The sequence below is a fragment of the Streptomyces sp. NPDC025833 genome, assembly GCF_055558055.1.
In genome coordinates this window covers 1-55,221 of the sequence record NZ_JBVHNF010000020.1, presented here as the reverse complement: position 1 = coordinate 55,221, position 55,221 = coordinate 1, and the positions used below count along the sequence as shown (strand labels likewise).

At 72.6% G+C, this 55,221-nt stretch carries 52 protein-coding genes, 1 rRNA gene, 5 pseudogenes and 2 riboswitches (1 of these 60 only partly in view); of the genes and pseudogenes, 28 read left to right on the top strand and 30 right to left on the bottom strand.

Going from position 1 to position 55,221, the window contains the following annotated elements:
- Positions 1-965: the 5' portion of a thiolase family protein gene (locus tag ACZ4K2_RS30725; protein ID WP_467478743.1), read on the bottom strand. It extends 205 nt beyond the left edge of the window; the window shows 965 of its 1,170 coding nt (coding positions 1-965); it begins with the start codon at positions 963-965; the stop codon falls past the left edge of the window.
- Between the two features lie 114 nt (positions 966-1,079).
- Between ACZ4K2_RS30725 and ACZ4K2_RS30720 the strand changes: the two genes are divergently transcribed.
- Positions 1,080-1,550 (top strand): winged helix-turn-helix transcriptional regulator, encoded by a 471-nt coding sequence (locus ACZ4K2_RS30720; protein ID WP_467478744.1) that lies wholly within the window; start codon positions 1,080-1,082, stop codon positions 1,548-1,550.
- Between the two features lie 102 nt (positions 1,551-1,652).
- Complete coding sequence (locus ACZ4K2_RS30715) at positions 1,653-2,528, top strand: undecaprenyl-diphosphate phosphatase (protein WP_467478745.1); 876 nt, start codon at positions 1,653-1,655, stop codon at positions 2,526-2,528.
- 147 nt (positions 2,529-2,675) lie between these two features.
- On the opposite strand, the pseudogene ACZ4K2_RS30710 reads toward ACZ4K2_RS30715, so the two are convergent.
- Both ACZ4K2_RS30710 and ACZ4K2_RS30705 read right to left on the bottom strand, forming a co-directional pair.
- Positions 2,676-3,548, bottom strand: a pseudogene (locus tag ACZ4K2_RS30710) (phosphotransferase); the annotation flags it as partial.
- 241 nt (positions 3,549-3,789) lie between these two features.
- Positions 3,790-4,450, bottom strand: a pseudogene (locus ACZ4K2_RS30705) (HAD family hydrolase).
- A 175-nt stretch (positions 4,451-4,625) separates the two neighbouring features.
- Between ACZ4K2_RS30705 and ACZ4K2_RS30700 the strand changes: the two are divergent.
- From ACZ4K2_RS30700 to lnt, 6 genes and pseudogenes are all read left to right on the top strand, one after another.
- Positions 4,626-4,748: pseudogene (locus tag ACZ4K2_RS30700) on the top strand (undecaprenyl-diphosphatase); the annotation flags it as partial.
- A gap of 195 nt (positions 4,749-4,943) precedes the next feature.
- Entirely contained in the window at positions 4,944-5,123 is a 180-nt protein-coding gene (locus ACZ4K2_RS30695; protein ID WP_467478746.1) for a hypothetical protein, read from the top strand.
- 447 nt (positions 5,124-5,570) lie between these two features.
- Positions 5,571-6,353, top strand: coding sequence for a hypothetical protein (locus ACZ4K2_RS30690; protein WP_467478748.1), 783 nt, complete (start codon positions 5,571-5,573; stop codon positions 6,351-6,353).
- Between the two features lie 78 nt (positions 6,354-6,431).
- Entirely contained in the window at positions 6,432-6,794 is a 363-nt protein-coding gene (locus tag ACZ4K2_RS30685) for a hypothetical protein (protein WP_467769985.1), read from the top strand.
- Positions 6,795-6,867: 73 nt separating this feature from the next.
- Positions 6,868-7,350 (top strand): nuclear transport factor 2 family protein, encoded by a 483-nt coding sequence (locus ACZ4K2_RS30680; RefSeq protein ID WP_467478751.1) that lies wholly within the window; start codon positions 6,868-6,870, stop codon positions 7,348-7,350.
- Between the two features lie 113 nt (positions 7,351-7,463).
- Positions 7,464-9,038: an apolipoprotein N-acyltransferase gene (gene lnt / locus ACZ4K2_RS30675; RefSeq protein WP_467478752.1), complete on the top strand. Its 1,575-nt coding sequence runs from the start codon at positions 7,464-7,466 to the stop codon at positions 9,036-9,038.
- Here the strand turns inward: lnt and ACZ4K2_RS30670 are convergent.
- Positions 8,956-9,867 (bottom strand): Gfo/Idh/MocA family protein, encoded by a 912-nt coding sequence (locus ACZ4K2_RS30670; RefSeq protein WP_467478754.1) that lies wholly within the window; start codon positions 9,865-9,867, stop codon positions 8,956-8,958. The two genes, lnt and ACZ4K2_RS30670, sit on opposite strands and share 83 nt — an antisense overlap.
- Positions 9,868-10,063: 196 nt before the next feature.
- Here ACZ4K2_RS30670 and ACZ4K2_RS30665 point away from each other — a divergent pair, with 196 nt between their 5' ends.
- Positions 10,064-10,576 (top strand): DinB family protein, encoded by a 513-nt coding sequence (locus ACZ4K2_RS30665; protein WP_467478756.1) that lies wholly within the window; start codon positions 10,064-10,066, stop codon positions 10,574-10,576.
- A 633-nt stretch (positions 10,577-11,209) separates the two neighbouring features.
- Here the strand turns inward: ACZ4K2_RS30665 and ACZ4K2_RS30660 are convergent.
- From ACZ4K2_RS30660 to ACZ4K2_RS30630, 7 genes are all read right to left on the bottom strand, one after another.
- Positions 11,210-11,719: a hypothetical protein gene (locus ACZ4K2_RS30660; RefSeq protein ID WP_467478757.1), complete on the bottom strand. Its 510-nt coding sequence runs from the start codon at positions 11,717-11,719 to the stop codon at positions 11,210-11,212.
- A 93-nt stretch (positions 11,720-11,812) separates the two neighbouring features.
- Positions 11,813-12,496 carry a uracil-DNA glycosylase gene (gene ung, locus ACZ4K2_RS30655; protein WP_467478758.1) on the bottom strand — a complete coding sequence of 228 codons (684 nt, stop codon included), beginning with the start codon at positions 12,494-12,496 and terminating at the stop codon, positions 11,813-11,815.
- Between the two features lie 100 nt (positions 12,497-12,596).
- Positions 12,597-14,174: an ABC transporter substrate-binding protein gene (locus tag ACZ4K2_RS30650; RefSeq protein WP_467478760.1), complete on the bottom strand. Its 1,578-nt coding sequence runs from the start codon at positions 14,172-14,174 to the stop codon at positions 12,597-12,599.
- A gap of 186 nt (positions 14,175-14,360) precedes the next feature.
- A complete protein-coding gene (locus ACZ4K2_RS30645; protein ID WP_467478761.1) occupies positions 14,361-15,119 on the bottom strand; it encodes an SDR family oxidoreductase in 759 nt (252 codons plus the stop codon).
- 21 nt (positions 15,120-15,140) lie between these two features.
- Entirely contained in the window at positions 15,141-15,902 is a 762-nt protein-coding gene (gene fabG / locus ACZ4K2_RS30640; RefSeq protein WP_467478763.1) for a 3-oxoacyl-ACP reductase FabG, read from the bottom strand.
- A gap of 146 nt (positions 15,903-16,048) precedes the next feature.
- Positions 16,049-16,498, bottom strand: a complete 450-nt coding sequence (locus ACZ4K2_RS30635) for a DUF3037 domain-containing protein (RefSeq protein ID WP_467478765.1) — start codon at positions 16,496-16,498, stop codon at positions 16,049-16,051.
- Positions 16,495-17,271 carry a HipA family kinase gene (locus ACZ4K2_RS30630; protein ID WP_467478766.1) on the bottom strand — a complete coding sequence of 259 codons (777 nt, stop codon included), beginning with the start codon at positions 17,269-17,271 and terminating at the stop codon, positions 16,495-16,497. The genes ACZ4K2_RS30635 and ACZ4K2_RS30630 overlap by 4 nt, the downstream gene beginning before the upstream one ends.
- 171 nt (positions 17,272-17,442) lie before the next feature.
- Here ACZ4K2_RS30630 and ACZ4K2_RS30625 point away from each other — a divergent pair, with 171 nt between their 5' ends.
- Complete coding sequence (locus ACZ4K2_RS30625) at positions 17,443-17,979, top strand: Rieske (2Fe-2S) protein (protein WP_467478768.1); 537 nt, start codon at positions 17,443-17,445, stop codon at positions 17,977-17,979.
- Positions 17,980-18,128: 149 nt separating this feature from the next.
- The gene (locus ACZ4K2_RS30620; protein ID WP_467478770.1) at positions 18,129-18,662 is read left to right on the top strand and encodes a pyridoxamine 5'-phosphate oxidase family protein; all 534 of its coding nucleotides are present in this window, start codon (positions 18,129-18,131) and stop codon (positions 18,660-18,662) included.
- A gap of 196 nt (positions 18,663-18,858) precedes the next feature.
- On the opposite strand, the gene ACZ4K2_RS30615 is transcribed toward ACZ4K2_RS30620, so the two are convergent.
- Positions 18,859-19,761, bottom strand: coding sequence for a LysR family transcriptional regulator (locus ACZ4K2_RS30615; RefSeq protein WP_467478772.1), 903 nt, complete (start codon positions 19,759-19,761; stop codon positions 18,859-18,861).
- A gap of 74 nt (positions 19,762-19,835) precedes the next feature.
- Here ACZ4K2_RS30615 and ACZ4K2_RS30610 point away from each other — a divergent pair, with 74 nt between their 5' ends.
- The gene (locus ACZ4K2_RS30610; protein ID WP_467478773.1) at positions 19,836-20,777 is read left to right on the top strand and encodes a DMT family transporter; all 942 of its coding nucleotides are present in this window, start codon (positions 19,836-19,838) and stop codon (positions 20,775-20,777) included.
- A 91-nt stretch (positions 20,778-20,868) separates the two neighbouring features.
- On the opposite strand, the gene ACZ4K2_RS30605 is transcribed toward ACZ4K2_RS30610, so the two are convergent.
- The gene (locus ACZ4K2_RS30605; RefSeq protein WP_467478775.1) at positions 20,869-22,200 is read right to left on the bottom strand and encodes an aminotransferase class I/II-fold pyridoxal phosphate-dependent enzyme; all 1,332 of its coding nucleotides are present in this window, start codon (positions 22,198-22,200) and stop codon (positions 20,869-20,871) included.
- Between the two features lie 61 nt (positions 22,201-22,261).
- Here ACZ4K2_RS30605 and ACZ4K2_RS30600 point away from each other — a divergent pair, with 61 nt between their 5' ends.
- The 3 genes from ACZ4K2_RS30600 (at position 22,262) to ACZ4K2_RS30590 (ending at position 24,910) form a co-directional block, all read left to right on the top strand.
- Complete coding sequence (locus ACZ4K2_RS30600; protein WP_467478777.1) at positions 22,262-22,939, top strand: pyridoxamine 5'-phosphate oxidase family protein; 678 nt, start codon at positions 22,262-22,264, stop codon at positions 22,937-22,939.
- A 240-nt stretch (positions 22,940-23,179) separates the two neighbouring features.
- Positions 23,180-23,836 carry a Clp protease N-terminal domain-containing protein gene (locus tag ACZ4K2_RS30595; protein WP_467478779.1) on the top strand — a complete coding sequence of 219 codons (657 nt, stop codon included), beginning with the start codon at positions 23,180-23,182 and terminating at the stop codon, positions 23,834-23,836.
- Positions 23,837-23,905: 69 nt separating this feature from the next.
- Entirely contained in the window at positions 23,906-24,910 is a 1,005-nt protein-coding gene (locus ACZ4K2_RS30590; RefSeq protein WP_467478780.1) for an EamA family transporter, read from the top strand.
- Positions 24,911-25,107: 197 nt separating this feature from the next.
- On the opposite strand, the gene ACZ4K2_RS30585 is transcribed toward ACZ4K2_RS30590, so the two are convergent.
- Positions 25,108-25,734: a PadR family transcriptional regulator gene (locus ACZ4K2_RS30585; protein WP_467478782.1), complete on the bottom strand. Its 627-nt coding sequence runs from the start codon at positions 25,732-25,734 to the stop codon at positions 25,108-25,110.
- A gap of 149 nt (positions 25,735-25,883) precedes the next feature.
- Between ACZ4K2_RS30585 and ACZ4K2_RS30580 the strand changes: the two are divergent.
- Positions 25,884-26,593 (top strand): annotated as a pseudogene (locus tag ACZ4K2_RS30580) (SDR family NAD(P)-dependent oxidoreductase).
- A gap of 13 nt (positions 26,594-26,606) precedes the next feature.
- Here ACZ4K2_RS30580 and ACZ4K2_RS30575 read toward each other — a convergent pair.
- Positions 26,607-27,128 (bottom strand): TetR/AcrR family transcriptional regulator, encoded by a 522-nt coding sequence (locus ACZ4K2_RS30575; protein ID WP_467478783.1) that lies wholly within the window; start codon positions 27,126-27,128, stop codon positions 26,607-26,609.
- 121 nt (positions 27,129-27,249) lie between these two features.
- On the opposite strand from ACZ4K2_RS30575, the gene ACZ4K2_RS30570 reads away from it, so the two are divergent.
- Positions 27,250-28,062 (top strand): PhzF family phenazine biosynthesis protein, encoded by an 813-nt coding sequence (locus ACZ4K2_RS30570; protein WP_467478785.1) that lies wholly within the window; start codon positions 27,250-27,252, stop codon positions 28,060-28,062.
- 7 nt (positions 28,063-28,069) lie between these two features.
- On the opposite strand, the gene ACZ4K2_RS30565 is transcribed toward ACZ4K2_RS30570, so the two are convergent.
- A complete protein-coding gene (locus ACZ4K2_RS30565; RefSeq protein ID WP_467478786.1) occupies positions 28,070-28,867 on the bottom strand; it encodes a CPBP family intramembrane glutamic endopeptidase in 798 nt (265 codons plus the stop codon).
- Positions 28,868-29,302: 435 nt separating this feature from the next.
- On the bottom strand, positions 29,303-30,820 hold the full coding sequence (locus ACZ4K2_RS30560; RefSeq protein WP_467478787.1) for a glutamate-cysteine ligase family protein: 1,518 nt from the start codon (positions 30,818-30,820) through the stop codon (positions 29,303-29,305).
- Between the two features lie 571 nt (positions 30,821-31,391).
- Between ACZ4K2_RS30560 and ACZ4K2_RS30555 the strand changes: the two genes are divergently transcribed.
- The 6 genes from ACZ4K2_RS30555 to ACZ4K2_RS30530 all read left to right on the top strand — a co-directional run bounded on the left by ACZ4K2_RS30555 (position 31,392) and on the right by ACZ4K2_RS30530 (position 36,903).
- Entirely contained in the window at positions 31,392-31,991 is a 600-nt protein-coding gene (locus ACZ4K2_RS30555) for a hypothetical protein (RefSeq protein ID WP_467478789.1), read from the top strand.
- A 294-nt stretch (positions 31,992-32,285) separates the two neighbouring features.
- Entirely contained in the window at positions 32,286-32,492 is a 207-nt protein-coding gene (locus ACZ4K2_RS30550) for a DUF5999 family protein (protein ID WP_467478821.1), read from the top strand.
- A 238-nt stretch (positions 32,493-32,730) separates the two neighbouring features.
- Positions 32,731-33,261, top strand: a complete 531-nt coding sequence (locus tag ACZ4K2_RS30545; protein ID WP_467478790.1) for a universal stress protein — start codon at positions 32,731-32,733, stop codon at positions 33,259-33,261.
- A 117-nt stretch (positions 33,262-33,378) separates the two neighbouring features.
- Complete coding sequence (locus ACZ4K2_RS30540; RefSeq protein WP_467478792.1) at positions 33,379-33,933, top strand: hypothetical protein; 555 nt, start codon at positions 33,379-33,381, stop codon at positions 33,931-33,933.
- A 465-nt stretch (positions 33,934-34,398) separates the two neighbouring features.
- Positions 34,399-36,357, top strand: coding sequence for an APC family permease (locus tag ACZ4K2_RS30535; RefSeq protein WP_467478794.1), 1,959 nt, complete (start codon positions 34,399-34,401; stop codon positions 36,355-36,357).
- Between the two features lie 153 nt (positions 36,358-36,510).
- Positions 36,511-36,903: a TOBE domain-containing protein gene (locus tag ACZ4K2_RS30530; protein WP_467478796.1), complete on the top strand. Its 393-nt coding sequence runs from the start codon at positions 36,511-36,513 to the stop codon at positions 36,901-36,903.
- A gap of 175 nt (positions 36,904-37,078) precedes the next feature.
- Here ACZ4K2_RS30530 and ACZ4K2_RS30525 read toward each other — a convergent pair.
- Positions 37,079-37,489: pseudogene (locus tag ACZ4K2_RS30525) on the bottom strand (hypothetical protein); the annotation flags it as partial.
- Between the two features lie 158 nt (positions 37,490-37,647).
- Between ACZ4K2_RS30525 and modA the strand changes: the two are divergent.
- Genes modA through ACZ4K2_RS30505 form a run of 4 tightly spaced genes read left to right on the top strand, consistent with a single transcriptional unit; the run spans position 37,648 to position 40,883 of the window.
- Positions 37,648-38,469, top strand: a complete 822-nt coding sequence (gene modA, locus ACZ4K2_RS30520) for a molybdate ABC transporter substrate-binding protein (protein ID WP_467478797.1) — start codon at positions 37,648-37,650, stop codon at positions 38,467-38,469.
- Entirely contained in the window at positions 38,466-39,320 is an 855-nt protein-coding gene (locus ACZ4K2_RS30515; RefSeq protein WP_467478798.1) for an ABC transporter permease, read from the top strand. The genes modA and ACZ4K2_RS30515 overlap by 4 nt, the downstream gene beginning before the upstream one ends.
- Positions 39,317-40,435: an ABC transporter ATP-binding protein gene (locus ACZ4K2_RS30510; protein ID WP_467478799.1), complete on the top strand. Its 1,119-nt coding sequence runs from the start codon at positions 39,317-39,319 to the stop codon at positions 40,433-40,435. Before ACZ4K2_RS30515 ends, ACZ4K2_RS30510 begins: the two co-directional genes overlap by 4 nt.
- Before the next feature lie 28 nt (positions 40,436-40,463).
- Positions 40,464-40,883: a TOBE domain-containing protein gene (locus ACZ4K2_RS30505; RefSeq protein WP_467478800.1), complete on the top strand. Its 420-nt coding sequence runs from the start codon at positions 40,464-40,466 to the stop codon at positions 40,881-40,883.
- Between the two features lie 66 nt (positions 40,884-40,949).
- On the opposite strand, the gene gcvP is transcribed toward ACZ4K2_RS30505, so the two are convergent.
- A complete protein-coding gene (gene gcvP / locus ACZ4K2_RS30500) occupies positions 40,950-43,835 on the bottom strand; it encodes an aminomethyl-transferring glycine dehydrogenase (RefSeq protein WP_467478801.1) in 2,886 nt (961 codons plus the stop codon).
- 61 nt (positions 43,836-43,896) lie between these two features.
- A riboswitch (glycine riboswitch) is annotated at positions 43,897-44,009 on the bottom strand.
- Positions 44,010-44,104, bottom strand: a riboswitch (glycine riboswitch). It lies immediately after the preceding riboswitch.
- Positions 44,105-44,222: 118 nt separating this feature from the next.
- On the opposite strand from gcvP, the gene ACZ4K2_RS30495 reads away from it, so the two are divergent.
- Complete coding sequence (locus ACZ4K2_RS30495; protein WP_467478803.1) at positions 44,223-44,594, top strand: PRC-barrel domain-containing protein; 372 nt, start codon at positions 44,223-44,225, stop codon at positions 44,592-44,594.
- 73 nt (positions 44,595-44,667) lie between these two features.
- Here ACZ4K2_RS30495 and ACZ4K2_RS30490 read toward each other — a convergent pair whose 3' ends face one another.
- From ACZ4K2_RS30490 to rrf, 11 genes are all read right to left on the bottom strand, one after another.
- On the bottom strand, positions 44,668-46,155 hold the full coding sequence (locus tag ACZ4K2_RS30490; RefSeq protein WP_467478805.1) for a DNA polymerase IV: 1,488 nt from the start codon (positions 46,153-46,155) through the stop codon (positions 44,668-44,670).
- A gap of 63 nt (positions 46,156-46,218) precedes the next feature.
- Positions 46,219-46,902: a MerR family transcriptional regulator gene (locus ACZ4K2_RS30485; protein WP_467478806.1), complete on the bottom strand. Its 684-nt coding sequence runs from the start codon at positions 46,900-46,902 to the stop codon at positions 46,219-46,221.
- A gap of 264 nt (positions 46,903-47,166) precedes the next feature.
- Positions 47,167-47,640, bottom strand: coding sequence for a bifunctional nuclease family protein (locus ACZ4K2_RS30480; RefSeq protein WP_004934251.1), 474 nt, complete (start codon positions 47,638-47,640; stop codon positions 47,167-47,169).
- A gap of 85 nt (positions 47,641-47,725) precedes the next feature.
- Positions 47,726-48,463: a transcriptional regulator FtsR gene (gene ftsR / locus ACZ4K2_RS30475; protein WP_467478808.1), complete on the bottom strand. Its 738-nt coding sequence runs from the start codon at positions 48,461-48,463 to the stop codon at positions 47,726-47,728.
- A gap of 43 nt (positions 48,464-48,506) precedes the next feature.
- Positions 48,507-49,337 (bottom strand): FHA domain-containing protein, encoded by an 831-nt coding sequence (locus ACZ4K2_RS30470; protein WP_467478810.1) that lies wholly within the window; start codon positions 49,335-49,337, stop codon positions 48,507-48,509.
- Positions 49,338-49,527: 190 nt separating this feature from the next.
- Positions 49,528-50,382, bottom strand: coding sequence for a DUF881 domain-containing protein (locus ACZ4K2_RS30465; protein WP_467478811.1), 855 nt, complete (start codon positions 50,380-50,382; stop codon positions 49,528-49,530).
- A 5-nt stretch (positions 50,383-50,387) separates the two neighbouring features.
- Positions 50,388-50,720 (bottom strand): small basic family protein, encoded by a 333-nt coding sequence (locus ACZ4K2_RS30460; protein WP_003988855.1) that lies wholly within the window; start codon positions 50,718-50,720, stop codon positions 50,388-50,390.
- On the bottom strand, positions 50,717-51,622 hold the full coding sequence (locus tag ACZ4K2_RS30455; RefSeq protein WP_467478813.1) for a DUF881 domain-containing protein: 906 nt from the start codon (positions 51,620-51,622) through the stop codon (positions 50,717-50,719). Before ACZ4K2_RS30455 ends, ACZ4K2_RS30460 begins: the two co-directional genes overlap by 4 nt.
- A 177-nt stretch (positions 51,623-51,799) precedes the next feature.
- Positions 51,800-54,295: a sugar phosphate nucleotidyltransferase gene (locus tag ACZ4K2_RS30450; protein ID WP_467478815.1), complete on the bottom strand. Its 2,496-nt coding sequence runs from the start codon at positions 54,293-54,295 to the stop codon at positions 51,800-51,802.
- Between the two features lie 96 nt (positions 54,296-54,391).
- Positions 54,392-55,018 carry a CDP-alcohol phosphatidyltransferase family protein gene (locus tag ACZ4K2_RS30445; protein ID WP_467478817.1) on the bottom strand — a complete coding sequence of 209 codons (627 nt, stop codon included), beginning with the start codon at positions 55,016-55,018 and terminating at the stop codon, positions 54,392-54,394.
- Between the two features lie 108 nt (positions 55,019-55,126).
- Positions 55,127-55,221 (bottom strand): 5S ribosomal RNA (rrf, locus tag ACZ4K2_RS30440); the annotation flags it as partial.

The following is a 55,221-nucleotide window of genomic DNA, read 5'->3' as shown; positions in this document are numbered from 1 at the left end:
GCGAGGACCACGCTGGCGAAGGCCTCGTTGACCTCGAACAGGTCGATGTCGGCGAGGTCCAGCCCTGCCCGGCGCAGCACCTTCTCGGTGGCCGGGACGACACCGGTGAGCATCAGCAGCGGGTCGGAGCCGGTCACGGCGAAGCTGTGCAGCCGGGCCAGCGGGCGCAGGCCGAGCCGGGCGGCCGTCTCGCCGGAGGTGATCAGGACGGCGGAGGCGCCGTCGTTGATCGGGCTGGCGTTGCCCGCGGTGACGTTCCACTCGATCTGCGGGAAGCGCTCGGCGAAGGCCGGGTCGTAGTAGGCGGGCTGGAGCCCCGCGAGGATCTCCGGGGTGCTGCCGGGCCGCACGCACTCGTCGCGGGCGACGCCGTCCAGCGGCGCGACCTCGGCGTCGAAGAGGCCCGCCTGCCACGCCGCGGCCGCCTTGCGGTGGGAGGAGACCGCGAACTCGTCCATCCGCGCGCGCGTGAGGGACCACTTCGCGGCGATGAGTTCGGCGCTGATGCCCTGCGGCACCAGTCCCTCGGGGTAGCGCTCGGCGACGCCCGGCCCGAACGGGTCCTTCCCCGCGGGCACGTTGGACCACATCGGCACACGGCTCATCGACTCCACACCGCAGGCGACGACGAGGTCGTACGCGCCCGACAGCACGCCCTGCGCGGCGAAGTGCACGGCCTGCTGGGAGGAACCGCACTGGCGGTCCACGGTGGTCGCCGGGACGGACTCGGGGAGGCCGGCGGCGAGGACGGCGTACCGGGTGGTGTTCATGGCCTGCTCGCCGACCTGGTCGACGGTGCCGCCGATCACGTCGTCGATCAGCGCGGGGTCGACGCCGGAGCGCTCGACCAGGGTGCGCAGCGTGTGCGCGAGGAGTTGCACGGGGTGGACGTGGGCGAGGGAGCCGTTCGGCTTCCCCTTGCCGATCGGGGTGCGTACGGCTTCGACGATGACTGCGTCTCGCATGGTGCGGGCCTCCTTGGCCGCCCTGGCTGCGCCTGGGGTACCGGTGAGTAGGAAATCCGGACTCACCATAGTCCCTATGGTTTGAAAATCAAACCCTCATTTAGACTGAGGCGCATGGCCGCCACGAAGGACCCGCGTCCCTGTTCGATCGCCGACGCCCTCGCGCTGGTCGGCGAGAAGTACTCCCTGCTCGTCCTGCGGGAGGTGTGCCTCGGCAACGGCCGCTTCGAGCAGCTCGTGCGCAACATCGGCGCCCCGCGCGACATCCTGGCCACCCGGCTGCGCCGGCTCGTGGAGGCCGGCATCCTCACCAAGCGCATGTACAGCGAGCGTCCCCAGCGGTTCGAGTACCGGCCCACGCAGGCGGGGCTGGAGCTGGAACCGGTCCTGATCACCCTCAAGGAGTGGGGCGACCGGCACCTGCGCAAGGGTGTCGACCTGCCGATGACCGTCGAGCACTCGTGCGGCGGCGAACTGGTGCCCGTGGTCACCTGCCGGGCCTGCGGCGAGGCCGTGCGCCACGAGGACCTGACGGCCCGCCCCCAGGCCCCGGGCTGGACGGTCGCCGGGCCGACGACCGCCTGACCGGACTGCCCCGCCCCTGTTTCCCGGCTGTCACCCGGGCCCGCTACGCTGCCCTCGTCACATGATCACCCTTTCTCTCCGGCACTTGGACGTCATACCTTCATGTCTTGGTTCGAATCCCTCGTCCTCGGACTCGTCCAGGGGCTGACCGAGTTCCTGCCCGTCTCCTCCAGCGCGCATCTGCGGCTGACCGCGGCGTTCTCGGGCTGGGAGGACCCCGGGGCCGCCTTCACGGCGATCACACAGATCGGCACGGAGGCCGCCGTCCTCATCTACTTCCGCAAGGACATCGGCCGGATCATCTCGTCCTGGTTCCGGTCGCTGTTCGACAAGTCGATGCGGAGCAACCACGACGCGCAGATGGGCTGGCTGGTGATCGTCGGCTCGATCCCGATCGGCCTGCTGGGCGTGACGCTGAAGGACCAGATCGAGGGGCCGTTCCGCGACCTGCGGATCACCGCCACCATGCTCGTCGTCGTCGGCGTGGTCATCGGCATCGCCGACCGGCTGGCGGCCCGCGACGAGAACGGCGGCCGGCACCGGGCGCCCAAGCAGCGCAAGACGCTGGAGAACCTCGGCATCAGGGACGGCCTGATCTTCGGCCTGTGCCAGGCCTGCGCGCTCATCCCGGGCGTCTCGCGCTCCGGCGCGACCATCAGCGGCGGCCTGTTCATGGGGTACAGGCGCGAGGCCGCCGCCCGCTACTCCTTCCTGCTCGCCATCCCGGCCGTCCTCGCCTCCGGCGCCTTCGAGGTGAAGGACTCGGTGGGCGCGGGCCATGTGGCGTGGGGACCCACCCTGTTCGCCACGGTGATCGCGTTCGTCTCCGGGTACGCGGTGATCGCGTGGTTCATGAAGTGGATCTCCAACAAGAGCTTTATGCCGTTCGTCTGGTACCGCGTCGTCCTCGGCATCGTCATCATCGTCCTGGTCACCGCGGGCGTACTCAGCCCGCACGCGGCGGAGTCGGCGGGCTGAGCGAAGGGGTGGCGCGGTTTCCCGCCACCGGGCCGTCGGCGCGATCTCCCAGAGAGTCCGATGCTTCGGCCTGCGCCGATGTCGCCAGCACGGCCTGGCCGAAGCCCGACGGCTGTCCCTGCCGAAGACAATCCGGTCGCCTGGCAAAACCGTGTCGAGTGTCGGCCAAGGAGGACCCTCTCGCAGCAAGCGCAGGAACTCCTCCCCGAAGCGCCTCCCGTTCGGGAACTGGTCGCCGAGCTCCCAACGCCACGCGGCGACCATCGCGATGACGAGCTGCCGGCACTCGTCCAGCAGCCCTTGGTCAACGCTCGGGTAGTGCTCGCAGACCGCCTCGGGAACATGGGCGAGATCGAACTCGACGGGTCCACGGCAGCACGTCTCGAGGTCGACGAACAACGGGCCGCTCTCCGTGCTGAGCACATTGCCCGGGTGCGGCTCGCCGTGGAGGAGCTGCTCCACGGCGCCGCGCTCCTCGATCGCCCGTCGCAGACTTGCCAGCCTGCCGCTGAGGAACACGCGGTCCACGTCGGCGAGCTCGGGCGAGCGATCCGGGTCGGCGACGACTTCTTCCGCCTCCGTGATCCGGTCCGTGAACCTCGGGCTCGGCACGTCGACCTCGCGCATGCCGGCGTGCAGCCGCTCCAGCGCCCCGGCGTAGTCGACTGGTGCGGTGTGAGGTGCCACGGGCTCGTAATAGGTCCACAGCGTCACCGCGAAGCCATCGCGCGTGTACACCCGCCGGTCCGCCCTGGGCTCCAGGGGGCACACCGGGCATCCGACCTCGGCGAGCCGCTGGGCCAGCTCGACTTCGAACTGTGCAACCTCTTGTCCCACCGGGGCGACCCGGGCGAAGACGTCGCACGGCGTCAGCCGCAGGGCCAGCTTGTTCGAGTTGTGGAGAACGATTGCATCGTCGGCCGGCAGGCCGAGCGACGCGGCGACCGAACTCGCAGCCGCGATCGCACGCGTGACGTCGGTCGTCTCTACCCTCGAATCCTGCCACGGATGACGTGACAGCCACCGCGCCTCGGCGCGGCGGACCGGATTCGCCCACAGCCCGCCAGTCGCCACGGGAGAAGACTTCCCGCGGAGATCGACCAAGTGTCGGCAAGTGCACACCCCCCTGCCCGACCAGGTGCCGGACGGATGCAGCCAAGCCGGGTCCCATATCCACGACACCCGCCGCACCGCCGGTCTTCCCCAGTCACGACTCGGCAACCGCATCAACCGCGCCGGCTATACGGGTGGTCGACTACGGTCAGCGCTCTTGCCCGTTGAAATTCTCGATCAGCGGCGACAGTTCGAGGAGGCTCCCCACCCGGAAGGTGGGGAGCCTTCTCGCTTCCTCGGTCTCCCACTGGATCGTGGCCCACGGCCCGCGGTGCACGAGCGCCGTGTGCATCCCGGCCGCCGCCGCGGGCCGGATGTCATTGTCGACCCGGTCGCCGACGTACAGCATCTCGCCCAGCTCGACCGGGACGACTTCCACGACGCGGTCAAAGAAGGCCCGGTCCGGCTTGCTCGCCCCCCAGTCGTCCGAGGTACCGATCAGGTCGACGTCCGGGGTGAACAACTTGCGCAGGATCTTCCCGGCACGAACCGTCTGGTTCCCGGCGATGCCGAGCCACAGCCCGTCAGCACGGAGCGCGGCAAGCGCATCGCCACATCCGGGTAGAGATCCCCCTCGTCGAAAGTCTCCGACTGCCCAGCCTCCGCGCGACGCTCACGCTCGGCGTACAGATCGAAGCCGGGGCGGAACTCGGCGAAGGTCTCGCGGTAGTCGCGGCCTTGGGCGATGACGGCACCGAACATCGCGGCGAGGTGTGCCGGGGCACGCCCAGCCAGTCGGCCCAGGCGCCGTACTCCCGGGTCTCGTCGACGAGGCACTCGCCCACGTCGAAGATCACAGCGCGAATCATGGGGGCAGAGTACCGGCGCCGGCCCGCGCGACTTCGGCGTGTGTGCGAGCGGGACCCGGCCGACAAGTTGAGATCAGCCGCCTCCGTCTCGCACGACTCTCCCCGTTGATCTGGCGGAGTGGACGAGGTCGCAGATCAAGGTCGCTCGGGCAAAGTCGTCATGGGTTTGTCGTTGAAGTGGATCTCCAACAAGAGCTTCATGCCGTTCGTCCGGTGCCGCGTCGTCCTCGGCATCGCCATCGGCGCCCTGGTCACCGCGGGCGTACTCAACCCGCACGCGGCGGAGTCGGCGGGCTGACGCACCACCGCACGGCATTGTTTCGGACATCTTCCGCCCTGGCGGGCACCCGCCCGCGACCTGCGCAACACCCCGCGACCACCGATCGATTCGCAGGTACGAACGTTTCGGCACGCGGCCCTGGTGACCAACGCCCTACCTTCTGCGTAGCCGCACGGTAGCGCACCGTCAGCCTCAGCCCCTAGGCTGTGCCGCATGTCCCCCGATTCCCCACCCCCTGGTTCCGCGCGGTCTGCCACCGAGGTGAACGAGCAGATCCGGGCGCTGTGGCTGCGTGCGGGCGGCACCCTGTCAGCCCAGGAACGCGCGGAGTACGAGCGGTTGGTGATCGAGTGGGCCGCGGCGGCCCGCGACCGGGTCACCGAGGCCGCCTGAGCACGCGGCCGTCGCCCCACGGCCGCCGCCAGGCAGTTACGCCCGCGTGGACGCGCCGGGCCGGACGCCGAATCCCGCCGACGTCGGCCTGAGTTGCAGCGACCACGGCGCGAGGGGAGGATTGATTCCGGCCCGTTGCGCATATCGTGCTCATTTCGAAGGCTCAACCGGATGGGTTGCGACGAGCCCCATCCCTTTCCCTGGCCTTGGATCACCGTCCACTGCACGGGGTGACCTTTCGAAACTCTCCGAGAGATGACCGGAGAGTCGGCAGCACCCGGCGGAGCCTCGGAAATCTGGATGGCCACGCGATGAACGGCCTGCGGTTCGGGCCCATGGAATCGCCGGGAAGCCAGTCCGGATTTCCGCCGCGTCGAATCAATGAGAGCGGAATCGAAACGCATCGTGCGGAAAAGGATCGCGCGTGCGGGAGGAAGGGGCAAACTCGTGCGGAATCGCCAGAAGCAGCAGATAGCGACAGCGATAGCGGCGGCGGCCATGGTGGGTGGAGCCATCACCCTCGGGAGTCCAGCCTCCGCGGCACCTGCACCGAGCGACATGGTGTCCATCGCCCAGGTGCGCACCGGCACCGGCACGGCGCAGAACCAGCTCCCGGACAAGTCGTGCAACAACAACTGCAAGTCCAACAACAACAAGAAGTCGAACAGCAACAAGAAGTCCAACAGCCGGAAGTTCGGCAACACCCAGGGCGGCACGCAGGGCGGCGGCAGCGGCAACACCCAGGGCGGCACCCAGGGCGGCGGCTCCGGCAACACCCAAGGTGGCACGCAGGGTGGCGGTCGCGGCAACACCCAGGGCGGCACCCAGGGCGGCGGCAACGGCAACACCCAAGGTGGCACGCAGGGTGGCGGTCGCGGCAACACCCAGGGCGGCACGCAGGGTGGCGGCAGCGGCAACACCCAGGGCGGCACCCAGGGCGGCGGCAACGGCAACACCCAAGGTGGCACGCAGGGCGGCGGCTCCGGCAACACCCAGGGCGGCACCCAGGGCGGCGGCAACGGCAACACCCAAGGTGGCACGCAGGGCGGCGGCTCCGGCAACACCCAGGGCGGCACGCAGGGCGGCGGCTCCGGCAACACCCAGGGCGGCACGCAGGGCGGCGGCTCCGGCAACACCCAGGGCGGCACCCAGGGTGGCGGCAGCGGCAACACCCAAGGTGGCACCCAGGGCGGCGGCTCCGGCAACACCCAAGGCGGCACCCAGGGCTGACCGTTGAGGCAGTTCAAGGAATACGGCACCTCGCGGAGTTCTCCTCCGCGGGGTGCCTGTCGCTCGTCACTCCGGGAAGTGAGGAAAGTGGCCAAGGCAATTCTGCGAAGTCTTCTCCCCGCGGCCACCGCCACCGCCTGCCTCGTGGCCGGCGCGGGGGCGGCGTCGGCGCACGCGTGGACCTCCCCGCCCCGCACGACATCCGCGCCCCGCACGACATTCACGCCCCGCACGGCATCCGAGCTGCGCTGCTATGCGACGGCGAAAGACCCAGGAACGCCCGTCTGCTATCGCGTCTCGGCGAAAACCGAGTTCCGGCACGGGCAGCTCGTCTACGTCCCGATCCTCATTCAGGTGCCGGTACCCTCGCATCCGCCGTCCGTGACCGTCGTCGGCAGTCTGGACGACATCCACCCGGACACGATGACGTCCGCCGGGTGACAAGCGGCCGTAGGGCGAACATTCACCCCGCGCGCCTCTTGGCTCCGCGTCCGCCGTGCCCAACACTGACCCGATGACGCAGCGCGCGGAATTCGCGACCGTGAGAGACCGGCTTGCCGTCGACGACCTGGTCACCGCGTACGCGGTGGCGGTGGACGACGGCGACTGGGCGGCGTACCGGAAGCTCTTCACGCCGGACGGACGAGCCGACTACCGCTCGGCGGGCGGTATCGAGGGCGACGCCGAACGGATCGCCGGCTGGCTCGCCGGGAGCCTGTCGCCGTTCGCCATGCGCCAGCACCTGATCGTCAACCGGCAGGTGCGGTTCGCGACCCTGGAGCACGACACCGGGGACACCGCCCGGGTGCGGGCCGACTACCTCAACCCGATGCGGCTCGCCGGGCCCGACGGCACCGCCGCACCGGACCTGGTCTGCGGCGGCCGCTACGACTTCGGACTGCTGCGCACCACCGACGGGTGGCGGCTGTGCGAGGTCGTCGTGCACGAGAAGTGGCGCCGCCCGCCCGGCACCCCCGGCGCCCCCGGCACCCCGTAGGACCGGCCGGCCGGCGCCCGGCGGGACCGCGCGGCACGGACCCCGCCCGCGGCCTGTCGAAGATCGGCCCCCAGCGCGCACACTGTGACTGTCGCTGGGTAGGGAGGGTCCCCATGAGGACGATCGACCGCTGGCTGACCTCCCCTTGGCGCCGCTCGGGCGCCGCCGCCCTCACGGGCGCCCTGCCCGTGCTCGCGTTCCCCTCCCCCGCGCTGTGGTGGTTCGCGTACGTCGCCCTGGTGCCCTGGATCCTGCTGACCCGCTCGGCACCGACCGGGCGGCGGGCCGCGTACGACGGCTGGTGCGGCGGCTTCGGCTTCCTGGTGGCCGTCCACCACTGGCTGCTGCCGAGCCTGCATGTGTTCATCTTCCTGATAGCCGCGCTGCTCGGCCTGCTCTGGGCGCCCTGGGGGGTGCTGGTACGGCGCTTCCTGGGCGGAACGCCGTCACGGGGCGGGGCCGCCGCCGCACTGCTGGTGCTGCCCTCGGCCTGGCTGGCGGTGGAACTCGTCCGGTCCTGGCAGGGTCTCGGCGGACCGTGGGGCATGCTGGGCGCCAGCCAGTGGCAGGTGGCGCCGGCGCTGCGGCTGGCCTCGGTCGGCGGTGTGTGGCTGCTCAGCCTCCTGGTGGTCGCCGTCAACGTGGCGGTGGCCCTGCTGGCGTCGGTGCGCGCGGCACGGGTGCCCGCCCTGGCCGCGCTGGTCGCCACGGCCGCCGCGACGTCGGCCGCGTGGGTGTGGGCGCCGCGCCCCGACGTCGACGGCCGGGTGCGGGTCGCCGTCGTGCAGCCGGGCATCGTGGCCGGCGAGGACAGCGGCGACCGGCGCTTCGACGAGGGGGAGCGGCTGACCCGGCGGCTCGCGGGGCGGAACGTCGACCTGGTGGTGTGGGGCGAGTCCAGCGTCGGCTTCGACCTGCACGACCGCCCCGACCTGGCCCGGCGGCTGGCCGCGCTGTCCCGGTCGACCGGCGCCGACGTGCTGGTGAACGTGGACGCCCGCCGCTCCGGCCGGCCGGGCATCTACAAGAGTTCCGTCCTGGTCGGTCCGAACGGCCCGACCGGCGACCGGTACGACAAGATGCGGCTGGTCCCGTTCGGCGAGTACATACCGGCCCGTTCCCTGCTCGGCTGGGCCACCTCGGTCGGCCGGGCCGCGGGCGAGGACCGGCGGCGCGGCACCGGACAGACGGTGATGGACGTCGGGCGCGGACTCCGCGTCGGCCCGCTGATCTGCTTCGAGACCGCGTTCCCCGACATGAGCCGGCACCTCGCCGGGGACGGCGCGGACCTCCTCGTCGGCCAGTCCTCCACCGCGTCCTTCCAGCGCAGCTGGGCGCCGGAGCAGCACGCCTCGCTCGCCGCGCTGCGCGCCGCGGAGACCGGCCGGCCCGTGGTGCACGCCACGCTCACCGGCGTGTCGGCGGTGTACGGCCCGGCGGGGCAGCGCCTCGGCCCGTGGCTCGGCACCGGCGCGAGCACCGCGCGCGTCTACGAGGTGCCGCTCGCGCACGGCGTCACGCCGTACGTCCGCCACGGGGACTGGCCGGTGCCCGGCGCGCTGCTGGTGCTGGCCGCGCTCGGCGTCACCGAGGGGGTGCGGGCGCTCAGGCCGCGCCGGAGCGGTCGTGCACCGCTCGTACCACCCGCTCGCACAGTTCATGGGTCGCCAGCGCGTCCCTCGCGCTGAGCACCTTCCCGGCCCGCACGGCGTCGAGGAAGGCGAGCGCCGCCTGTTCGATGCCGCGCTGGCGGGCCACCGGCACCCAGTCGCCGCGCCGGCGCAGGGTCGGCTGGCCCTTGTGGTCGATCACGTCGGCGAGGTTGGCCACCTGGCGCTTGCTGTCCTGACCGGACACCTCCAGGATCTCCTCGTTGGAGCCGCTGAGCCGGTTCATCACGCCGAGCGCGGTGAAGCCGTCCCCGGCGAGCTGGAGCACCACGTGGTGGAGCAGCCCGTCCTCGACGCGGGCGCGGACGGTGACGTCGTCGACCGGTCCCGGCACCAGGAAGCGCAGGGTGTCGACGACGTGGATGAAGTCGTCCAGGATCATCGAACGCGGTTCCTCGGGCAGCCCGACCCGGTTCTTCTGGAGCAGGATCAGCTCGCGCGGGTGGTCCAGGCACTGCGCGTACCCGGGCGCGTACCGGCGGTTGAAGCCGACGGACAGCGTGACGCCGCGCCGTTCGGCGAGGGCGACCAGCCGCTCGGAGTCGGCGAGTTCGTAGGCGAGCGGCTTGTCCACGTACGTCGGGACGCCGGCGTCGAGGAGCCGGGTGACGATCTCGGGGTGGACCGCGGTGGGGGCGTGCACGAAGGCCGCGTCCAGGCCGGCGCCGAGCAGCGAGTCCAGGGTGGTGTGCCGCTGCTCCGGGGGCACGCGCAGACCGTCCCCGACCCGGTCCAGGGTGGCGGGCGTGCGGGTCTGCAGATGGAGCTCCAGCCCCGGCTGCGTTCCCAGCACCGGCAGGTACGCCTTCTGCGCGATGTCGCCGAGTCCGATGCAGCCGACCTTCACGTGCTCTCCTCCACCACTGGCCCGCGTGTTCCCTGCCGGAAGCATACGGGGACCGCGGATCGGCGGTGCCGCGCGGGACGGGCCCCGGGGCGGGCCGCCGCCAGGGACGCTCCGCCGGTGCCCGGAGCGCCGTTTCGTCGCACCGGTCCGGGAAAACCGCTGGCCGTCGGGGGTGTCCGCAGTTGATGATGCGAGCATGACGATCAAGCGGGAAGAGCCGCCCACGCATGCCGACGAACGCACCATGCTGGAGGGCTGGCTCGACTACCACCGCCAGACCCTCGTCCAGAAGTGCACGGGGCTGACCGACGCCCAGTTGCGGACCCCGTCCGTGCCGCCCTCGGATCTGACCCTGCTGGGGCTGGCCCGGCACCTGGCGGAGGTGGAGCGGTTCTGGTTCCACGAGGTGCTGCTGGGCGAGGACCCGGGTGTCCTCTACTGCACCGAGGAGGACCCGGACGGCGACTTCCACCTCACGGACGCGGACACCTGGGAGGAGACGTCCGCAGCCCTCAGCGCCCAGATCGACACGTCCCGCCGCAACACCTCCGGGCTCGCGCTCGACGACTTCTCCCGGGGCAGGAGCCGGTCCTCCGAGGAGCCGTTCAACCTCCGCTGGATCTACACGCACATGATCGAGGAGTACGCCCGGCACAACGGGCACGCCGACCTGCTCCGGGAGCGGATCGACGGCGCCACCGGCGACTGAACGTCAGCTCCGGCGCGCCGGAGTCCCCCGCACGGGGCACGCGATCACCCGAACGGTGCCCCACGTTCGGCTATCCGGCGTCGAGCCGGGTACCGACCGAGCAGAGTGGCGCGGGTGCATCGAACGACGACCACCGCAGCGCTCCTGCTCACCGTGACCGTCTCGGCCCTCTCCGGTTGCGTGACGGTGCGGCAACCAGGGCCCCCGGCCACCGCCCCGTCGAGGCCGGCGGCGGCCCGGCCGGACGGCGACGCACGGCTCAGGGTGGTGCAGGCGCCGGTGGCCGAGGCACTGGAGATGGCGGGGGCGTCCCGGCGTCCGGAGCCCCCCGGGCCGCCCGTCCGGCCCCGGCCGGCCGCCTCCCCCGCGGTCACGCACCGTCCGCCCGCCCCGCCCGGGCCCCCGCGCACGAACCCGTACCCGGGCGCTCCCCGCCGGCCCACCGCCGGTGTGCGGGCCCCGGCCCCGGTGGCCTCCGCGCTCCCGGACCTGTGCGCCCTCGGCACGCTGTACGGGGGCCGGCGCCTACCCGGCCCCGCGAGCGGCCTCTGCGATCAGGAGCGCGGGCACTGATCCACGTCGGGGGCGCGGCCACGCGGCGACTCCGCCCCGGTCGACGGCGCGCGCCGGGCGCTACCACCGGCGCGGCAGCCGGCCGTCGCCGCCCCCGGTGTCCTCCTCGCCCAGCCGCAGCGCCAGGCGGCCGATCGCGGACCTGACCCCCGCGCCGTAACCGTCGTCGCCCAGGGCGCCCGCGGTGCTGCGGGCGCGGCGCAGGTGGCTGCGGGCCGCCTCGGCGCGGCCGAGCTTGGCGTAGTCGGCGGCCAGGTTGAGGTGGAGGGACGGGAAGAAGCCCCGGACGCCGGCCGGGTCACCGCCCGCGCGGCCGCCGGCCAGTTCCTCGGCCGCCGACAACGCCCGCAGGTCCCAAGCCAGTTCGTCCGCCGGGTCGTCCTGCGTGTCGGCCAGGTAGTGGGCCAGGGTGCAGCGGTGCAGCGGGTCGCCGTCCTCGCCGAGCTCCGCCCACAGGTCCAGGAGACGGCTGCGGGCCTCCTCGCGGTCGCCGGCGTGGTGCAGCATCACGACCTGTCCGATCCGCGTCAGCAAGGCGTCCGGCGCCGCCTGCTCCTGTCGCTCCGCCACGGTGTGCCTCCGGCCCGTCGGCAATGGTCCGGTCCCGACGCTAACCGGCGCCGCCGGGATTCCCGGTCAGGCGGCGCCGGTACACCGGGGCCGTCAGCCCAGGTTCGGGATGCGCCAGTCGACCGGCTCGTGGCCCTGGCGGGCGATCGCCTCGTTGATCTGCGTGAACGGGCGGGAGCCGAAGAACTTCTTCGCGGACAGCGGGGAGGGGTGCGCGCCCTTGACCACCGCGTGCCGGGTCTCGTCGATCAGCGGGAGCTTCTTCTGGGCGTAGTTGCCCCACAGGACGAAGACCGCCGGGTCGGGGCGGGAGACGACGGCGCGGATCACGGCGTCGGTGAACTTCTCCCAGCCCTTGCCCTTGTGCGAGTTGGCCTCGCCGGCCCGGACGGTGAGGACCGCGTTCAGCAGCAGCACGCCCTGCCGGGCCCACGGCATCAGGTAGCCGTTGTCCGGGACGGGCAGGCCCAGCTCCTCCTGCATCTCCTTGTAGATGTTCCGCAGCGAGGGCGGGGTCTTCACGCCGGGACGGACCGAGAAGCACAGGCCGTGGCCCTGGCCCTCGCCGTGGTACGGGTCCTGGCCCAGGACGAGGACCTTCACCCGCTCGTACGGCGTGGCGTCGAGCGCCGCGAAGACCTCCTCGCGCGGCGGGTAGACGGGGCCCTTCGCCCGCTCCTCCTCGACGAACTCGGTCAGCTCCTTGAAGTAGGGCTGCTGCAGTTCGTCGCCCAGAACCCCGCGCCAGGACTCGGGCAGCATGGCGATGTCGGTCACGTCAACGTCCTCACGATGTCGATCGACTACACGGCGTGCGGTCACTTCCAGGCTTCAGAACCTACAACCGACCGCTGACAACCGGTGTCCCGCAGGGGGTTCACCAGCTGGTCTTGCGGTGCAGCGCCCACATCGTCATGATCGTCGACGGGTCCAGGGCCTGCTCGCCGCCGGCGATGTCGACGCTGGCCGCCACGAACTGCCGCCCCTGCCAGAGCGGGATCAGCCGGGCGTCGTCCACCATAATCTGCTGCGCCGCCTCCACGTCCTCGACGGTCTGCGCGCGGTCGCTCTCGGCGCGCGCGTGCGGCAGCAGTCTGCCGGTGATCTCCTTGGCCGGGTAAGGCGTGCCGAGGGCGTTGTGCTCGCCGACGAACGGGGCGATGAAGTTGTCCGCGTCGGGGAAGTCCGGGGACCAGCCGCGCCCGAACACCGGGTACTCGCCCTTCTGGTAGCCGACCACGTAGGTCTTCCAGGGGCTGCTCTTCAGGGTGATGGTGAACAGTCCGGAGCCCTCAAGCTGCCGCTTGAGCTCCCGGAACATCTCGGCCGTCTCGGAGCCGTAGCGGTCGGTGGTGTACCAGAAGGTGAGCGGGACGCGCTGGGTGATGCCGGCGTCGGAGAGGATCTTGCGGGCCTTGTCGACGCTCGGGTCGCCGTAGTCGTCGAAGAAGCCGGTGGCGTGTCCGGTCAGCCCCTTGGGGACCATCGAGTACAGCGGGTCGACCGTGTCCTTGTACACCTTGTGCGCGATCGCGCCCCGGTCCACGAGCTGGGCGACGGCCTTGCGGACGGCGGGCTGCTTGGCCCAGGTGTCCTCGGGGTTGAACACCAGGTAGCTGATGTCGGTGCCGGCGCCGTCGACCAGTTGCAGGTTCTTGTCGCGGTGCTCCTGGAGGGCGAGGATGTCGTCGGCGGCGAGACCGCGGTAGGTGACGTCGATCCGCTTGTCGCGCAGCGCCTTGACCATGCTCGCGGAGTCCTTGAAGTAGCGGATGGTCACCGCGTCGTTCTGGCGCTTGGCGAACCCCTCGTAGTTGGCGTTGCGGACCAGGACGGCCGTGTCGCCCTCCGCGTAGGACCGCAGTTCGTACGGCCCCGAGCCGTACACGTCGGTGTCCTTGCGCAGGGAGTCGGCGGGGTAGTCGTCCGGGTCGACGATCGACATGGCGGGGGTGGCCAGCACGAACGGGAAGGTGGCGTCGGGCTGGTTGAGGTGGAAGACGACCTCGCGGTCGCCGGACGCCTCCACCTTGTCCAGGCTGCCGAGCAGCCCGGCGGGGCCGCCGGGGGCGTCGATGGTGCGGATGCGTGCGATCGAGTACCGCACGGCCTCGGCGGTCAGCGGGTCGCCGTCGGCGAACTTCAGGCCGGCGCGCAGCTTGCAGCGGTAGGTGCGGCTCCTGGAGTCGGTGAAGGCGCAGCTCTCGGCGGCGTCGGGCTGGGGGGTGGTGGCCCCGTTCGGGTAGGCGAGGAGCGTCTGGAAGATGTTCCGGTAGAGCTCCCAGGAGCCGTCCCACGCGGCAGCCGGGTCCAGCGTGCTGGGGACGCTGGTGGTGCCCACGACGATCGGACCCTGGTCGTCGGGGTCGCCGTCGGAGAGCAGACTGCACCCGGCGACCAGCGATATGGACGCGATCGCCGCGACTTTCCGCAGGAATCGGTTCCGGTTGAACACGCGCACGCTCCTCGATCTGCCATACCAAGGGTCGGCAGACCATACCGCAGCGTCCGGGCCCCCGAACCACGCCTGGAACAGGGCTTCTTGTTCACTTCGACGATGACGACGTTGTCAGTTCGCTGGGCGGTGTCGCGGGGGTGTTCCGGGCGCCGATCCGTCCGAAAATCGGCGCCCGGAAGGTGCTCAGACGCCCGCGTTGAGGAAGAGGCCGCCGTCCACGACGAGGGTCTGACCGGTGATCCAGTCGGACTGCGCGGAGGTGAGGAAGGCGGCGGCCCCGCCGATGTCGGAGGGCACCCCGAGCCGGCCGAGCGGGTAGGCCGCCGCGGCCTCCTCCTCGCGGCCCTCGTAGAGCGCCTGCGCGAACTTGGTCTTGACGACGGCCGGGGCGATGGCGTTGACCCGCACCCCGGGCGCGAACTCGTGCGCCAGCTGCTGGGTCAGGTTGATCATCGCGGCCTTGCTCACGCCGTACGCGCCGATGAAGGGCGAGGGCGCGAGGCCGGCGATCGAGGCGATGTTGACGATCGCGCCGCCGTTGTCCTTCTGCCAGGCGTGCCAGGTCTTCTGCGCGAGGCCGAGGGCGGAGATCACGTTGGTCTCGAAGACCTTGCGGGCGACGCCGAGGTCGAGGTCGGCGATCGGGCCGAACACGGGGTTGGTGCCCGCGTTGTTGACCAGGAAGTCGACCCGGCCGAAGGCGTCCATGGTCCGCCCGACGATCTCGCCCTGGTGGTCCAGGTCGTGGGCCTTGCCGGCCACGCCGATGACGCGCTCGGCACCGAGCCGCTCGACGGCCTCCTTCAGGGCGTCCTCGTTGCGGCCGGTGATGCACACGCGGTCGCCGCGGGCGACCAGCGCCTCGGCGACGCCGTAGCCGATGCCGCGGCTCGCGCCGGTGACGATCGCGGCCCTGCCGGAGGGCTCGGGGAGTTCAGTCATGTCCGTGCTACCTCGGAATCCCTAGTCGAGCGGTCCGCCGGCGACGTACAGCACCTGGCCGGAGACGAAGCCGGCGGCCTCGCCGGTGAAGAAGGCGATGGCGTTGGCGATGTCCTCCGGCTCGCCGACGCGCTGCACCGGGATCTGGGTGGCGGCGGCCGCCTTGAAGTCGTCGAAGCCCATGCCCACGCGGTCGGCGGTGGCCTTGGTCATCTCGGTGGCGATGAAGCCGGGGGCGACGGCGTTGGCCGTGACGCCGAACTTGCCCAGCTCGATGGCGAGGGTCTTGGTGAAGCCCTGGAGACCGGCCTTGGCCGCCGAGTAGTTGGCCTGGCCGCGGTTGCCGAGCGCCGAGGAGGAGGAGAGGTTGACGACCCGGCCCCAGCCCGCGTCCACCATGTGCTTCTGGACGGCCTTGGTCATCAGGAACGAGCCGCGCAGGTGCACGTTGAGGACCGTGTCCCAGTCGGACGCGCTCATCTTGAACAGCAGGTTGTCGCGCAGCACGCCGGCGTTGTTGACGAGGATCGTCGGGGCGCCCAGCTCCTCGACGACCCGGGTGACGGCGGCCTCGACCTGCGCCTCGTCGGAGACGTCCGCGCCGACCGCGATCGCCTTGCCACCGGCGGCGGTGATCTTCTCGACCGTGTCCTTGCAGGCGGCCTCGTCCAGGTCGATCACGGCGACCGCGCGGCCCTCGGCGGCCAGCCGTACGGCCGTCGCTGCGCCGATGCCGCGCGCCGCGCCGGTGACTACCGCGACCCGCTGTTCAGTGGTGGACATGCTGTGTCTCCTCGCCCTTGAGAGAACCTGTCGGACCCTCGGAGAGAGTCCCTCATGCGGTGAGCGACCGCTTAGTACCTTCAGTACCCAGGACGCTAGAAGCCCTGGCACCCGGTGTCAACGGCACATCGGGCCGGTGTGATCCATTACCTCACCAGGAGGTCCAGCAACCGCTCCGTCTCAGCGGCCGGGTCGGCGGTCAGGCCGGTGTGCACGGGTCCGGGCTGGACCACCGTGGACCGGGGCGCGATCAGCCAGCGGTAACGGCGCCCGGCGTCGTCACCGGCCGCCTGCCCGGCCTCCTCGCCGCCCGCGCAGTGGCGTTCGACGGCGCTGAGCGCGGCGCGCACCCCGGTGACGTCGGCGGCCGGGTCCAGGGCGAGCAGCCGGGCCTCGTCCAGGTGGGTGCGGGCGCCGACGTAGCCCCGGGCCCGGCAGTACACGACCACGCCCGCGTTGATGCACTCCCCCCGCTCCACGCGGGGCACGACGCGCAGCAGCGCGTACTCGAACACGTCCCGGTCGCCGCCCTGGCCCGCCCGGGTGATGTGCCGTTCGGTCACATGGCCGGCCATGTGGATGTGGCGCTCGCTCACTTGTCCTCCTCGGTCGCGGAGCCGAGGCCGGTGATCCGCTCGGCGATGACGGCCGCCCGCGCGAGCAGGGGCCGTGCGTAGGCCCGGCGCAGCTCGTCCGGGGTGTCGAAGCCCGGCTCGTCGGCGAGCCAGGCGTCCGGGACCTCTGCGGTGACCTCGGCGAGCAGGTCCTCGGTGACCCGGGACGCCAGTTCGGCCGCCGCGGCCGCGACGTCGGGCGCGAACCGGGCGAGGGCGTGGTCCGAGGCGTCATAGGGGCGGGCCGCCGAGGTCTCGGCGGAGGGCCAGTTGTGGTGCCAGATCATCGTGGCGCCGTGGTCGATGAGCCACAGCCCTTCCCGGTGCACCAGGAGGTTGGGGTTGCGCCAGGAGCGGTCGACGTTGTTGATCAGCGCGTCGAACCAGACGATCCGGCCGGCCTCCTCGGGGTCCACCGGGAACGCGAGCGGGTCGTAGCCGAGGGCGCCGGACAGGAAGTCCATGCCGAGGTTGGTGCCGCCGCTGGTCCGCAGCAGGTCCTGCACCTGCTGCTCGGGCTCGCCGAGTCCGAGGACCGGGTCCAGCAGGACGGTGACCAGCCGGGGCATCCGGAATCCGAGGCGCCGGGCGAGTTCGCCGCACACCACCTCGGCGACCAGGGTCTTGCGGCCCTGTCCGGCGCCGGTGAACTTCATGACGTAGGTCCCGAAGTCGTCGGCCTCGACGAGCCCCGGCAGCGAGCCGCCCTCTCGCAGGGGCGTGATGTAACGGGTCGCGGTGACTTCCTTGAGCATCGCCCCAGGTTACTGGGGGCCCACGGGCGGCCCGGAGTCCGGCGTGCGGCCACCGGCCACGACGTCCCGGCCGCGCGCACGGCGGTGGTCCCGGCGCGGGTCTGAACGGTGGCCGCCCCGGGGCCGTACCCCCTGGCGGACGACGAGGAACTCCGTGGAAGGGAAGCCCACATGACCAACGCAACACCCCGCCCCGCGGCGGGACCCGGCCGCCGTGGCGTCGTGGCGGCCGCCGCGGCGGCGGGACTCACCGCCGCGCTGACCGCCTGCGGCACGGACGACGGCACGTCCGGCACCGCCGGCCCCGGGTCGGCGGCCTCGGGTCCGGGCGGTTCAGCCGGTTCAGCCGGTTCGATCGGTTCGGACGGTTCCGCCGGTTCGGACAGTTCGGCCGGTTCCGGGCACGGGCAGGAGGGCGGCGGCACCCCGCTCGCCAGGACGGCGGACATTCCCGAGGGCGGCGGCAAGGTGTTCGAGGGCCGGGGCGTCGTGGTCACCCAGCCGACGGCGGGGACCTACCAGGCGTTCTCGTCCCGGTGCACCCACCAGGGGTGCGCGGTGGGCGGGGTGGTGGACGGCGAGATCGTCTGCCCGTGCCACGGCAGCCGGTTCTCGGCACGGGACGGGAGCGTGCGGAAGGGGCCCGCGACCCGGCCGCTGCCCCCGGCCCCGATCACCGTCTCCGGCGACCGGATCGAGCTGGCCTGACCGCACTCCTCTTCCCCGAGGCCCGGGCGGTGAGGGCAGCCGGACCGGACCGCGGACGGAAGCCGGCCGGTTCCCTTCGCTGACGTCGTGTCAGAGCATGGAGGAGCAGCGGAGTCCATGGGAGACGACGTCGGAGAAGAGGAGGCCGCATGAGCACCACGGGGCAGCGCCGGGGCCGGAGGATCATGATGACGCCCGGCGAGCTGGACGAGTTCCTCGCCACCCGGCGCACCTGCCGGGTGGCGACCGTCTCGGCCGACGGCACACCGCATGTGAGCGCCCTGTGGTTCGCCTGGGACGGCACCTCGCTGTGGCTGTACTCGGTGGTGCGCAGCCGGCGCTGGGCGCAGTGGCGCCGCGATCCGCGGGTGGCCGTCGTGGTCGATTCCGGCGAGGAGTACGACCAGTTGCGCGGGGCCGAGCTGTCCGGCCGGGTGGAGTTCGTGGGCGAGGTGCCCCGTACGGGCGGGCTGTGCGCGGAACTCGACACGGCCGAGACGCTGTTCGCCCGCAAGAACTTCGGCCTGGACGAGATGCCGCACGACGGCCGCCACGCGTGGGCCCGGCTGACCCCACAGAAGATCGTCTCCTGGGACTTCCGGAAGCTGGGCGGGGTGCGGGGACGCCCCTGCCCGGGCGGCGGCACCGGCGCGGGACCGCGCGGGAGGTCGACCGGGCCTTGAGCCCCAGGTACGGCGCCCACCCCACCCTGGCTCCGCCGTGGCACCTCCGGCGTCCGGGGCACGTGCGTGTGCGCGGCCGGGACCGAACACCGCCGGGAGCCCCGTCACCGCTCCTCGACACGGACCCGGCCCCCTTGAGTCCCCGGGCAGAGCCCCGGCAGACCCCGTGACCGCCGCCGCCCGGCGGGCCCGTGGGTCAGCCGAGTTCGCGGGCCGTCTCCCGCAGGGCCTGCACCGCCGCGCGGATGGACGGCCGGCGGTCGGCGTCCGCCCGCCAGACCGCGTACACATGGCGGCGCACCCGCTGCCTGAGCGGGATCAGGGCCACGCCCTCGGGCACCGGGTGCCGGCCCAGCAGCGGTGCGATGCACACGCCGAGGCCGGCCGCGACGAGCCCGAGCTGGGTGTGCGTCTCCCCGGCGCGGTGGCCGATGATCGGCTCGACCCCCTTGGAGCGCAGCGTGAACAGCAGCCACTCGTGGCAGAACTCGCCCACGCCCCAGGTGATCCACTCGTCCTCGGCGAACTCGGTCAGGTCCGCCTCGTCCCGGTCCGCGAGCCGGTGCCCCAGCGGCACGGCGACCTCGGCCGGATCGTCGAGCAGGGGCGCCTTGACCAGCCCGTCGGGTACGGGCATCGGCTTGTTGTACCAGTCCAGGACCACCGCGAGGTCGAGGTCGCCGCGGACCACCCCGGCCACGCCCTGCTCGGGCTCCAGCTCCCTGGACCGCACGCGCAGCCCCGGATGCCCGATGCGCAGCCGGCGCAGCGCGGCGGGGAACAGTCCGCGGGCCGCCGTGGGGAACGCCGACAGCCGCAGTTCGCCGACGACCTGCCCGCGGTGCGCCTCCAGGTCGGACTCGGCCAGCTCGACCTGCGACAGGATGCGCGCCGCGTGCTCCGACAGCAGCCGGCCCGCGTCCGTGAGCCGTACGCCCCGGCCGTTCTTGGCGAGGAGCTGCTGATCGATCTCCCGTTCCAGCTTGCCCAGCTGCTGCGAGACCGCGGACGTGGTCACGTGCAGCGCGTCGGCGGCGGCGCTCACCGAGCCGTGCCGGGCCAGTGCGTCCAGGGTCCGCAGGCGCTCCAGATTCAACATGTAAGCGATTCTAAGAGGTACCGAACGGGAAATCTCGATTGTCCTACCAGGTCGGCTACTGCATCGTTTCCTCCATGAGCACGGTCTCCACACCCCGGACCCGGTCCTCCGCCGGCCCTGCCCCCGCCCGCCCCCGCGCCCGCGCGGACTGGCGGCTCCGCTTCGGCGCCCTCTCCCTGATCTGGGGCTTCAGCTTCCTGCTGATCAAGGTCGGGACGGAGGGGTACGCCCCCTTCCAGGTCACGCTGGGCCGGCTGGTGTTCGGTACGGCGGTCCTGGTGGCGGCGATGGCCCTGAAGCGGGAGCGGCTGCCGCGCGGTGCCCGGCTGTGGGGGCGCATGGCGGTCGCCGCGTTCCTCCTGAACGCGCTGCCGTTCTCCCTCTTCGCCTACTCCGAACTCACGATCCCGTCCACGCTGGCCGGCATCTGCAACGCCACCTCCCCCCTGTGGGGCATGCTGCTGTCCCTGGTCGCGCTCTCCGAGGACCGGCCCAGCCGCGTCCGGGTCGCCGGCCTCGCGCTCGGCTTTCTGGGCGTGCTCACCGTGCTGGGGGTCTGGCAGGGATTCCACGGCCTGGACGCGAAGGGCACGGCGATGGCGCTGCTGGCCTCGCTGAGCTACCCGGTGGGCTGGATCTACGTCCGCCGGAAGCTGTCCGGCACGGGCAACTCGCACCTGGCGATGACCGGCGGGCAACTGCTGCTGGCCACGGTGCAGCTGGCCGTCGTGACCCCCCTGTTCACCGGCGTGCCCGAGCGCTTCGCGCCGATCCCGCTGCTGGCGGTCGCCGCGCTGGGGGCCCTGGGCACGGGGCTCGCGGTGCTCCTCCAGTACGGCCTGGTCGCGGAAGTCGGGCCCACCACCGCCCAGATGGTCACCTACTTCATCCCCGTCATCGCCACGGCCGCGGGGGTGGTGATCCTCGGGGAGTCGCTGCGGTGGACCACGCCGGTGGGCGCGGCGGTCGTCATCGCGGGGGCCGCGCTCACCCAGGTACGGTCCGGACGCGACTGACTGAGGGAGCGGCCGCCGGAGGGACGTGAGGGCACCGCCCCGCGTCCCTCCGGCGCTCGCCGTCCGCCTGCCGTCCGCCGATCCGGCCTGCCTATCCGTAGACGCGCGCGGGACCCGGGCGCACCGCGGCCGCCACCGCGTCCGCCAGCGGCACGACGTCCTCTCCGGTGAGGGTCGAGACCGTGATGCGGATGCCCTGCGGGGAGGCGAGGCGGAAGCGGGCGCCCGGCGCGACCGCCCAGCCCCGCTGGACGAGACGGGCCACCGCGCCGGTCTCGTCGGGGACCGGCACCCAGACGTTCAGGCCGCTGCGGCCGTGGGCGGTGATCCCGCGCTCGGCCAGCGCGTCGACCAGGGCGTTCCGGCGCGCGCCGTAGGACCGCGCGACGGCCGCGCGGTCCACCGCGCCGCTCGCCCACAGGTGCGCCACGGCCCGCTGGAGGAGCAGGCTCACCCAGCCGGGGCCCAGGCGCTGGCGCCCCCGGACCCGGTCCACGGTGACGGGGTCGCCGACGAGGACGGCGAGGCGCAGGTCGGGGCCGTGGGTCTTGGCGGCGGAGCGGACGAAGGCCCAGTGGCGGGTGACGCCCGCGAGGGGGTGCAGGGGCAGGTCGACGAAGCCGTGCCCGTGGTCGTCCTCGATGAGCAGGGTCTCCGGGTGGTCCCGCAGGACCGCGCGCAGGGCACGCGCGCGCGTGGCCGTCACCGAGGCGCCGGTCGGGTTCTGGGCGCGGTCGGTGACGATCAGGGCGCGGGCGCCGGCCTCCAGGGCCCGCCGCAGGTCGTCCGCGCGCGGACCGTCGTCGTCCACCCCGACGGGGGCCAGGTGCAGGCCCAGGGCGGGGACGAGGTCCAGGGCGCTCCCCCAGCCGGGATCCTCGACGGCGACCGTGTCACCGGGCCTGAGGTGCGCGGCGAGGACGCGTTCGACGGCGTCGAGGGAGCCGGACGTCACGGTCAGCGGGCCCGCGGGGACGCCGTCGGCGTCGAGTTCGGCGCGGGCGAGCCGGGCGAGGCCGGCGTCGACGGGGTCGTCGCCGTAGAGGACGGGCCGGCGGTCGCCTTCCCCGGCGGCCGCGGCGAGCGCCGGGGCCAGGCGCGGCAGCAGGGCCGGGTCGGGGCTGCCCGTGGAGAGGTCACGGCCGCCCGGGGGCACCTCCACGCGCAGTTCCTCGCGGCCGGTGGTGGCCGGCTTGGCGCGGACCCGGCTGCCCCGGCGGCCGGCCGTCTCGATCACCCCGCGCTCGCGCAGGATGCGGTAGGCGGCGGCGACCGTGTTCGGGTTCACGCCCAGCCGGGCCGCCAGCTCCCGCATGGGGGGCAGGCCCTGACCCGGTTCCAGTTCCCCGGCGCCCACCGCCTGCTCGACGCCGGCCGCGATCTCGGCTGCGCCACGCCCGGTAATCCGATATTCTCCTAGCACAAACAGCATTATGCACTAGTACAAACAAACTTTCACCCGCTTCACCCATGGAGGGTCCGTCATGCAGGGCACGACCGAGGAACCGCGGGCCGCCGCCTACACGCCGACCGACCGGACGGTGCCCACCCGCTCCGCGGACCGGGCTTCGTACGACAGGGACCTGGTGCACGCGATCCTGGACGAGGGGTACGTCTGCCACCTCGGCTTCGTCCGGGACGGCGCCCCGGTGGTCCTGCCGACGCTGTACGGCCGGGTCGGCGAGCGGCTCTACGTCCACGGGTCCACCGGTTCGCGCCCGCTGCGGATGACCGGCTGGCAGGATCCGGGCCTGCCGGTCTGTCTGACGGTCACCCACGTCGACGGGCTGGTGCTGGCCCGCTCCGCCTTCCACCACTCGATCAACTACCGCTCGGTCGTGGTGCACGGCGTGGCGCACGAGGTCACCGACCCCGAGGAGCGGCGGCTGGCCCTGGACGCGCTGGTCGACCACGTCGTACCGGGCCGGTCCGCCGACTCCCGGCCCGCGAACAGGAAGGAGCTGGCCGCCACCGCCGTCATCCGGCTGGACCTGGACGAGGTCTCGGCCAAGGTCCGCACGGGCGGGGCCAACGACGAGCCGGACGACCTCTCCCTGCCGCACTGGGCCGGGGTGGTGCCGCTCCGCAAGGGCTACGACGCCCCGGTGCCCAACGCCGACCTGGCGCCCGGCGTGGAACTCCCGGACTACCTGGCGCGCTGAGGGACCGCGCGCCCCCGGACGGACGGCGACCACGCGCCGTCCGGTGGCCCGCGTGCCGTCCCGCGGCCCGGGCACCGCTCCCGGCGCGCGGCGCAAGGCGCCGCGCGCCCCTTGCGGTCGTCCGGCCTGATCTCCTCCGCAAGGATGAGATCCGGGAGGGCGATGTCCACTCGGCGCGGGACGCGGAAATGGTTCCCCCCGTGGATGCCCCGCCCCCGTCGGGACTGATGGGGTGGGAAGGTGCAATCCCGTACAGCCCGCCGGGCCGTCCCCGACCCGGCGGTACCACCGCAGGACGACGCTGCCGGGCTGGGTGCCGAGCTGGCAGCGGTGGTCGCCGGTGCCCGCAGGAGGGCCGTCCGGGACGGGGACCGGCAGACCGACACCGCCCACCTGCTGCACGCCCTGCTGGAACACGACCCCGAGGTCCGCGCCGCCGTGGGCGAGCCGCGGCGGCTGGCCCGGCTCCTCGGTTACCTGGTGCAGCGCAGCATCGGCTACGGACTGCGCTGGCAGGGCAGTGTGGAGGACTCCGGCGCGATCCCCCGCGTCCCCGCTCCGGCCCGCCCCGGCGAGCGGGACGCGTCACCGGACGACCGGCCCACCGCTTCCTCCGCCGCCTCCTCCGGTGCGGCTCCCGGCCCGGACCACGCGGCCGGTCACGGCGCGGGCTGGTCCCCGGCCGCGGCCGCGGCGCTCGCCGGCGCCAGGGCCCGCGCCCGGCACCGGGACGCGCCCCGCGTCACCGGCACCGACCTGCTCGCGGCGCTCGCCGCCGACCCCCGGTCCCGGGCCGTCGAGGTGCTCGAACACGTCGGCGTCCCGGCCGGTGACCTGACCGCGCGGATCGAGGCCGCGGGCGCCGCGTACGCGACCGGCACGGACACGGTCCGCTGACGCCCGGACCGTCCACCAGGCGAGACAGGTGTGATCAGGGGTGAAGCTCCTGTCGGCGCCTGTCATCATGTGCCGGTGCATACGTCTGTGAGCAGTCCCCGCGGCCCCGGCAAGGCGGCCGGTCTCGGCCTCGCGCTCGCTTCGGCGCTGGCCTTCGGCGGGTCCGGTGTGGCCGCCAAGCCGCTGATCGAGGCGGGACTCGACCCCCTCCACGTGGTGTGGCTGCGGGTGGCGGGCGCCGCCCTGGTGATGCTGCCCGTCGCGGTACGGCACCGGACCCTGCCGTTCCGGCGGCCCGCGCTGCTCGCCGGGTTCGGACTGCTCGCCGTCGCCGGTGTCCAGGCGTGCTACTTCGCCGCACTCTCCCGCATCCCGGTCGGCGTGGCCCTGCTCGTCGAGTACCTGGCGCCCGCCCTGGTCCTGGGCTGGGTGCGGTTCGTGCAGCGGCGGCCCGTCACCCGCGCCGCCGCGCTCGGCGTGGTCCTCGCCGCGGGCGGCCTCGCCTGCGTGGTGGAGGTCTGGTCGGGGCTGAGCTTCGACGCGCTCGGCCTGGTGCTGGCCCTCGGCGCCGCCTGCTGCCAGGTCGGCTACTTCGTGCTGTCCGACCAGGGCGGCGACGGGGGCGAGGCGGCGCCGGACCCGCTCGGCGTCATCGCCTACGGACTGCTGGTGGGCACCGTCGTGCTGACGGCCGTGGCCCGCCCCTGGGCCATGGACTGGTCCGTGCTGGCGGGCTCCGCCGACCTGAACGGCACCGCCGTACCGGCCGCCGCCCTGCTCGCCTGGGTGGTCCTGATCGCCACGGTGATCGCGTACATCACCGGTGTGGTGTCCGTGCGCCGGCTGTCGCCGCAGGTCGCCGGGGTCGTCGCCTGCCTGGAGGCGGTCATCGCGACCGTGCTGGCCTGGGTGCTGCTCGGCGAGCACCTGTCCGCGCCGCAGGTCGCCGGCGGCGCGGTCGTCCTGATCGGCGCGTTCATCGCCCAGTCCTCGGCCCCGGGCGCGTCCTCCGCGGAACCGGTCGCCTCCGGCGGCGCGGAACGGGAACTCTCCGCCCGGGGCACCGCCGCCTAGCGTCCGGGCCACCCGCCGGGACGGCGACCGCACCCGACCCGACCCGACGCTTCGTCAGTGACGAACGTCCGCGCCGCCGCGGCTGCCTCCCGTGACGACGCAGCGGGTTCCCGGGGAGGCCGACCGGCCCGGGCCGGGTCACACGGAAGGCGCCCCGCGGTGTCCGCGCGGGGCGCCTTCCGGCCGCCGTACGAGCCTCAGTGCTCGTCGGCGAGGATGAGGTACAGCTTCTTGCGGGCCTCGTTGACGACGGCCAGCGCCTTCTCGCGCTGCTCCTTGCTGCCGGTCTTCCAGACCTGGCCGAACGCCTCCATCAGTCCGAAGCCGGCCTGGCGGATCTCGCCGAGGGCCTCCCAGTCGACCCCGCGCGAGGCCTCCTCCCAGGGAGCGTCCGCCCCCTCCTCGGCGGCGGCGCGCCCGCTCTCGGTCAGCGAGAACAGCTTCTTCCCGCCCTCGGTCGCGCTGACGATCAGGCCCTCGTCCTCCAGCAGCTGGAGGGTGGGGTAGACCGAACCGGGGCTGGGCTTCCAGGCGCCGCCGCTGCGTTCGGCGATCTCCTGGATCATCTCGTAGCCGTGCATGGGCCGGTCCTTGAGCAGGGCCAGGATCGAGGCACGCACGTCACCGCGCCGCGCCCGCCCGCGCGGGCCGCCCCGCCCTCGCGGCCCCCAGGGCCCCGGTCCGAAGCCGGGTCCGCCGGGGCCGAACCCCGGGCCGCCCGGCCCGAACGGACCGAAGGCGGCCCGGCGGCCCTCGAAACCGCCCAGCCCGCGGTGGCCGTGACCCTCGTGCCCATGTCCACGCTCGAATCCGTGGCTACGCATCGCACACACTCCATTCCATCGGTGATCTGTCATGTAGGTATCGCGTACGTTCGCGATGCCTCAAAGATATATCGGTAACGACTCACCGACAACCCCCCTTCCGAAGGCCTCCGCGCCCCGGACCGGGGCGGACCGGGGCGACCAGCGACATCGGGCGCGTCATCGCGGAGGCGTTCGCCGCCGAGGGGGCGCGCGTCGCCGTCTCCGGCCGCAGCGCCGAGCGGGGAACGGAGGTGGTGGCCGGCATTCCGGGCCCGCGGTGGCCGTGCCGACTTCGTGCGGGCCGACCTGGACGGCAGCCCCGCCGCCTCCGAGGCGCTGGCCCGCGAGGCGACCCGGGTCCTCGGCGGCCGCATCGACGTGCTGGTCAACCGCCGGGATCTATCCGGCCGGCACCACGGTGACGACCGACGAGGAGACCTTCGACTGGATGTACGCGGTCAACGTGAAGACACCGTTCTTCCTGACGGCGGCCGTCGCCCCCGCCATGGTGGCTGCCGGCGGCGGCTCGACCGTCAGCCTCGGTTCCTGGGTCGCGCGCCTGAGCGTGCCGGTCGGCGCCCTCTACAGCTCCACCAAGGGAGCCATGGAGACGCTGACGCGTGCCTGGGCGGCGGAGTTCGGGCCGCGCGGCGTGCGCGTGAACGCCGTCTCCCCCGGTGTGGTGCTCACGCCCGTCCCGGGAGCGGCGCATCCCGCCGAGGGCATGATGAAGGGCACCCCCGCGGGCACGATGGGCACCCCCGACGCCATCGCGCACGCCGCCGTGTACCTGGCCTGTGACGAGTCCGTGTTCGTGCACGGCACCGTGCTCGACGTCGACGGCGGCCGGACCGCCGTCGCCGTGGTCGCCGCGTGACGGGCCGGGCGGGTCACGCCCCGGCGTCGCCCGCCCGGCGCAGGTCGGCGATGCCTTGGTCGAGCGCGACGTTGACCCCCTCGGGAAGCCGGCCGGCCGCCTGCAACGCCCGGATGCCCGCCGCCAGGCTCTCCTGCCAGCGCCGCATCAGCTCGACCACGATCGCCCGCGCCCCGGGCGTCGACCGCCCCACCTGGAGGAACAGCGCCCCGAGCGGGCACTGGTCGCCCTGCGCCTCGTACCGCTCGACCACCACGTCCCGCCACCGCTCCCAGGCCTCCCAGGAGCCCAGGCGGCCGAGGTGGGGCTGCTGGTCCGCCAGGACCCGGTCCGCCTCGAACCGGGCGACGGCGAGGAGCAGTTCGTCCTTGCCCTCGGGGAAGTAGTGGAACAGCTGGCTCTTGCTGGTGGCGGTCCGCGCCATGACGTCCTCCAGCGTGGCGACGGCGGCACCCCTCTCCCGCAGCACCGCGGCGGCCCCCTCGATGATCCGGGCCCGCGTCGCCCGGCCCTTCGCCGTCAGCCTCGCGCCCACGCGGTTCTCCTCGGAAGTGGACCGGAGGGCCCATCGTAGGGCCGGGCGGGCGGCGAAAGCAGTCCGGGACTCGCGCATTGGCCTTGGCCGGGGGGCCGTCGCAGCCGTTAGCGTCGGCGCCATGCGCATACGGATCGTGGACGCGTTCACCGACCGCCCCTTCGCCGGCAACCCGGCCGGAGTCGTCCTCCTCGACGACGCCTTCCCTGCCGACGACTGGCTCCAGGACGTCGCCATGGAGGTCAACCACGCCGAGACGGCGTTCGCGCACCGGCTGCCCGCGGGCGGGGAGGCGGACTGGGCGCTGCGCTGGTTCACCCCCGTCACCGAGGTCGCGATGTGCGGGCACGCCACCCTGGCCACCGCGCACGTCCTGCACACCTCGGGCGCGCACGGGGGTCCGGTGCGGTTCGCCACCCGCAGCGGTGTGCTCGTCGCCACGCCCGCCGCGGACGGCTCGTTCACCCTCGACTTCCCGACCGCGCCACTCACCCCGGCGCGGCTCCCGGCCTCGGCCGCCGAGGCGCTCGGCGCGGAGCCGATCGCCGCCTTCGACACCGGCCCGGACGTGGGCGACCTGCTGGTGGAACTGGCCGACGAGCGGACCGTCCGCGGCCTCTCCCCCAACTACAGCGCGCTCGGCGCCTGCTCCGCGCGGGGCGTCATCGCCACCGCCCGCGCCGAGGACCCGGCCCGCGGCTACGACTACGTCTCCCGCTGCTTCTACCCGAACGTCGGCATCGACGAGGACCCGGTGACCGGCAGCGCCCACACCGCGCTCGCCCCGCACTGGTCGGCCCGCCTCGGCCGCGACGACCTCACCGGGTTGCAGGCGTCCCGCCGCACCGGACTGGTCCGCACCGCTCTGCGCGGCGGGCGCACCCTGCTCGGCGGCCGCGCGGTGACCGTCATCGACGGCGAACTGCACGCCTGACGCCGCGTCAGGCCGTGGGCAGCCAGCCGACCTTGCCCGCGAGGAGGGCGTAACCGACGAACGCGCCGATGTCGAGCAGGGAGTGCGCGACGACCAGCGGGCCGACCCGGCCCCAGCGGCGGTACAGCCAGACGAACACCACGCCCATGACCATGTTGCCGAGGAAGCCGCCGATGCCCTGGTAGAGGTGGTACGAGCCGCGCAGGACGGAGCTGGCCACCAGTGCGGCCCCCGACGTCCAGCCCAGCCGGTCCAGCCTGCGCAGCAGGTAGCCGACGACGATGACCTCTTCGAGTACGGCGTTCTGCACCGCCGAGAGGACCAGCACCGGGTACTTCCACCACACGTCCGGCAGTGCCTCGGGTACGACGGTGAGGTTGAAGCCGAGGCCCCGGGCGGCCAGGTAGAAGGCGATGCCGGTGCTGCCGATCACGGCCGCGATCCCGGCGCCCCGGACCAGGTCGGGCGCGGGCCGGGTGCGGTCGAAGCCGAGGACGCGCAGGCTCGTGCCCTCGCGCAGCAGCAGGTGGGCGACGAGCGCGACGGGCACCAGTGCGCTGGCGATGCCGAAGAGCTGCCAGGCCAGGTCGAGCCAGGGGCGGCCCGGCGCGGCCGAGGCGTTGAGGGTGGCGGCCTGGTCCTTCAGACCGCCCGGCTTGGTGACCGAGCCGACGAAGCTGATGAGGGCGGACACCCCGCTCGCCCCGAGCGACAGCCCGAGGACGAGCAGCGTCTCGTCCCGCAGTATCCGCCGAGGGTCGCGCCCCGCCGAGGAATCGGCCACCGCGTCAGCCTCCACCTGCACCCCTGCCTCCCGCCGGCTCACGGGCCCCTGGCCCACCTTCGCCCGGCAAGGATCGCAGAAGGACCTGCGCGCCCACCGCCCGGACCTGCCCGGCGGCACCCGCCCGGGCACACCCGATGCGCCGCCGCCCCCGGCGGGGCCCGCCGGTCGCCGCCCAGGCGAGCCGGACACGCTTCCGTCCCTGCCGGCGGCACCGACGACCGCGTACGGACGGACCGCGCGGCGGCGCCCGGCCGCACCTCCGTTTCCCCCTCGCATCCGCCGCACCGCCCCGGCGACCCGGCCGCGACGGCACACGCCGCAGCCCCGGGCGCGGCGCCCGGCGGGCCGCCCGGCACCAGGCCCGCGGCTCGGCCGGTCCCGTCACGTCACGTCACGTCGGTACGGCGGGCCGCATCCGCGCCCGCGCCCGTCTTCCGGCGGGGCTCGCGGCCGTCAGCCGAGCGGGACCGCCTCCGGCAGCCCCACCGGCCAGGTGTGCACCGGCTCGCCCACGTGCATCAGCTCGGCGTACCGGCGGGTCGTGGCCGCCAGGGCCTCGTCCCGGGACAGCCCCTGTTCCAGTGCCCGGTGGAAGGTGGCCGCCTGCCAGGACGAGCCGTTGACCCGGCGCCGGCAGCGCTCCTCGATCACGCCCAGGTAGAGGTCTCGGTCCGCGGCCTCCACGCCCCACGCGTCCAGCCCCGCGGCGGCGAGCGGCAGCAGTTCGTCACGGATCAGCGTGACCGCGTCGACCTCGCCGGTGCCGCCGTACCGTCCCCGCCGGGGCCAGACGAAGCGCGCGTCGATGCCGTGGCGGCAGGCCGCGTCGAAGTTCGCCTCGGCCGCGGCGAACGGCAGCCGCGTCCACACCGGCCGGGCGTCCTCGGCCAGGGCGCGGACGAGGCCGTAGTAGAAGGCCGCGTTGGCGATCACGTCGGTGATGGTCGGCCCGGCCGGCAGCACCCGGTTCTCCACCCTGAGGTGCGGGACGCCGTCCGCGATGCCGTACACCGGCCGGTTCCAGCGGTAGATCGTGCCGTTGTGCAGGACCAGCTCGGCGAGCCGGGGCACCCCGCCGGCCTCGATGACCTCCAGCGGCTCCTCGTCGTCGCAGATCGGCAGCAGGGCCGGGAAGTAGCGCAGGTTCTCCTCGAACAGGTCCTGGGCGGAGGTGATCCACCGCTCGCCGAACCAGGTGCGCGGCCGTACGCCCTGCGCCTGGAGCTCGGGCGGCCGGGTGTCGGTGGACTGGAGGAAGAGCGGGGGACGGGACTCGCGCCACAGCTCGTGCCCGAACAGGAACGGGGAGTTCGCGCCGACGGCGATCTGCGGGGCGGTGGCCACCTGGGCCGCGTTCCACACGTCCGCGAACCGTCCCGGGGTCACCTGGAGGTGCAGTTGCACCGAGGTGCACGCGGCCTCGGGGACGATCGACTTCGACGTGCAGACGAGGTGCTCCTCGCCCTCGATGTCGAGCCGGAAGTCCTCTCCGCGGGCGGCCACGATCTGGTCGTTGAGGAGGGTGTAGCGGTCGACGGCGGACAGGTTGGAGGAGACCAGGTCGTCCCGGCCCAGGGTGGGCAGGATGCCGATCATCACGATGCCGGCGTCCACCTCGCCGGCCTTCCGGTCGGCGTAGGCGAGCGAGGTGCGCAGTTCCTCGGCGAGCCGGTCGAATACCCGGCCGCCCAATCGGTGCGGCGCGATGTTCACTTCGAGATTGAACATCGCGAGTTCGGTCTGGAAGTCGCGGCTCGCGATGCGCTCAAGTACCTGTCCGTTCAACATTTTCGGCATACCGTCGGCACCGGCCAGATTCAGTTCGATCTCGACGCCCAAGAGGTTCTTGGCGCGGTCGAAACGCTTCTCGACCAGCAACCGCTCCAGTCCCGTCAGGCACTTCCGGAGCTTTTCGCGGTAGCGCTGGCGATCGGACAGGTCGAACTGCCCCGCCACGACCTTCTCCCCCATCGAAGTGTCCCTCCTCGGATGGGCGGACCGACGTTCCGGCCGCCGGGCTCTCCCGGGTCAGGGGGGATGATGCCCAGCCCAAGTGATTGATAACGCCCCGCGCGGGGCCGCCGCCCGCTACTCTTTCGGTATGTTCCCGGCGGCACATTCACGAGGCATGCCGCAACGTGCACCTTCGGGTGCCCCGAACGCCTCGTGAAAAACGCCGACGACATTCGGCCGACCGTTAACTGTACGTATTGCGAGGTCAGACGCGGGGGACGGTCCGGAAATCGGGATGATTTCCGCATATCGCCGACCCATTTCGGGCTTGCCCGGTCGACCGCAATCGGATAGCCGAAACCTCCGCCGAACACGCGTCGTATAAACTTCGCCCACAAGGCGGAAGGTGACAGCCCCGGTCTGGGTTTCCGCGGAGTTCCTGCCGTCCCGGTCGACGGGTGGCGGACCGAGCCGCACCCTCGTCCACACCGACCCGGGCCCCCACCTCTCCGGCTTCCCGTGAGCAGACAGCGCCGTCCGCCCCACCCCTCCTCGCGCCGCCGCGCCTGCCAGACGAGAGGCGACCCACATGCCGCTGCACCTTCCCCCTGCCCCCGCGCCTGCCCTGCGCTCCGTCCTCACCGCCCTCGGTTCCCCCACCGCGGTCCGTGAGGCCCGTACCCCCTCCCTGCGCGCCGCGCAGGGGCCGACGACACCGGAACTCCCGCTGCCCGTCCACGTGCTGGACCGGATCACCGCGCAAGGCCTGTCCTCGACCCGAGTGGCCGGCTGGCGCTTCCTGATCCGGTGCGGCGAGCGCGCGGTGGCCGCCGCCGAGACCATGCTCACCCCCGACGGCTGGGCCTTCTCGCACTTCTTCGAGGGCCCGTACGTGGCCTCCACCGAGCGCGCCCTGCAGCAGGCCGAGGCGCTGCAGCAGCCGTACCAGGCGCGGCTGCTGTCCGTGCCCGGCCTGTACATGCTCACCCTGTGGCTGCACGGGGACTGCTCCGGCGACGGCACCGACGGGCATCCGGACGCGGCCGACCTGCTCGTCCCGCTCGCCCCGGCCCCGCCCGGCATCCCGGCGCACCGGCCGTTCCGGGTCGCCGAGTTGCTCCCGGTCCTCACCCATCGGGCGACCCCCCTTCCGCTGCTCGGCTCGCCGGTGCTCGGCTCGCCCGCCTGATCGACGCACGAGCTGCCGCGTACCCCGCCACCCGGAAGGGAAGCGGGGTACGACCGGCTTTTCGTCCTCGCCGCTCACCCCGCCGTCCGGACTAGTCCGATCCGGCCAGTGCGAACCACCCGAAGGGACGGTGCAGTTGGACTGAACCGTCCGCGTGGGTGACGCGTCATGAACCTGTGAGAAGCGGTGCTGTGAAATCCCTGCGGAATGGCCCGCGGAGGACAACACTGGTTGCGAACCGACTCTTCATCACGGGGGACGGACATGATCACAACAGACCGAGAGATCCCGCCCATGTGCCAGCACCAGCCACCGTGCCCGACAGCCGAGTCCGCCGACCGGGAGTCCGCCCGCCTCGCGGCGCACCACCCGGAACAGGGGTGGAGCCTGCTGTGCAACGGCGTACTCCTCTTCGAGGACACCGGTGAGCTGCTGCCCGACGGCCGCATCATCGCTCCGCACCGCCCGCTGGGCGCGGACCGGGTGATGACCGCCGCCTGAGCACGGCACAGTGACCCACGGGGCCGGCCGCACACGAGGAGGTGCGCACCGGCCCCGACGCATGCGGACCCCGCCCTGGGCGGACCCCGGTACCGGGCGCCCGCGGGGTCCGGAGGAGGGCGCGGCCCGTCCCGGCTGGTCGAAACGCCGGTACGGGAGTGGGATGGAGGAGAGCGGTCCCCGCGGGCGGCCCACGCCGCGGGTGCCGGCCGTCCACGTCGTGCGGAACGGTGGAGCCATGTCCGGTGACGACATCCTGGTGCGCGCGCGGGTGGTCGTCGGCGTGAGCGGCTCCCTGGGCAGCGTGACGGCCCTGCGGCGGGCCGCCGCGCTCGCCCGCGGCACGGGTGCTCAGCTCTGGCCGGTCCTGGCCTGGGAGCTCCCGGGCGGTGAGTCCGCCGCCCGGCGCTCCCCCGCCGCCGGGCTGCCGGCCGAGGAGTGGCAGCGCCTGGCCGAGCAGCGGCTGGCGGCCGTGCTGGACGAGATCTTCGGTGCGGGCGGGCCCGGGGTGCCGATGCACGCCGTCGTCGTACGCGGTGCCCCGGGCCGGGCGCTGGTGGCGACCGCGGACCGGGAGGACGACGTACTGGTCGTCGGCGCGGGGCGGCGCGGATTGCGGCGGGCCTTCGCGGGCCGGGTCTCCCGGCACTGCCTGGCCCACGCCCGCTGCCCGGTCCTGGCGGTGCCCCCGTCGCCGTTGCAGTCCGCGCTGCTCTCCGTCCACCGGCGCAACACCTGGCACCTGCGCCTCGACACCCGCGGCCTGTGAGGGACGCCGCGGCCCAGGCGGCCGGGCGCCGCGATCCCGTCAAGAACGGGCCCCCGGCCGTCAGGACCCCGTCAAGGGAGGACGCGCCGGGGCGCCCCGCGGTCTAGCGTCCTTCCCATGGAGCACCTCGACGGCACCCGCCCCCGGCCGGGGACGCGCCCGACCCGCACCGCAACCGCGGCGCACGACCGCGAGCGGGCCCGGGACCTGCGCGGTGCGGCCCGCTGCTCGGGTGCGCTGCTCGGACTGCTGCTGGGCGTGGACGCGGCGGCCGGCTCGCTGACGTGGTGGCGCGGTGTGCTGTGGCTGCTGCTCTCCCTCCTGCTGCTCCTCGTGCTGTACCCGGTACGGGTGACGGCCGGGCCGGGCTGGCTGGCCACCCGCCGTGTGCTGTGCACCCGCCGGGTCCGCACCGATCTGCTGACCGCGGTCTGCCCGGTGGACGGTGCCGGCCGGCGTCTGGTGCTGTGCGACACCCTCGGCGCCCGGGTCGAGTTCGATCCGGAGGTCCTCGTCGGCAATCCGGACCTCTGGTACCTGCTCGACCAGGGCGCCCGCCGCTCCGAGGCGGCCGGCACCCTGCGGTGCGGCACGGCGGCCCTGCACGACCTGGCCCGGCGCCTGGACCGGGAGACGGCACTGGCCGTGTTCCGCGCGTCCGGCATGGAGTGACGGCCCACCGACAGCCGGCCACCCACCGCGCCACCCGCGGGACACCCGGCGGACCACCACCCGCCAGGCGCCCGGCAGCCCGCCGCCGACCGGACAGCCGGCACCCGGCACCCGGCACCCGGCACCCGGCACTCGGCACCCGGCACTCGGCACTCGGCACCCGGCACCCGGATACCCGCCGCTCGCCCAGCCCCCGGCGGAGCACCGCCCCATGACGCTCGGTGGCCGCCCCCTCGGCGTCCGCCCGGCCCCGCCGGGTCACCCGTCCGAGCCGGCCCGGGGCGCGAACGCCGCCCCGGCCTCGCCTTCTTCGTGCGGTCCCGCCGTGGCCGGGCCATTCTTAACGCAAGCTTGACGCCTCCGGCCCACCGGATCCGTGGGCCCCGACATCACGCTCTGCTTACGCTGGTGCCGCCGTCCGCGTGATGGCCGGAAAGAGCTGAGCCACACATCAGGAGCACGCCGATGGCCACGACCGAGCGCCCTCCCAGTACCGGACGCCTGCGCGCCTGGATGCTGGAGGGTCTCTCCGACATGGGCAGGAGCGGTGGCCTCACCGGACCGCACGCCGAACCCGAGCCCCCGCACAAGGGGCAGCGCTGGTGGCGGGTGATGTGCCTGACCGGCGTCGACTACTTCTCGACCCTCGGCTACCAGCCCGGCATCGCGGCGCTGGCGGCCGGCCTGCTGTCGCCGATCGCGACGATCGTACTGATCATCGTGACACTGGCCGGCGCCCTGCCGGTCTACCGCCGCGTGTCCGAGGAGAGCCCGCACGGCCAGGGCTCCATCGCGATGCTGGAGCGGCTGCTGTCGTTCTGGCAGGGCAAGCTCTTCGTCCTCACCCTGCTCGGGTTCGCGGCCACGGACTTCCTGATCACCATCACCCTGTCCGCCGCCGACGCCTCCACCCACCTGGTGGAGAACCCGCACCTCACCGGCGCCCTGCAAGGCCACCAGATGGTGATCACCCTGTTCCTGGTGGCCCTGCTCGGCGCGGTGTTCCTCAAGGGCTTCCTGGAGGCGATCGGCGTCGCCGTCACCCTGGTCGGCGTGTACCTCGCGCTCAACGTCGTCGTGGTGATCACCGGCCTGTACCACGTCCTCACCGCCGGGCACGTGGTCACGGACTGGGCCGGCGCGCTGACCGCGGAGCACGGGAACGTCTTCGTGATGGTCGGCCTGGCCCTGATCGTCTTCCCGAAACTCGCCCTCGGCCTGTCCGGCTTCGAGACCGGTGTCGCCGTGATGCCGCACGTCCAGGGCGCGCCGGGCGACACCGAGGAACGGCCCGCCGGCCGGATCAGGGACACCAAGAAGCTCCTGACCACCGCCGCGCTGATCATGAGCTGCTTCCTGATCGCCACCAGCTTCATCACCACGCTGCTGATCCCTGAGCAGGAGTTCAAGCCGGGCGGCCAGGCCAACGGCCGGGCGCTCGCCTACCTCGCGCACGAGTACCTGGGCAGCGCCTTCGGCACGGTGTACGACGCCTCGACCATCGCCATCCTGTGGTTCGCCGGCGCCTCCGCCATGGCCGGCCTGCTCAACCTGATGCCGCGCTACCTGCCCCGCTACGGCATGGCCCCGCACTGGGCCCGCGCGGTGCGCCCGATGGTCATCGTCTTCACCCTGATCGCCTTCCTGGTCACCTGGCTCTTCGACGCCAACGTCGACAAGCAGGGCAGCGCCTACGCCACCGGTGTGCTGGTGCTCATCAGCTCGGCCGCGATCGCGGTGACCATCGCCGCCCGCAAGGCGGGGCAGCGGCGCTGGACCGTCGCCTTCGGGCTCATAGCGACGGTGTTCCTCTACACGACCGTGGTGAACGTGATCGAGCGCCCGGACGGTGTGAAGATCGGAGCCTGCTTCATCGCGGGCATCATCCTCGTCTCCCTGCTGTCCCGGCTGGCCCGCGCCTTCGAGCTGCGCGTGACGAGCGTGACCCTCGACCCGATGGCGGAACGTTTCATCCGGGACATGGCCAGCCGCAAGATGCGGTTCATCGCCAACGACCCGGGCCACCGGGACAAGGCCGAGTACCGGGACAAGGTCGAGCAGATCCGCGCCGACAACGACATGCCCGAGCAGGACGACTTCGTCTTCGTCGAGGTCACCGTCACCGACCCGTCCGAGTTCGAGGCGGGGCTGACCGTGCGCGGCGAGGTGCTGCACGGCCGCTACCGGGTGCTGGCGCTGGAGTCCTCGTCGATCCCGAACGCGCTCGCCGCCCTGCTGCTGCACGTCCGCGACGTCACGGGCTGCACCCCGCACATGTACTTCGAGTGGACCGAGGGCAACCCGTTCGCCAACTTCCTGCGCTTCTTCCTGTTCGGCCAGGGCGAGGTCGCGCCGGTCACCCGAGAGGTGCTGCGCGAGGCGGAACCGGACCGCACCCGCAGGCCGCGGGTGCACACCGGCTGACCCGGGCGCGGGCGCCGGAGCCCCGCCCGGCCGGCCCCGGAGGAGCCCGCCCGGCCCCGCGGAGCCGCACCGCGTACCGGCGCCCCGCCGCGCCGTACCCGGCGGTAGGCCCCGTGTCCACCGTCCCCGGCCGATGGCCCTATCGTGACCGTCATGCAGTCCTACACGATCGGCCAGGCCGCACGGCTGCTCGGCGTCAGCCCGGACACCGCCCGGCGCTGGGCCGACGCCGGCCGGGTGGCCACCCACCGCGACGACGCCGGCCGACGGCTCATCGACGGCAGGGACCTCGCCGCGTTCTCCGTCGAGCTGGCCAAGGGCGGCGGCGAGGACGACGCCTCGCACACCTCGGTCCGCAACGCCTTCCCCGGCATCGTCACCGCGATCAAACTCGGCGACATCGCCGCCCAGGTGGAGATCCAGGCGGGCCCGCACCGACTCGTCTCGCTGCTCACCCGGGAAGCCGTGGAGGATCTGGGCCTGGAGGTCGGCATGGAGGCCACCGCGCGCGTGAAGTCGACGAACGTGCACATCGACCGCGTCTGACCGGCCCGTCCACCGCCCCGGAGCCGCGGCCGGCGCCCCCGCGCACCCGGCACCCGGCGGCCGTCCGCGTCACGGCACCGCCGCCGGCGCGTGCCCGGGCGGGGTCGGCGCCGGGCGGGGCCGGCGCCGCACCCGGCCGTCCGGCCACCCCGCTCCGGCCGGCCGGGGCGAAGCCGTACCCGCCGTCCACCCGGATCGCCGTGATCCCGCTGATGTACCGGGCCCCGCACCGGTCCTGCGGGAGCACCAGCTGGGGTCCGGCCTCGTCCAGGGGGGTGTCGTCGACGGCGACCCCCAGCAGTACGGGCGCGTCGGCGAAGTCCGGGTCGATCTCGGCCCAGGACAGCAGTGCGTGGTGCCCATCCGTACCGGCGACCGCGATCAGGAACCGCAGCCGGTCCTTGCGCCGGGCCGGATCGAAGCCCGGACCGGCGTCTGCCAGCAGCACCCGGTGCTGCGGCCGGCGCAGCAGTTCGGGCACGGTCAGCCGGACGGGTCGTACCAGATCACCGGACAGGGTGAGTTCCGCGAGCGTCACCGTCGACCACCTCCCGCAGCACCGTACCCGCCGGGACGGGCCGTACAAACGCACATGCAAGCTCCAAGAGTTCAGTGCCCAGCTCATGCGAAGAGACAGGAGACTTCCACCTGGCAGATGCGGCAGTATCATCGCCGTCACGGTCGATCACCGGCCGTGTGAGGGGCGCGACGCTTGTTCCACAGAACCCGAGGAGTAGATCCGTGATGACCCGTTCCGTGCGCCGGACCCGGTGGATGCTGCAGCTGGCCGGTGCGGGAGCCGCCGCCGTGATGGCACTCAGCGCCTGCTCCTCCTCGTCCGACTCGAAGGACGCGGACGCCTCCGCCGGTACCCCGGCATCCCCGAAGCTGTCCGGCAGCGTCACCGTGTTCGCCGCCGCCTCGCTGAAGGAGAGCTTCACGACCCTGGGCAAGAAGTTCGAGGACGAGCACCCCGGCACCGAGGTCGAGTTCAACTTCGGCGGCAGCGACACCCTGGCCGCCAGCATCACCGGGGGCGCCCCGGCCGACGTGTTCGCCGCCGCCAGCTCCAAGACGATGAAGACGGTGACGGACAAGGGCGACGCGGCGGGCACCCCGGCCACCTTCGTCCGCAACCGGCTGGAGATCGCCACCCTGCCGGGCAACCCCCACAAGGTGTCCTCCCTGAAGGACCTGACCAAGTCCGGCCTGAAGGTCGTCCTGTGCGACAAGACGGTGCCGTGCGGCGCCGCCGCGCAGAAGGCCCTGGACGCCGGTGAGCTCGAGCTGACCCCGGTCTCCTACGAGCAGGACGTCAAGAGCGCGCTGACCAAGGTCGAGCTGAAGGAGGCCGACGCGGCGGTCGTCTACAGGACCGACGTGAAGGCCGCGGGTGGCAAGGTGGAGGGCGTGGAGTTCCCCGAGTCCGCCCGGGCGGTCAACGAATACCCGGTCGTCCTGCTCAAGAACGCCGAGAACACCGCGGCCGCCAAGGCGTTCATCGCCCTCGTGCGGTCCGCCGAGGGCCAGAAGGTGCTGAGCGCGGCCGGGTTCCTCAAGCCGTGACCTCGCTCGACAAGCCCGGCGCCGCGGCCGGTCCCCGCACGGGCCGGCCGCGGCGCCGTCGCGCGGAGGGCCGGCGAGGGGTGCCGCTGCCCCTGCTGCTGCCGGGCCTGCTGGCGCTGGCGTTCCTGCTGCTGCCCCTGCTCGCCCTGCTCGTCCGCGCGCCCTGGCGCAGCCTGCCCGACCAGCTCACCAGCACCGAGGTGTGGCAGGCCCTCCAGCTCTCCCTGGTCAGCGCGACCGCGGCGACCGCGGTCAGTCTGGTCCTCGGCGTGCCGCTGGCCTTCCTGCTGGCCCGCACGGAGTTCCCCGGCCGGGGCCTCGTACGGGCCCTGGTGACCCTGCCCCTCGTGCTGCCGCCGGTGGTCGGCGGTGTGGCGCTGCTGCTCGCGCTGGGCCGCAACGGCGTCGTCGGCCGGTGGCTCGACTCGTGGTTCGGGATCACCCTGCCGTTCACCACCACCGGGGTCGTGATCGCGGAGGCGTTCGTGGCCATGCCGTTCCTGGTGATCAGCGTCGAGGGCACCCTGCGCGCCGCCGACCCGCGCTACGAAGAGGCGGCCGCCACCCTGGGGGCGTCCCGCTTCACCGCGTTCCGGCGGGTCACGCTGCCGCTGATCGCCCCCGGCATCGCGGCCGGCGCGGTGCTGGCCTGGGCCCGGGCGCTGGGCGAGTTCGGCGCGACGATCACCTTCGCCGGCAACTTCCCCGGCCGCACCCAGACCATGCCCCTCGCGGTGTACCTCGCCCTGCAGAACGACCCCGAGGCCGCCATCGCCCTCAGCCTGGTCCTGCTCACCGTGTCGATCGCGGTACTGGCGGGACTCCGGGACCGCTGGATGACGACATCATGACCCACACCCACCGCACCCCGCCCGCCGCGACCGGCCCCGCCCGGGGCGAGCCGCGGGACCGGCACCCCGCGGGCGGCACCGGCCTCGACGCCCGTCTGGTGGTCGACCGCGCCGCCTTCCGCCTGGACATCGCCCTGACGGCCGCCCCGGGAGACGTCGTCGCCCTCCTCGGCCCCAACGGCGCCGGCAAGACCACCGCCCTGCGCGCCCTCGCCGGTCTGACCCCCCTCACCGACGGCCACCTGCGCCTGGACGGCGTCGCGCTCCAGGACACTCCCCCCGAGTCCCGCCCGGTCGGCGTGGTCTTCCAGGACTACCTGCTCTTCCCCCACCTGACCGCCCTGGACAACGTCGCCTTCGGCCCCCGCTGCCGGGGCGTGGGCAGGACCGAGGCCCGCGCCCAGGCCACCGCCTGGCTGGAGCGCCTCGGCCTGGCCGAGCACGCGGGCGCCAAACCGCGCCGGCTCTCCGGCGGCCAGGCCCAGCGCGTGGCCCTCGCCAGGGCCCTCGCCACCCACCCCCGGCTGCTGCTCCTGGACGAGCCGCTGGCGGCCCTGGACGCCCGTACCCGGCTGGAGGTCCGCGCCCACCTCCGCCACCACCTGGCCGAGTTCGAGGCGGTCTCCGTCCTGGTCACCCACGACCCGCTGGACGCCATGGTGCTGGCCGACCGGCTGGTGGTCGTGGAGCACGGCCGGGTCGTGCAGGAGGGCACCCCCACGGACATCGCCCGCCACCCGCGCACGGACTACATCGCCCGGCTCGTCGGCCTCAACCTGTACCGGGGTCAGGCCACCGGCCACACGGTACGGCTGGACGCGGGGCCCGCGATCACGACCACGGAGGTCCTGTCCGGGCCGGTCTTCGTGGCCTTCCCGCCGTCCGCGGTCACCCTGTACCGCGACCGGCCCACCGGCACCAGCGCCCGCAACCTGTGGCGGTGCGAGGTCGCCGGCCTGGAACCCCAGGGCGACCAGCTCCGCGCCGACCTCGCCGGCGAACTGCCGCTCGCGGCGGACCTGACGACGGTCGCCGCCGCCGAGCTGGACCTGCGTCCCGGTGCGTCGGTCTGGGCGACGGTCAAGGCGGCGCAGACCCACGCATACCCGGCCTGACCGGACCGGCGCCCTACCGTGGGTGCCCATGACCCTGAGCATCCGCAACCAACTGCCCGGCACCGTCACCGCCGTACACCCCGGCGAGGTCATGGCCACCGTCGAGATCCGGCTGGACGGCGGCCCGCACCTCACGGCCGCCATCACCCTGGAGGCCGTGGAACGGCTCGCCCTCGCCCCCGGTACGGCCGTCCGCGCCCTGGTGAAGTCGACCGGGGTCTCCCTCGCCACCCGGCGGGTCGAGGGCCTGTCGATCCGCAACCAGGTGCCCGGCAGCATCGCCCGGCTCAGCACAGGGGAGGCCATGGCGTCCGTGAAGGTCTCCATCGACGGCGGCGAGCTGACGGCCGTGATCACCAAGGAGGCCGTCGGCGACCTCGGCCTCTTCGTGGGGTCCGACGTCATCGTCCTGATCAAGGCGACCGAGGTGTCCCTGGCGACGGTCTAGGAACGGGTGAGGGCCCCGTCCGCGGCACGGACGGGGCCCTCACCCCTGCTTCACCCGGTGACCGGATCAGTCCTCGTAGGCGTCCAGCGGCGGGCAGGAGCACACCAGGTTGCGGTCGCCGAAGGCCTGGTCGATGCGGCGCACCGGCGGCCAGTACTTGTCGGCGGCCTGGACACCGGCCGGGAAGACGGCCGCCTCGCGGCTGTAGGCGTGCGCCCAGTCACCGCCGAGCGCGGCGGCGGTGTGCGGGGCGTTCCCGAGCGGGTTGTCCTCGGCGGGCCACTCGCCCGAGCCGACCTTCTCGATCTCCGCGCGGATGGCGATCATCGCGTCGCAGAAGCGGTCCAGCTCGGTGAGGTCCTCGGACTCGGTCGGCTCGATCATCAGCGTGCCGGCCACCGGGAAGGACATGGTCGGCGCGTGGAAGCCGTAGTCGATCAGGCGCTTGGCCACGTCGTCCACGCTGACGCCGGTCGCCTTGGTCAGCGGGCGCAGGTCGATGATGCACTCGTGCGCGACCAGGCCGCCGGGGCCGGTGTAGAGCACCGGGTAGTGCGGCTCCAGGCGCTTGGCGACGTAGTTCGCCGACAGCACGGCCACCTGGGTGGCGCGCTTGAGGCCCTCGCCGCCCATCAGGCGCACGTACGCCCACGAGATGGGCAGGATGCCGGCGCTGCCCCACGGTGCCGCCGAGATCGGGCCCACGCCCGTCTCCGGGCCGGCCTCCGGCTGGAGCGGGTGGTTCGGCAGGTACGGCGCCAGGTGCGAGCGGACCGCGACCGGGCCGACCCCCGGACCGCCGCCGCCGTGCGGGATGCAGAAGGTCTTGTGCAGGTTCAGGTGGGAGACGTCACCGCCGAAGTGGCCCGGCTTGGCGACGCCCACGAGCGCGTTGAGGTTGGCGCCGTCCACGTACACCTGGCCGCCCGCCTCGTGGACCTGGGCGCAGATGTCGGCGACGTGCTCCTCGAACACACCGTGCGTCGACGGGTAGGTGATCATCAGCACCGCCAGCTCGTCGCGGTACTGCTCGATCCTCGCGCGCAGGTCCGCGACGTCGATCTCGCCGTCCTCGGCGGTCTTGACGACGACGACCTTCATGCCGGCCATCACGGCGCTGGCCGCGTTGGTGCCGTGCGCGGAGGACGGGATCAGGCAGACGGTGCGCTGCTCGTCGCCGTTGGCCCGGTGGTAGCCGCGGACCGCCAGCAGACCGGCCAGCTCGCCCTGCGAACCGGCGTTCGGCTGGAGGGAGACCTTGTCGTAGCCGGTGACCTCGGCGAGGCGGTCCTCCAGCTCGTGGATGAGCGTGAGGTAGCCCGCGGCCTGCTCGGCGGGCGCGAACGGGTGGAGCTGGCCGAACTCGGGCCAGGTGACCGGCTCCATCTCGGTCGTCGCGTTGAGCTTCATGGTGCAGGAGCCCAGCGGGATCATGCCGCGGTCCAGCGCGTAGTCCCGGTCGGCCAGCCGGCGCAGGTAGCGCAGCATGGCGGTCTCGGAGCGGTACTGGTGGAAGACCGGGTGGTTGAGGTACACGTCGGTGCGCAGCAGCGCCTCGGGCAGGGTGTCCTCGGTGGCCGCGTCCAGCGCCTCGATGTCGGCCTCGACCCCGAAGGCGGACCAGACGGCGGCCACCTGGGCCCGCTTGGTGGTCTCGTCGCAGGCGACGGAGACGTGGTCGGCGTCGACCAGGCGCAGGTTGACCCCGTTCGCGCGGGCGGCGGCGGCGACGTCGGCGGCCTTGCCGGGCACGCGCGCGGTGAGCGTGTCGAAGTAGGCGCCGTGGACGATCTCCACACCGCCGGCCGTCAGGCCCGCGGCCAGGACGGTCGCGTAGCGGTGGGTGCGCCGGGCGATCGTCTTCAGGCCGTCCGGGCCGTGGTAGACGGCGTACATGCCGGCCATCACGGCGAGCAGCACCTGCGCGGTGCAGATGTTGCTGGTGGCCTTCTCGCGGCGGATGTGCTGCTCACGGGTCTGCAGCGCCAGGCGGTAGGCCTTGTGGCCGTCGGCGTCGACGGAGACGCCGACCAGCCGGCCGGGGAGGCTGCGGGCAAACTTCTCGTGGACGGCCATGTAGCCGGCGTGCGGACCGCCGAAGCCCATCGGCACGCCGAAGCGCTGGGTGGTGCCGATGGCGATGTCGGCGCCCAGCTCGCCCGGCGAGGTGAGCAGGGTCAGCGCGAGCAGGTCGGCGGCCACGGTCACCAGGGCGCCCAGCTCGTGCGCCTGGTCGATGACGGGCTTGATGTCCCGCACGGCACCCGACGCGCCCGGGTACTGGAGCAGCACGCCGTTGATCTCACGCCCGGCGAGGTCGGCCGGGATGCCCTCGGCGAGGTCGGCGACGACGATCTCCACGCCGGTCGGCTCGGCGCGCGTCTCGATCACGGCGATGGTCTGCGGCAGGACGTCCGCGTCGATCAGGAACAGGCCCTTCTTGTTCCTGCCCATGCGGCGCGAGAGGGCCATCGCCTCGGCGGCGGCGGTGCCCTCGTCGAGCAGGGAGGCGCCGGAGGTCGGCAGGCCGGTCAGCTCGGCGACCATCGTCTGGAAGTTCAGCAGGGCCTCCAGCCGGCCCTGGGAGATCTCCGGCTGGTACGGCGTGTAGGCCGTGTACCAGGCGGGGTTCTCCATGACGTTGCGCAGGATGACGGGCGGCGTGAAGGTGCCGTAGTAACCCAGGCCGATCATGGAGTCGAGGACCTGGTTGCGGTCGGCGAGCGAGCGCAGCTCGGCCAGCACCTCGGCCTCGGTCCGGGCGCCCGGCAGGTCCAGGGCGTCCGCGTTCTTGATCACATCCGGGACCGCGGCGGCGGTCAGCTCGTCGAGGGAGCCGTAGCCGACCTGCGCGAGCATCTTGGCCCGCGCCTCCTGATCGGGCCCGATGTGGCGCTGCTCGAAGGGGATACCCGCTTCGAGCTCGGAGAGCGGAATGCGATGGGCGGTCATTGCGGAGGCCTCCTGGTCTGACGCGACCTGCGAGGGGCGCCCCGGCACGGGCACCCCGACGGCCTCCCCCTCTGTCATCTCAACCTGAGAGCTTCACCGGGCGCCCGAAAGCACCGGCTTTCACCGTCGGTGAGAGCGGGAGCCGTCGACACCCGCTCTGCTTTCCAGAGTGACCTCGCCCGTGCGGTACGTGGGCCTGAGAGATTCCGGGGAGGATTTGCTCCTTCGGCGCCTCCGAGGTGGTCGGAGGACTCTCCCGCACGGGTTCAGCAGCCGCTGTCAGCCTACCAGCGAGGTCAACGCCGCAGCCTTCGAGTGGCCGCCTCGTTGAATGTGCTCTTTTGTAGTGCTTACGGATGAGTTGCGACCAAGTGGAGGGAGAGGGCCGTGCAGACCGACCTCGATCCGCGCAACCTGATCGGCCGCAAGGCGTTCGACCGGAACGGCACCAAGATCGGCACCATCGACGAGGTGTACCTCGACGACGCGACCGGCGTGCCCGAGTGGGCGGCCGTACGCACCGGCCTGTTCTCCCGGGACGCCTTCGTCCCCCTGGAGCCCAGCGAGCTCGTCGAGGGCACCCTGCACGTCCCGTTCGACCGCGCCCTCATCAAGGACGCCCCCGATTTCGGCGTGGGCCGCCATCTCTCCCCCGAGCAGGAACTCCAGCTCTACCACCACTACGGCCTGGACGTGGCCGCGCCCCCCAGGGTCCCGGACCACGACTTCGGCAAGCTGGCGGGCACCGAGGAGCCCTGACCCGCCCCGAAGCCCTCTCCCTCCCCTCCACGAGACCTTCGCGGCAGGCACGCGTGCGGGCGTGCGCCGCGCCTCACGGCCCGGCCGGGGCCCCCTCCCGTCCCGCCTCATCGGCTCTGGTGCGATCAGCGCCCGCGCCTTGCAGCGGGGCACCCGCCCGACCGGGGGCGGCGTCCTCCGCGAGGCCCGTTTCCGAGCCGGGACCAGCGGCCGGCCGGGGAGCGTCCGCAACCAGCGGCAGCGGGTCCGCGGCCGACAGCGCGGGATCGTCCACGGGGAACGTCCGCACCCGCCCCGGCGGGGACTGCGGGGTCTCGAACCGCACCGTGACCCGCCCCACCCCGCTCCCCTGCACCCAGCCGTGCCCGTGCCCGGCGTGCCGTACGTCCTGTCCCGCGCGCCAGTGCCGCTCGGCGGGCTCGGGCTCCTGTGCGAACGCCTCGGCCGCCGCCCCCTGCTCCGGCTCCTCGGCCTCGGCCACCGCCACCGGCATCGCCTGGGCGAAGAGGTCCTCCTGTGTGTAGTCCGCCAGCCCGGAGACTCCCACGCCGAGCAGCCGTACCCCGCCGGTGGTGTCCACGGAGTCCAGCAGCCGCGCCGCCGCCTCGCGCACCACCGCGGGATCGTCCGTGGGCCCTCGCAGCGTCTCGGAGCGGGTCAGGGTGGAGAAGTCGTACCGCCGCACCTTGAGCACGATCGTCCGCCCGGACAGCCCGGCCCCGCGCAGCCGCCCCACGCACCGGTCGGCCAGCCGCCGCACCTCCATGCCCACCCGCAGCCGGTCGTGGATGTCCACGTCGTACGTGTCCTCGACGGACACCGACTTGGCCTCCCGCTCGGCCACCACGGGCCGCTCGTCCCGGGCCAGGGCCATGGCGTACAGCGCGTGGCCGTGCGCCTTGCCGAGCAGCCGTACGAGTTCGTCCTCGCCCGCCTCGGCCAGCTCCCCCACCGTGCTGATCCCGGCCCGGCGCAGGTGGTCGCCGGTGGCCGGCCCGACCCCGGGCAGGGTGCGCACGGACATCGGCCCGAGCAGCTCCCGCTCCGTGCCGGGCTCGATGAGCACCAGGCCGTCCGGCTTGGCCTGCTCGGACCCGATCTTGGCGAGCATCTTGGAGGCGGCGAGGCCCACCGAGCCGGTGAGCCCGGTGGCCGACCGGATCTCCGCGCGCAGCCTCTCCCCGGCCCGCCGCGCCGACTCCTCGTCCCAGGCCGCGCCCCCGGCCTCCAGATCCACGAACGCCTCGTCCAGGCTCAGCGGCTCGACCAGCGGGGACAGCTCCCGCAGCAGCGCCATCACCCGTTCGCTGATCGACCGGTACAGCAGGAAGCGCGGCACCAGGTACGCGGCGTGGGGCGCCAGCCTGCGCGCCTGCCCCATGGGCATCGCCGAGTGGACCCCGAACACCCGGGCCTCGTACGACGCGGTGGCCACCACACCGCGCGGTCCGAGCCCGCCCACGACGACCGCCTTCCCGCGCAGGCTCGGCTTCGACGCCTGCTCCACCGAGGCGAAGAAGGCGTCCATGTCGAGGTGGAGGATCGTGGGCGCGTTTCTCACAGGTCCGATGCTGCACCACGGCACTGACAATCGCGGTGCCGCCGACCGCCCGGGGCGGTGCGGTCAGACCGCCCGGTTGCGCCGCCTCGCCAGCTCGTCCGCGGGATTGTGGCCGACGAGGGTCTCGCCCGTGTCGATGCGCTCGCCGTGCAACTGGGAGAGCGCGCTCTCCACGTCCCGCCACACCACGCCGACGGCGATCCCGAAGATGCCCTGGCCGCCCTGGAGCAGGGCGTGGACCTCGTCCGGGGAGGTGCACTCGTACACGGTGGCACCGTCGCTCATCAGGGTCATCCGCTCCAGATCACGGAAACCGCGTTCCCGCAGGTGCTGGACGGCCGTGCGGATGTTCTGCAGCGACACCCCGGTGTCCAGGAACCGCTTCACGATCTTCAGGACGACGACGTCCCGGAAGCTGTACAGACGCTGGGTGCCCGACCCGTGGGCGGGCCGCACGCTGGGCTCGACCAGACCGGTCCGGGCCCAGTAGTCGAGCTGCCGGTAGGTGATGCCGGCGGCCGCACAGGCCGTGGGCCCGCGGTAGCCGATCTCCTCGGACGCCATGGACGCCACCCCTCCGCCGTTCGGCACCGCCGTCGGGAGCTGCGGAGCGTGCTCCACCGCGCCGCCGGGACGGCCATGTCCCCCGCCTGGACGCGGCCGGGAACCCGGGGGCGGGTACGGACCGCTCGCCCCGGAACTGCGTTCGGGGGCACCCCCAGCCGTACCGTCGCCGCTGGTTCTCACGCCGACCTCCGTCCTTGACCTGCCCTCTCGACGGTAGGCAGTCACCAGGGGTGCGTCAACGATCGCCACACTCGGCACGCCGAGTGATAATCACCCAAGGAGTGGTTTCCCGTGTCCCACCGCGGGGAAAGGCTAGCCGAATGCGCTCGCGGGGGACCGCAGGACGCTCTCACCGGCCGGAGGTGATCGCCGGGACCCCGCCCCCGCGGAGCCGCCGGCCGCACCGGTGCGAACGTTTCGCCGACGGCGGGTCGGACCGGGGGGTCACTGGTTGCTGGTGCCGAAGTCCTCGGGCGAGATCTGGTCGAGGAACTCGCGGAACTTCTCCACCTCGTCCTCCTGCTCGTCCGGAATGGCGATGCCCGCGTCGTCCAGCACCGTGTCACTGCCGTAGATCGGCGTACCGGTGCGCAGGGCGAGCGCTATGGCATCGGAGGGGCGGGCGCTGACCTCGACCCCGCTCGCGAACACCAGTTCCGCGTAGAAGACGCCTTCCCGCAGATCGGTGATGCGCACTTCGGTCAGCTCCTGGCCGACGGCCTCCAGCACGTCCTTGAACAGGTCGTGGGTCAGCGGTCGCGCGGGGGCCATGCCCTGCTGGGCGAAGGCGATCGCAGTCGCCTCCCCCGGCCCGATCCAGATGGGGAGGTAGCGATCGCCCCCCACTTCGCGCAGGAGCACGATCGGTTGGTTGGAGGGCATCTCGACCCGGACACCTACGACATCGAGCTCGTTCACACAGCAACCCTAGGCCGTGCCCGGGACGTTTGGGTAGTCGGGCCGGGAACAGGTGCCCGATCCGGCCTCCCCGCGGGCCGCCGGTTCAGGGCAGCCGCACCCCGAGGGCGGTCCTCACCAGGGCCGCGTGCAGCTTCGTCGTGAGCGCCGCGAGCTCCTTCGTACGGGCCTCGGCGTGTACCCGGGTCTGCGGGTTGCGGTGCCGCCTGAGCGGGGCGACCACCTGGTCGACGAGCCCCGCCTCGCGGTCGGCGGCGGCCTTCATCAGCCGCAGGTGACGCGGCTCGATGCCGAAACGGCCCAGCTCGGCGATGAGCCCGGCCACGGTGACGGCCTCGGCGTCGTACGCCCCGTCCGCCAGTGGAGCGATGAGCCCGTAGGACTCCCACTCCCTCAGCTCGTCCTCGTCGATGTCCGCAGCGGCCAGCAGCTCGGCCTTGCCGACCCTGGCCACCGTGCGCTCCTCCACGAGCGCCGGCGGGTCCTCCCCGGTGCGCTGGCGCCCCACCAGGGGCAGCGGGGCAGCCTCGCCCCGCTCCATGGCGTCCAGATGCTCACGGATCACCTTGAGCGGCAGGTAGTGGTCCCGCTGCATCCGCAGGATGTGCCCGAGGCGCTCGACGTCCCCGGCACTGAACTTGCGGTACCCCGACGGGGTCCGGCGCGGCTCGACGAGCCCCTCCGACTCCAGGAAGCGGATCTTGGAGATGGTGACTTCGGGGAACTCGTCGCGCAGCACGTTCAGCACCGAGCCGATGCTCATCAGCCCACTGTCCCTGGCGGCGGTGCCGTGCCCGGCACCGCCGTTCGGTGTTTGAAGCATGGACCTTCCCTGGGTTCCCCCCGGACGCCGGCCCGGGGGCGGCTCAGATGCCCTGCCTGCTCGCGTAGAACACCAGCCGGTACTTGCCGATCTGCACCTCGTCACCATTCGCCAGAGCGACCTGGTCGATGCGCTCGCGGTTGACGTACGTACCGTTCAGGCTGCCCACGTCGGCCACCGTGAAGGAGCCGTCGGGCGAGCGCCGGAACTCCACGTGCCGCCGGGAGACCGTCACGTCGTCCAGGAAAATGTCGCTCTGCGGGTGCCGGCCGGCTGTCGTCAGGTCGCTGTCCAGCAGGAAGCGGCTGCCCGAGTTCGGGCCCCGGCGCACCACCAGCAGGGCCGAACCCAGCGGCAGGGCGTCCACCGCGGCCTGTGCCTCCGGAGAGAGCATCGGCAGCTGCGTCTGGCCGGTCGCCTCGGAGTCGTACGCCTCCAGGCCGGAGATCGAGATCGTGGAAGTCGTCTCGGAGGCCCGCTCGGGCGCCACCCCGGGACGCAGCGGCGCCCCGCAGTGGGAGCAGAACCGGGCGCTCTCCGCATTGCGGTTACCGCACCTCGTACACACCAGGACCGACATCGACGGATCCTCCTGCCGCGGCTGCCCCGCCGGGGCGTTGGACGCGTACGGGCCGGGACCGAACCCTCCACCCGTACCTGAGGTTGACGGTTGCCCGAAACCTATGCCGCCGGACTGGGCAGGGTCAACAGACGCCGCGCCCTGACCTCCCGGAATGTCACCGCCCGGACCAGCGACCTGGTCCCGGAACAGCGGGCGCCGGCCCTCCGCGTCAGGCTGTGCGCGATGGCGAGCGGTCGCGTTGTCGCTGCCCTCTCGCGCGCTCTTGCCGAACAACTTCGCAAACAACTTCACGGGCGATTCCCCTTGACCGAAACAGACCCGCCCGTGGGGCAGGACGAACCCTGATTGCCTACACCGGCTGAGCCGGACATTCTCACAACGTCCGTAACCACCGGACAGTTTCCACCACGCACCACCCCTTCGGTGCGCCGACCCCCCGCAACCTCATGCCCCTGCCGGACCGCCACCATGCACCGCCGGTTCACTGGGAGGACGACCGAGCGTAGTCAGGCCGCTTCGCCTGCCGCAAGGCGTCGACGACGATCTTGCCGGAGCGCTCGACGGTCACCGTGGCCTGCTCCTTCTCCATGGTCTGCACCACGCCTCCAGGGATGTTAAGCGCCGGCTCCAGGTCCTGCGGCTTGCCGATGACCTGGAAACGATACGGGGCGTTGATCTTGTTCCCGTCGAGGCTCACCCTGTTGTCGGAGTCGGTGAAGTAACTGCCGGCGACCACCCGGACCCCGTTGACCTGGATGGCCTCCGCGCCGGCCGCGCGCAACTCCTGGATCGCGTCGAGCAGCATGTCCGCCTGGACCGTCCCCTTCGTGTCCTCGATCGTCATGGTGATGCCGGGACCCTGTGCCGCCACGGTGCCCGCCAGGATGCCGAGTTGCCTCTCCTTCTCGGCGGTCTGCCTGCGGGCCTCGGCGGCCTGGTCGGAGCTGGTCTGCAGCTCCTGGCGCTGCCTTTCGAGTCCCTGCTTCTCGTCCTCAAGACGCTGAGTTCGCGAATCCAGTTCATCGAGGATGCGGACAAGATCCTCCTGACGCGCGCCGCGCAGCGCGCTGTCGGTGTCGCTGTTGGACGCCACCTGCACCGCCAGGCCGAAACCGAGGCCGAACAGGAGCAGCGCGACGATGAGTTGGGCCCGCGTGAAACGCGGCGGCCACAGCCCGTCGACGAGCCGCTGCCGGCCCGTGAGCGGCTTCCCGGACTGCTCCCGGGCCGTCCCGCCCGGCACGGGCCGGGGCGCGGGGACCTCGGCCGGCAACTCCCTGCGCAGCCGGTTCCCGACCTGCTCGTTCCGGTCGTCCCGGCCGCTCTGCTCACCCATGGCCGTCACGCCCGGAAGACGTGCCGCCGGATGGCCGCGGCGTTGGAGAAGATCCGGATGCCCAGGACCACGACGACACCCGTGGAGAGCTGCGCGCCCACGCCCAACTTGTCCCCCAGAAACACGATGAGAGCGGCGACGACCACGTTCGACAGGAACGAGACCACGAAGACCTTGTCGTCGAATATGCCGTCCAGCATCGCCCGCAGGCCGCCGAAGACGGCGTCCAGGGCCGCGACGACGGCGATCGGCAGGTACGGCTCGACGACCGCCGGAACCTCGGGCCGGACCAACAGGCCGGCCACGACGCCCACGACGAGGCCCAGTACGGCGATCACGATGTGCCCTTCTCGGTTTTCTCGGACTTCGGCTGTGCTGTACGTACGATCACACTGGGTGCGGCGGGCAACCGGAGGTCGTCCTCGGTGGAGATCGTGGCGCGGATGCCGTACTGCTCCTCCAGGGCGTTCAGGTACAGGCCGTCGGCGCTGTCCCGGAACCTCCTGCTCAGGGTCTCCCCGTCCCCCACGGCCACCACCGTGTACGGCGGCACCAGCGGCCTGTTGTCGACCAGTATCGCGTCGCCCGCGGCCCTGACCGCGGACAGGGCCGTCAGCCGCTGCCCGTTGATGGAGACCGCCTCCGCCCCGGAGGCCCACAGTCCGTTGACCACGCGCTGCATGTCCCGGTCGCGCAGCCGGCCGGTGTCGGAGAAGTCCGACGCCGTACGCGGGTTGCCGCCACCGCCGCCGGAGGCGTCCTTGGCGTCGTCGACCACGAGTCTGACGCCGGGGCCGTGCACCGCGGTGGCGCCCGACAGCAGGCCCGCGAGGTCCGCGTCGGCGCTGCCCCCGCTCGACTTCAGGGCGGCCCGCCGGCGGGCGTCGACGTCGTCGCGCAGCTCGTCGACGGTGCTTTCGAGGGCGTCGGCGTCCGCCGTCTCGCCGTCGATCCGGTCGATCAGCTCCTGGCGCTCCTTGGCCACCACCGGTGCCGTCACGCGCGCCTGTGCCGCTCCCACGGTCACGACGAGCGCCGCGAGCACGAGACCGCCCGCCAGGACCAGTTTGGCGCGCAGCGTCTTCGGCAGGCCGCCCGCGTCCTCGGACGTCTTCCGGGCGGCGGCCTCGGCGTAGCCGTCGTCGAGGCTGTGGTCCATGACGTTGGTGATCAGCGACATGGAGGCGTCCGGACGCTGCGGCCGCGCGGGGCTGCTCCGATCGGGGGGTTGCTGCGGCATGCCGCACATCGTCGCATGCCGCGACCGGTACCTCCGAACGGCCCCACCGGCGTGCCGGGCGGGCCCCCTTGGGGACACTTGTCCGGCACGCACGCGTGCGGCGGTTCCCGCCGCTCACGCCGGGAACCGGCGCCGTCCGGGGCCGCCGGCTCGGCGGTCCCGGACGGCGCGGTCGGGCTACCGGCCGGCGCTGTCCACGACGGCCGACCACTCGTCCAGCAGGGCCTGCGCGGAGGCGTCGTCGGGGCCCTCCGCCCACAGGTGGGTGACCGCCTCGGCGGGGTCGGGCAGCACCATCACCCAGCGCCCGTCCGCCTCCACGACGCGCACGCCGTCGGTCGTGTCGACCTGGCGGTCCCCGGCGGCCTCGACCACGCGCCGCATCACGAGCCCCTTGACGGCCCACGGGGTCGCCAGGTCCCGCTTGATGACGTGCGCCCGCGGGATCCGCGCGTCGATCTGGCTCAGGGTGAGCTGGGTCCGCGCCACCAGTCCGATCAGTCGTACGAACGCGGCCGTGCCGTCGTACACGCTGCTGAACTCGGGGACGATGAAGCCGCCCTTGCCGTCACCGCCGAAGATGGTGCCCTCTTCGCCGCCCACGCGCGTGAGGTCGTCCGGCGAGGTGGTGGTCCACTCGACCTGGGTGCCGTGGTAGGCGGCCACCTGCTCGGCGATGCGGGTGGTGGTGACCGGCAGGGCCACCCGCCCGCTGCGCCGCTCGGCGGCGACCAGGTCCAGCATCACCAGCAGCGCACGGTCGTCCTCGATGATCCGGCCCTTCTCGTCCACGAGCGACAGCCGCTCGCCTACGGGGTCGAACCGCACACCGAACGCGGCCCCGGAGGACGCCACGATCTCCCCGAGCCGGACCAGTCCGTTGCGGCGCATCTCGGCCGTCTCGGTGGGCCGGGTCTCGTCGAGGCCGGGGTTGATGGTCAGCGAGTCCACGCCGAGCTTCCCGAGCAGGCTGGGCAGGACGAGCCCGGCGCTGCCGTTGGAGGCGTCCACGACGACCTTGAGACCCGATTCCGCTATCCCGGTCGTGTCGACGTTCCGCAGCAGCGATCCGGTGTACGAGTCGAAGACGCTGGCCGGGAAGTACAGGTCGCCGATCTCGCCGGGGAACGCCCGCCGGTACTCCTGGCGCGCGAACACCCGGTCGAGCTTGCGCTGGCTGCCCTGTGAGAGGTCGGCTCCCTGCCCGTCGAAGAACATGATGTCGACGGAGTCCGGGACGCCGGGCGAGGTCCGGATCATGATGCCGCCGGCGCTGCCCCGCGCGGTCTGCTGCCGGGCCACGGGCAGCGGCACGTTCTCCAGGTCGCGTACGTCGATGGCGCTGGCCTGGAGCGCGGAGATCACCGCTCGCTTGAGCGCTCTCGCGCCCCGGGAGTGGTCGCGCGCGGTGGTGACCGTGGCGCCCTTCTTCAGGGTCGTCGCGTAGGCGCCGGCCAGTCGTACCGCGAGTTCCGGCGTGATCTCCACGTTCAGGATGCCGGTCACGCCGCGGGCCCCGAACAGGTGCGCCTGGCCGCGGGACTCCCAGATCACCGAGGTGTTGACGAAGGCGCCGGCCTCGATGGTCTTGAAGGGGTAGACGCGGACGTTGCCCTGGACGATCGATTCCTCACCGATCAGGCACTCGTCGCCGATGACCGCGCCGTCCTCGATCCGGGCGGCCCGCATGATGTCGGTGTTCTTGCCGACGACGCAGCCGCGCAGATTGCTGTGCTGCCCGACGTACACGTTGTCGTGCACGACGGCCTTGTGCAGGAAGGCGCCGCTCTTGACGACGACGTTCGAGCCGACGACGGTGTGTTCGCGGATCTCGGCGCCGGCCTCGACCTTGGCGTAGTCGCCGATGTACAGCGGTCCGCGCAGTTCGGCCTCGGGGTGTACCTCCGCCCCTTCGGCGACCCACACCCCGGGGGAGATCTCGAAGCCGTCGATGTCGACGTCGACCTTGCCTTCGAGAACGTCCGCCTGGGCCTTCACATAGCTCTCGTGCGTGCCGACGTCCTCCCAGTAGCCCTCGGCGACATAGCCGTAGACCGGCTTGCCCTCCTTCATCAGCTGCGGGAAGACATCGCCGGACCAGTCGACGGGCACATCGGCTTCGACGTAGTCGAAGACCTCGGGCTCCATCACGTAGATGCCGGTGTTGACCGTGTCGGAGAAGACCTGCCCCCAGGTCGGCTTCTCGAGGAAGCGCTCGACCTTGCCTTCCTCGTCGACGATGGTGATGCCGAACTCCAGCGGATTGGGCACCCGGGTCAGGCAGACCGTGACCAGCGCGCCCTTCTCCTTGTGGAAATTGATCAGCTCCGTGAGGTCGAAGTCGGTCAGGGCGTCACCGGAAATGACGAGGAAGGCATCGTCCTTCAATGCCTCCTCGGCGTTCTTGACGCTTCCGGCGGTACCGAGTGGCTTCTCCTCATTGGCATAGGTGAGCTCCATGCCGAGTTCTTCGCCGTCACCGAAGTAGTTCTTGACGAGCGATGCCAGGAACTGCACGGTGACGACGGTCTCGGTGAGCCCGTGCCTTTTGAGCAGCCGTAGCACGTGCTCCATGATCGGGCGGTTCGCCACGGGCAGCAGCGGCTTGGGCATGCTAGAGGTCATGGGGCGCAGGCGAGTGCCTTCGCCCCCGGCCATCACGACGGCCTTCATGTCGGAAGCGTCCTCCTCCAGGAAACGACGGTCTAACCGACTTCACCCGTCCAGATTGTCGCGCACTTTTCCACCGCGGGCCATCGAGGCGTCATGTCAGGACAATCGCCGAGCTCCATCGGCCATGGTGTCCGCGCGAACCAATCGGCGGACTTGTACCACGTAGAGCACTCCTGCCCACCAATAGAGGGTTGTACCCCATCCTGCGAACGCCCATCCGAAAACAGCGGCGAGTGACGCGATCCAACCGTGTCCGTCGCTGAGCAGGAGGAGCGGGAAGGCGTACATCAGGTTGAAGGTGGCGGCCTTGCCGAGGAAGTTCACCTGCGGCGGCGGATACCCGTGCCGGCGGAGGATGCCGACCATGACCAGCAGGACCAGTTCCCGGGCCAGCAGGAGCCCGGTCAGCCAGAGGGGCAGGATCTCGCGCCAGGTGAGGCCCAGCAGCGTGGAAAGCACGTAGAGGCGGTCCGCGGCGGGGTCGAGAAGCCGGCCGAGGCTGCTGATCTGATTCCAGCGGCGGGCCAGCTTGCCGTCGAGGTAGTCGCTGACCCCGCTCAGGGCCAGGATCAGGAGGGCCCAGCCATCACTCTTCGGGCCGCCGAACTCCGGCCTGAGGATCAACCACAGGAACAGGGGTACGCCGACGAGCCGCGCCATGCTGAGGATGTTGGGGATGGTGAGGACCCGGTCTGTCTGGACGCGGGTCTCCTGGACCTCCACCCGGGAGCCTCCTGTGGGAAATGTGCGAACGATGCTCCCTGACCCTACCTCAACGCAAAAAAAGCTCCGGCTCTCGGGCAGTGCCCAAGAGCCGGAGCTGTAAAAGGAGTTCGGCGGCGTCCTACTCTCCCACAGGGTCCCCCCTGCAGTACCATCGGCGCTGTGAGGCTTAGCTTCCGGGTTCGAAATGTAACCGGGCGTTT

What these genes read in the sequence shown, in the direction of transcription:
- fabG (WP_467478763.1), bottom strand. Translation starts at nt 15,902, where the DNA reads ATGTCCACCACTGAACAGCGGGTCGCGGTAGTCACCGGCGCGGCGCGC.
- ACZ4K2_RS30665 (WP_467478756.1), top strand. Translation starts at nt 10,064, where the DNA reads ATGACGATCAAGCGGGAAGAGCCGCCCACGCATGCCGACGAACGCACC.
- ACZ4K2_RS30550 (WP_467478821.1), top strand. Translation starts at nt 32,286, where the DNA reads ATGTGCCAGCACCAGCCACCGTGCCCGACAGCCGAGTCCGCCGACCGG.
- lnt (WP_467478752.1), top strand. Translation starts at nt 7,464, where the DNA reads ATGAGGACGATCGACCGCTGGCTGACCTCCCCTTGGCGCCGCTCGGGC.
- ACZ4K2_RS30560 (WP_467478787.1), bottom strand. Translation starts at nt 30,820, where the DNA reads ATGGGGGAGAAGGTCGTGGCGGGGCAGTTCGACCTGTCCGATCGCCAG.
- ACZ4K2_RS30680 (WP_467478751.1), top strand. Translation starts at nt 6,868, where the DNA reads ATGACGCAGCGCGCGGAATTCGCGACCGTGAGAGACCGGCTTGCCGTC.
- ACZ4K2_RS30645 (WP_467478761.1), bottom strand. Translation starts at nt 15,119, where the DNA reads ATGACTGAACTCCCCGAGCCCTCCGGCAGGGCCGCGATCGTCACCGGC.
- ACZ4K2_RS30630 (WP_467478766.1), bottom strand. Translation starts at nt 17,271, where the DNA reads ATGCTCAAGGAAGTCACCGCGACCCGTTACATCACGCCCCTGCGAGAG.
- ACZ4K2_RS30535 (WP_467478794.1), top strand. Translation starts at nt 34,399, where the DNA reads ATGGCCACGACCGAGCGCCCTCCCAGTACCGGACGCCTGCGCGCCTGG.
- ACZ4K2_RS30455 (WP_467478813.1), bottom strand. Translation starts at nt 51,622, where the DNA reads ATGCCGCAGCAACCCCCCGATCGGAGCAGCCCCGCGCGGCCGCAGCGT.
- ACZ4K2_RS30720 (WP_467478744.1), top strand. Translation starts at nt 1,080, where the DNA reads ATGGCCGCCACGAAGGACCCGCGTCCCTGTTCGATCGCCGACGCCCTC.
- ftsR (WP_467478808.1), bottom strand. Translation starts at nt 48,463, where the DNA reads ATGCTTCAAACACCGAACGGCGGTGCCGGGCACGGCACCGCCGCCAGG.
- ACZ4K2_RS30615 (WP_467478772.1), bottom strand. Translation starts at nt 19,761, where the DNA reads ATGTTGAATCTGGAGCGCCTGCGGACCCTGGACGCACTGGCCCGGCAC.
- ACZ4K2_RS30540 (WP_467478792.1), top strand. Translation starts at nt 33,379, where the DNA reads ATGGAGCACCTCGACGGCACCCGCCCCCGGCCGGGGACGCGCCCGACC.
- ACZ4K2_RS30545 (WP_467478790.1), top strand. Translation starts at nt 32,731, where the DNA reads ATGTCCGGTGACGACATCCTGGTGCGCGCGCGGGTGGTCGTCGGCGTG.
- ACZ4K2_RS30555 (WP_467478789.1), top strand. Translation starts at nt 31,392, where the DNA reads ATGCCGCTGCACCTTCCCCCTGCCCCCGCGCCTGCCCTGCGCTCCGTC.
- ACZ4K2_RS30585 (WP_467478782.1), bottom strand. Translation starts at nt 25,734, where the DNA reads ATGCGTAGCCACGGATTCGAGCGTGGACATGGGCACGAGGGTCACGGC.
- gcvP (WP_467478801.1), bottom strand. Translation starts at nt 43,835, where the DNA reads ATGACCGCCCATCGCATTCCGCTCTCCGAGCTCGAAGCGGGTATCCCC.
- ACZ4K2_RS30530 (WP_467478796.1), top strand. Translation starts at nt 36,511, where the DNA reads ATGCAGTCCTACACGATCGGCCAGGCCGCACGGCTGCTCGGCGTCAGC.
- modA (WP_467478797.1), top strand. Translation starts at nt 37,648, where the DNA reads ATGACCCGTTCCGTGCGCCGGACCCGGTGGATGCTGCAGCTGGCCGGT.
- ACZ4K2_RS30620 (WP_467478770.1), top strand. Translation starts at nt 18,129, where the DNA reads ATGAGCACCACGGGGCAGCGCCGGGGCCGGAGGATCATGATGACGCCC.
- ACZ4K2_RS30600 (WP_467478777.1), top strand. Translation starts at nt 22,262, where the DNA reads ATGCAGGGCACGACCGAGGAACCGCGGGCCGCCGCCTACACGCCGACC.
- ACZ4K2_RS30715 (WP_467478745.1), top strand. Translation starts at nt 1,653, where the DNA reads ATGTCTTGGTTCGAATCCCTCGTCCTCGGACTCGTCCAGGGGCTGACC.
- ACZ4K2_RS30510 (WP_467478799.1), top strand. Translation starts at nt 39,317, where the DNA reads ATGACCCACACCCACCGCACCCCGCCCGCCGCGACCGGCCCCGCCCGG.
- ACZ4K2_RS30695 (WP_467478746.1), top strand. Translation starts at nt 4,944, where the DNA reads ATGTCCCCCGATTCCCCACCCCCTGGTTCCGCGCGGTCTGCCACCGAG.
- ACZ4K2_RS30465 (WP_467478811.1), bottom strand. Translation starts at nt 50,382, where the DNA reads ATGGGTGAGCAGAGCGGCCGGGACGACCGGAACGAGCAGGTCGGGAAC.
- ACZ4K2_RS30450 (WP_467478815.1), bottom strand. Translation starts at nt 54,295, where the DNA reads ATGAAGGCCGTCGTGATGGCCGGGGGCGAAGGCACTCGCCTGCGCCCC.
- ACZ4K2_RS30610 (WP_467478773.1), top strand. Translation starts at nt 19,836, where the DNA reads ATGAGCACGGTCTCCACACCCCGGACCCGGTCCTCCGCCGGCCCTGCC.
- ACZ4K2_RS30505 (WP_467478800.1), top strand. Translation starts at nt 40,464, where the DNA reads ATGACCCTGAGCATCCGCAACCAACTGCCCGGCACCGTCACCGCCGTA.
- ACZ4K2_RS30570 (WP_467478785.1), top strand. Translation starts at nt 27,250, where the DNA reads ATGCGCATACGGATCGTGGACGCGTTCACCGACCGCCCCTTCGCCGGC.
- ACZ4K2_RS30625 (WP_467478768.1), top strand. Translation starts at nt 17,443, where the DNA reads ATGACCAACGCAACACCCCGCCCCGCGGCGGGACCCGGCCGCCGTGGC.